The 57671-nt window shown below is 60.2% G+C and carries 48 protein-coding genes and 1 tRNA gene (1 of these 49 running past the window's edge); 23 read left to right on the plus strand and 26 right to left on the minus strand.

Translation table 11 applies throughout. The annotated features are described in order from the left end of the window. Positions 1-49: 49 nt before the first annotated feature. A tRNA-Asp gene (locus JHD64_RS12425) sits at positions 50-126 on the plus strand. A gap of 185 nt (positions 127-311) precedes the next feature. Here the strand turns inward: JHD64_RS12425 and JHD64_RS12430 are convergent. The 3 genes from JHD64_RS12430 to pmbA form a co-directional block, all read right to left on the minus strand. Continuing rightward, positions 312-806 (minus strand): disulfide bond formation protein B, encoded by a 495-nt coding sequence (locus tag JHD64_RS12430; protein ID WP_239688858.1) that lies wholly within the window; start codon positions 804-806, stop codon positions 312-314. 60 nt (positions 807-866) lie between these two features. Continuing rightward, positions 867-2006 (minus strand): patatin-like phospholipase family protein, encoded by a 1140-nt coding sequence (locus JHD64_RS12435; RefSeq protein ID WP_199053421.1) that lies wholly within the window; start codon positions 2004-2006, stop codon positions 867-869. Positions 2007-2093: 87 nt separating this feature from the next. Continuing rightward, positions 2094-3452, minus strand: a complete 1359-nt coding sequence (gene pmbA / locus JHD64_RS12440) for a metalloprotease PmbA (RefSeq protein WP_170124150.1) — start codon at positions 3450-3452, stop codon at positions 2094-2096. A gap of 126 nt (positions 3453-3578) precedes the next feature. Here pmbA and yjgA point away from each other — a divergent pair, with 126 nt between their 5' ends. The 4 genes from yjgA to trpC all read left to right on the plus strand — a co-directional run bounded on the left by yjgA (position 3579) and on the right by trpC (position 6627). Next, a complete protein-coding gene (yjgA, locus tag JHD64_RS12445) occupies positions 3579-4142 on the plus strand; it encodes a ribosome biogenesis factor YjgA (RefSeq protein WP_199053422.1) in 564 nt (187 codons plus the stop codon). Further along, positions 4142-4723, plus strand: coding sequence for a molybdopterin adenylyltransferase (gene mog / locus JHD64_RS12450; RefSeq protein WP_199053423.1), 582 nt, complete (start codon positions 4142-4144; stop codon positions 4721-4723). The genes yjgA and mog overlap by 1 nt, the downstream gene beginning before the upstream one ends. Then, complete coding sequence (locus tag JHD64_RS12455) at positions 4723-5706, plus strand: YheT family hydrolase (protein ID WP_199053424.1); 984 nt, start codon at positions 4723-4725, stop codon at positions 5704-5706. The genes mog and JHD64_RS12455 overlap by 1 nt, the downstream gene beginning before the upstream one ends. Before the next feature lie 120 nt (positions 5707-5826). Continuing rightward, complete coding sequence (gene trpC, locus JHD64_RS12460; RefSeq protein WP_059286090.1) at positions 5827-6627, plus strand: indole-3-glycerol phosphate synthase TrpC; 801 nt, start codon at positions 5827-5829, stop codon at positions 6625-6627. A 76-nt stretch (positions 6628-6703) separates the two neighbouring features. On the opposite strand, the gene JHD64_RS12465 is transcribed toward trpC, so the two are convergent. Continuing rightward, positions 6704-8905 carry a patatin-like phospholipase family protein gene (locus tag JHD64_RS12465; protein ID WP_199053425.1) on the minus strand — a complete coding sequence of 734 codons (2202 nt, stop codon included), beginning with the start codon at positions 8903-8905 and terminating at the stop codon, positions 6704-6706. A 209-nt stretch (positions 8906-9114) separates the two neighbouring features. On the opposite strand from JHD64_RS12465, the gene JHD64_RS12470 reads away from it, so the two are divergent. Next, positions 9115-10554, plus strand: coding sequence for a PilZ domain-containing protein (locus JHD64_RS12470; RefSeq protein WP_233170477.1), 1440 nt, complete (start codon positions 9115-9117; stop codon positions 10552-10554). A 107-nt stretch (positions 10555-10661) separates the two neighbouring features. Here the strand turns inward: JHD64_RS12470 and JHD64_RS12475 are convergent, their stop codons facing one another. From JHD64_RS12475 to JHD64_RS12535, 13 genes are all read right to left on the minus strand, one after another. Continuing rightward, positions 10662-11864 carry an acetyl-CoA C-acyltransferase gene (locus JHD64_RS12475; RefSeq protein ID WP_199053426.1) on the minus strand — a complete coding sequence of 401 codons (1203 nt, stop codon included), beginning with the start codon at positions 11862-11864 and terminating at the stop codon, positions 10662-10664. A 67-nt stretch (positions 11865-11931) separates the two neighbouring features. Next, positions 11932-14307, minus strand: coding sequence for a 3-hydroxyacyl-CoA dehydrogenase/enoyl-CoA hydratase family protein (locus tag JHD64_RS12480; protein WP_199053427.1), 2376 nt, complete (start codon positions 14305-14307; stop codon positions 11932-11934). Positions 14308-14430: 123 nt separating this feature from the next. Continuing rightward, on the minus strand, positions 14431-15858 hold the full coding sequence (locus tag JHD64_RS12485) for an OmpP1/FadL family transporter (RefSeq protein WP_199053428.1): 1428 nt from the start codon (positions 15856-15858) through the stop codon (positions 14431-14433). Between the two features lie 171 nt (positions 15859-16029). Further along, positions 16030-16437, minus strand: coding sequence for an acyl-CoA thioesterase (locus JHD64_RS12490; RefSeq protein ID WP_233170478.1), 408 nt, complete (start codon positions 16435-16437; stop codon positions 16030-16032). Between the two features lie 76 nt (positions 16438-16513). Then, entirely contained in the window at positions 16514-18967 is a 2454-nt protein-coding gene (locus tag JHD64_RS12495; protein ID WP_199053429.1) for an acyl-CoA dehydrogenase, read from the minus strand. A 27-nt stretch (positions 18968-18994) separates the two neighbouring features. Then, positions 18995-19636, minus strand: coding sequence for a TetR/AcrR family transcriptional regulator (locus JHD64_RS12500; protein WP_059286095.1), 642 nt, complete (start codon positions 19634-19636; stop codon positions 18995-18997). A gap of 205 nt (positions 19637-19841) precedes the next feature. Next, entirely contained in the window at positions 19842-21026 is a 1185-nt protein-coding gene (locus JHD64_RS12505; protein ID WP_059286096.1) for an O-succinylhomoserine sulfhydrylase, read from the minus strand. 188 nt (positions 21027-21214) lie between these two features. Next, on the minus strand, positions 21215-22750 hold the full coding sequence (gene purF, locus JHD64_RS12510; RefSeq protein WP_059286097.1) for an amidophosphoribosyltransferase: 1536 nt from the start codon (positions 22748-22750) through the stop codon (positions 21215-21217). Positions 22751-22862: 112 nt separating this feature from the next. After that, positions 22863-23357 (minus strand): CvpA family protein, encoded by a 495-nt coding sequence (locus JHD64_RS12515; RefSeq protein WP_059286098.1) that lies wholly within the window; start codon positions 23355-23357, stop codon positions 22863-22865. A gap of 6 nt (positions 23358-23363) precedes the next feature. After that, positions 23364-24302: an SPOR domain-containing protein gene (locus JHD64_RS12520; protein WP_199053430.1), complete on the minus strand. Its 939-nt coding sequence runs from the start codon at positions 24300-24302 to the stop codon at positions 23364-23366. Positions 24303-24309: 7 nt separating this feature from the next. Then, the gene (folC, locus tag JHD64_RS12525) at positions 24310-25578 is read right to left on the minus strand and encodes a bifunctional tetrahydrofolate synthase/dihydrofolate synthase (RefSeq protein ID WP_199053431.1); all 1269 of its coding nucleotides are present in this window, start codon (positions 25576-25578) and stop codon (positions 24310-24312) included. After that, entirely contained in the window at positions 25575-26036 is a 462-nt protein-coding gene (locus tag JHD64_RS12530) for a protein YgfX (RefSeq protein ID WP_370540955.1), read from the minus strand. The genes folC and JHD64_RS12530 overlap by 4 nt, the downstream gene beginning before the upstream one ends. A gap of 11 nt (positions 26037-26047) precedes the next feature. Beyond that, a complete protein-coding gene (locus tag JHD64_RS12535; RefSeq protein WP_059285194.1) occupies positions 26048-26404 on the minus strand; it encodes a hypothetical protein in 357 nt (118 codons plus the stop codon). Positions 26405-26513: 109 nt separating this feature from the next. Between JHD64_RS12535 and JHD64_RS12540 the strand changes: the two genes are divergently transcribed. The 4 genes from JHD64_RS12540 to JHD64_RS12555 all read left to right on the plus strand — a co-directional run bounded on the left by JHD64_RS12540 (position 26514) and on the right by JHD64_RS12555 (position 31389). After that, positions 26514-28430, plus strand: a complete 1917-nt coding sequence (locus tag JHD64_RS12540; RefSeq protein ID WP_199053433.1) for an ATP-binding cassette domain-containing protein — start codon at positions 26514-26516, stop codon at positions 28428-28430. Beyond that, entirely contained in the window at positions 28427-28978 is a 552-nt protein-coding gene (locus JHD64_RS12545; protein WP_199053434.1) for a C40 family peptidase, read from the plus strand. The genes JHD64_RS12540 and JHD64_RS12545 overlap by 4 nt, the downstream gene beginning before the upstream one ends. 2 nt (positions 28979-28980) lie before the next feature. Next, positions 28981-29556, plus strand: coding sequence for a hypothetical protein (locus JHD64_RS12550; RefSeq protein WP_199053435.1), 576 nt, complete (start codon positions 28981-28983; stop codon positions 29554-29556). Positions 29557-29631: 75 nt separating this feature from the next. Further along, entirely contained in the window at positions 29632-31389 is a 1758-nt protein-coding gene (locus JHD64_RS12555; protein WP_199053436.1) for an ATP-binding cassette domain-containing protein, read from the plus strand. Positions 31390-31493: 104 nt separating this feature from the next. On the opposite strand, the gene JHD64_RS12560 is transcribed toward JHD64_RS12555, so the two are convergent. Next, entirely contained in the window at positions 31494-32702 is a 1209-nt protein-coding gene (locus JHD64_RS12560) for an amino acid aminotransferase (RefSeq protein WP_199053437.1), read from the minus strand. A 285-nt stretch (positions 32703-32987) separates the two neighbouring features. On the opposite strand from JHD64_RS12560, the gene JHD64_RS12565 reads away from it, so the two are divergent. Next, a complete protein-coding gene (locus JHD64_RS12565) occupies positions 32988-33272 on the plus strand; it encodes a hypothetical protein (RefSeq protein WP_059285187.1) in 285 nt (94 codons plus the stop codon). Between the two features lie 60 nt (positions 33273-33332). Here the strand turns inward: JHD64_RS12565 and JHD64_RS12570 are convergent, their stop codons facing one another. The 6 genes from JHD64_RS12570 to selD all read right to left on the minus strand — a co-directional run bounded on the left by JHD64_RS12570 (position 33333) and on the right by selD (position 40880). Beyond that, entirely contained in the window at positions 33333-33707 is a 375-nt protein-coding gene (locus JHD64_RS12570) for a cupin domain-containing protein (RefSeq protein ID WP_199053438.1), read from the minus strand. A gap of 89 nt (positions 33708-33796) precedes the next feature. Further along, positions 33797-34483, minus strand: coding sequence for a CDGSH iron-sulfur domain-containing protein (locus JHD64_RS12575; protein ID WP_199053439.1), 687 nt, complete (start codon positions 34481-34483; stop codon positions 33797-33799). A 178-nt stretch (positions 34484-34661) separates the two neighbouring features. Continuing rightward, positions 34662-37241 carry an ATP-dependent chaperone ClpB gene (clpB, locus tag JHD64_RS12580; RefSeq protein ID WP_059285184.1) on the minus strand — a complete coding sequence of 860 codons (2580 nt, stop codon included), beginning with the start codon at positions 37239-37241 and terminating at the stop codon, positions 34662-34664. Positions 37242-37463: 222 nt separating this feature from the next. Beyond that, positions 37464-39482: a methyl-accepting chemotaxis protein gene (locus tag JHD64_RS12585; RefSeq protein ID WP_199053440.1), complete on the minus strand. Its 2019-nt coding sequence runs from the start codon at positions 39480-39482 to the stop codon at positions 37464-37466. 91 nt (positions 39483-39573) lie between these two features. After that, the gene (locus tag JHD64_RS12590) at positions 39574-39825 is read right to left on the minus strand and encodes a hypothetical protein (protein ID WP_199053441.1); all 252 of its coding nucleotides are present in this window, start codon (positions 39823-39825) and stop codon (positions 39574-39576) included. A gap of 14 nt (positions 39826-39839) precedes the next feature. Beyond that, positions 39840-40880 carry a selenide, water dikinase SelD gene (gene selD / locus JHD64_RS12595; protein ID WP_199053442.1) on the minus strand — a complete coding sequence of 347 codons (1041 nt, stop codon included), beginning with the start codon at positions 40878-40880 and terminating at the stop codon, positions 39840-39842. Between the two features lie 18 nt (positions 40881-40898). Here selD and mnmH point away from each other — a divergent pair, with 18 nt between their 5' ends. Both mnmH and mnmC read left to right on the plus strand, forming a co-directional pair. After that, positions 40899-41939: a tRNA 2-selenouridine(34) synthase MnmH gene (gene mnmH, locus JHD64_RS12600; protein WP_199053443.1), complete on the plus strand. Its 1041-nt coding sequence runs from the start codon at positions 40899-40901 to the stop codon at positions 41937-41939. Positions 41940-42060: 121 nt separating this feature from the next. Further along, on the plus strand, positions 42061-44037 hold the full coding sequence (gene mnmC, locus JHD64_RS12605; RefSeq protein WP_199053444.1) for a bifunctional tRNA (5-methylaminomethyl-2-thiouridine)(34)-methyltransferase MnmD/FAD-dependent 5-carboxymethylaminomethyl-2-thiouridine(34) oxidoreductase MnmC: 1977 nt from the start codon (positions 42061-42063) through the stop codon (positions 44035-44037). 22 nt (positions 44038-44059) lie between these two features. On the opposite strand, the gene JHD64_RS12610 is transcribed toward mnmC, so the two are convergent. Continuing rightward, positions 44060-44482, minus strand: coding sequence for a thioesterase family protein (locus JHD64_RS12610; protein ID WP_059285180.1), 423 nt, complete (start codon positions 44480-44482; stop codon positions 44060-44062). 360 nt (positions 44483-44842) lie between these two features. On the opposite strand from JHD64_RS12610, the gene JHD64_RS12615 reads away from it, so the two are divergent. Beyond that, complete coding sequence (locus JHD64_RS12615) at positions 44843-45565, plus strand: GntR family transcriptional regulator (RefSeq protein WP_199053445.1); 723 nt, start codon at positions 44843-44845, stop codon at positions 45563-45565. Between the two features lie 79 nt (positions 45566-45644). Here JHD64_RS12615 and JHD64_RS12620 read toward each other — a convergent pair whose 3' ends face one another. Beyond that, complete coding sequence (locus tag JHD64_RS12620; protein WP_059285178.1) at positions 45645-46415, minus strand: sulfite exporter TauE/SafE family protein; 771 nt, start codon at positions 46413-46415, stop codon at positions 45645-45647. A 297-nt stretch (positions 46416-46712) separates the two neighbouring features. On the opposite strand from JHD64_RS12620, the gene JHD64_RS12625 reads away from it, so the two are divergent. The 9 genes from JHD64_RS12625 to JHD64_RS12665 form a co-directional block, all read left to right on the plus strand. After that, positions 46713-46904 (plus strand): hypothetical protein, encoded by a 192-nt coding sequence (locus tag JHD64_RS12625; RefSeq protein ID WP_059285177.1) that lies wholly within the window; start codon positions 46713-46715, stop codon positions 46902-46904. Between the two features lie 321 nt (positions 46905-47225). After that, a complete protein-coding gene (kdpF, locus tag JHD64_RS12630; RefSeq protein WP_110312961.1) occupies positions 47226-47315 on the plus strand; it encodes a K(+)-transporting ATPase subunit F in 90 nt (29 codons plus the stop codon). Position 47316: 1 nt separating this feature from the next. Next, complete coding sequence (kdpA, locus tag JHD64_RS12635; RefSeq protein WP_059285176.1) at positions 47317-49125, plus strand: potassium-transporting ATPase subunit KdpA; 1809 nt, start codon at positions 47317-47319, stop codon at positions 49123-49125. A gap of 117 nt (positions 49126-49242) precedes the next feature. After that, positions 49243-51288, plus strand: coding sequence for a potassium-transporting ATPase subunit KdpB (gene kdpB, locus JHD64_RS12640; protein WP_059285193.1), 2046 nt, complete (start codon positions 49243-49245; stop codon positions 51286-51288). A gap of 28 nt (positions 51289-51316) precedes the next feature. Further along, positions 51317-51889 (plus strand): potassium-transporting ATPase subunit KdpC, encoded by a 573-nt coding sequence (gene kdpC / locus JHD64_RS12645; protein WP_199053446.1) that lies wholly within the window; start codon positions 51317-51319, stop codon positions 51887-51889. A gap of 115 nt (positions 51890-52004) precedes the next feature. Further along, positions 52005-54701, plus strand: a complete 2697-nt coding sequence (locus JHD64_RS12650; RefSeq protein ID WP_059285174.1) for a DUF4118 domain-containing protein — start codon at positions 52005-52007, stop codon at positions 54699-54701. Beyond that, a complete protein-coding gene (locus JHD64_RS12655; protein ID WP_199053447.1) occupies positions 54698-55393 on the plus strand; it encodes a response regulator in 696 nt (231 codons plus the stop codon). The genes JHD64_RS12650 and JHD64_RS12655 overlap by 4 nt, the downstream gene beginning before the upstream one ends. 286 nt (positions 55394-55679) lie before the next feature. Then, positions 55680-56621 (plus strand): carbon-nitrogen hydrolase family protein, encoded by a 942-nt coding sequence (locus tag JHD64_RS12660; RefSeq protein ID WP_199053448.1) that lies wholly within the window; start codon positions 55680-55682, stop codon positions 56619-56621. Positions 56622-56743: 122 nt separating this feature from the next. Beyond that, positions 56744-57671 carry the 5' portion of a biotin carboxylase gene (locus JHD64_RS12665; RefSeq protein ID WP_199053449.1) on the plus strand. 527 nt of this gene lie beyond the right edge of the window, so 928 of the gene's 1455 nt are visible here — the first part of the coding sequence; its start codon is at positions 56744-56746; the stop codon falls past the right edge of the window.

Consider the following 57671-nt stretch of genomic DNA (forward strand, 5'->3'; position numbering starts at 1 on the left):
TACAAGCAGAATGTCGGCGGTTCGACTCCGTCAACGCCCACCAAGGTTTGGAGTGGTAGTTCAGTTGGTTAGAATACCGGCCTGTCACGCCGGGGGTCGCGGGTTCGAGTCCCGTCCACTCCGCCAATATCAGAAAAAGCAGCCTATGGCTGCTTTTTTGCATTTCCACCCACCCTCAGCCACACCAGTCTTCCTGCCACACTCCGTACCAGCCATCAACGCAAAAAACCCGGCATTGCCGGGTTTCGCCAGGCGATTGTGCGCAACACCACCAGCCACCACACGCATCGGGCGGCTGGTAATGGCGCAGCTCAATCCTTACGCATGGCCAGCCAAAGCTGCATGGCAATCACGCCGACAAAAAATACCGCCACCCAGAATGGCATGGCCTGCCCGAGGAAAGTCCAATCCACCTTGGCACACTCGCCACTGCCTTTGAACACCTTGGACAGCACATCCCACAAGGGAGAGGTTTCCATCAGGTAGTCCAGCCCAGGGCCGCAGGCGGGCACCTGATCTTCCGGCAGACTCTGCAACCACAGCTGCCGCACGGAAACCGCCCCGCCCGCCAGCGCAGCCAGCACGCCCAGCCCGGCCCACAGGCGATAGCCGCCACGACCGGGGTTATGCAAGGCCGCCAAGAGGGCAATCAGGCCGACGGCAATAACGCCAACGCGCTGAAAAATGCACAGCGGGCAAGGCTCCAGCTGCAAAACATACTGCGAATACAGGGCAAAGCCCATGGCGGCGGCACAGCCAGCCGCCACCAGAAAGAACCCTTGGCGGCGCGATAAACGAATACTCACAACATCCCCTTGTTTATGTTTTGGGCTGAAATACGAAAGCTCTGAGATTTTGCTACAGACTCAAAGTTCCAGAAATTGTTTGATGGCCTCACGCTGATTCAGCGCATCCTTGTAACCAAGCGCAATCAGGGCACGGCAATATCCCGGCTCAAACAGCAAATAGGTCGCCAGCGTCATGCCGCGCTGGCGCGTGCCCCCCGTCCCCTTCATCAGAAAGCGCAATACCGGCGGAAACTCATGGGCATACTGGTAAGCAATGCTTTCCAGCGATTTGCTGGGATTCAACATGAAAATGTCCACCTGCTTGAGGCTGGTTTGCGTGCACAGTTCCTGATGCCCCTCCAGCAAAGACACCGTGTGATTCACCCGCAACAAGCGCTCCATATCCATCGACATGCTGTCGATGAACACACTATTTAGCAGATGGCCGAATATCTGTGCCGGGCTGGGCGCCACCCCGGTGGTGCGGCGCTCGGCCCCTGCTGGCCGCTGACTGCTCAAGCCGACGATAAACAGCTTTTCCGCCCCCAGATGCAGGGCCGGCGACAAGGGGGCCATCTGCCGAATGGCGCCATCGCAATAATGCAGCTTGCCGATCTGGGTCGAGGGAAAGATCAGCGGAATGGCCGAGGTGGCCATCAAATGATCCAGCGAGATTTTCTCGCGCACGCCAATTCGCTGATGACGGGACCATTCGTTGATACCGGGCTGCCCCTCAAAAAAGGTCACCGACATACCGGTACTGAAACAGGAGGCGGTCAGGGCCAATGCCTGCAGGGCATGCTGCTGCAATGAATCCTGAATGCCATCCAGCGGCATGGTACGTGCCAGAAAATCACGCAATGGCGCATTATCCAGAAAGCTGCGCGGATTACGCCAGCCGCGGCCGCCAGTGGCGATGGAAATGCCAAAATGGAAAAAGGTCTTGAGAAAATAGGCCAGGCTGGCATCGTAAACATTATTGATGTGCAATTGCTTCCACATCTGGGCCAGATAGCGCACCGCCTGGCGATAATTTCCGGCACCGGCAGCCACTGCCACGGCATTGATGGCGCCAGCCGAAGTACCGCAGATGATGGGAAAGGGATTGCGTTCCGGCTCCGGCAGCAGACGCGAAATGGCCAGCAATACGCCCGCCTGATAGGCGGCACGGGCGCCGCCTCCCGACAGCACCAGACCGATCTTGCTCTTCCCCGCCATCTTGCACCTCGCTGTGGATGCATTAGTTGTTGTTATAGGCATAGCCGGAAAACGGCTGCTCTGACAAGCAGCCGCATCACATCAGCCTCAGTCTTCACCCGCCACGGTCATCGATTCGATCAACACCGAACCCATGACTTTGCCACCTCGTGCCAAGGTATCGGTGCCAACTGCCACCATGCGCTGGAACATTTCACGCAGATTGCCCGCGATGGTGATTTCCTCCACCGGATAGGCGATCACACCCTTTTCCACCCAAAAGCCGGCCGCGCCGCGCGAATAATCGCCGGTCACGGTATTGATGCCATGGCCCAGCAGCTCGGTGACCAGCAGCCCCGTCCCCACCTGCTGCAACAACTCGTCAAAGCTCTCACCCGTGCTGTGCACCAGCAGATTATGCGGGCCGCCGGCATTGCCGGTTGTCTGCAAACCGAGCTTGCGTGCCGAGTAGCTGGCCAGCATATAACCCTGCAATACCCCCTGATCCACCAGCCGCCGCGCCGAGGTTTCCACCCCTTCACTATCAAAGGCACCGCTCGACATGCCACGCAATACAAAGGGATCTTCATCCACCGTGATATTGGGATGGAAAATCTGCTGCCCCTGGCAATCCAGCAAGAAAGAAGACTTGCGGTACAAATTGCCCCCGCTGATCGCCGACACCAGGTGACCCAGCAAGGATGCCGCCACCGGCGCCTCGAACAGCACCGGGTACTGGCCGGTCTTTACCCGGCGCGCCGACAGGCGACGCACCGCCCGTTCACCGGCGATACGGCCGATCTTGCGCGGATCCTCCAGATCATCCGGGTGCCGCGCGGCCGAATACCAGTAATCGCGCTGCATCGAGCCGCCCTCTTCCGCCACCACCGCGGCAGAAATGCTGTGACGGCTGCCGGGATAACCCGCCAGGAATCCATTACTGTTGGCATAGATGAAATGACTGGCCTGCGCCGATACCGAAGCGCCTTCGGAATTGCGGATGCGCGCATCCACCGCCCTGGCAGCATCTTCACACTGCCGCGCCAGCTCGATGGCCTGCTCCACCGGCAGATTCCACGGGTGGAACAGATCCAGATCGGGAAAATCGGTGGCCAGCAACTGCCGGTCGGCCAGGCCGGAACACTCGTCCTCGGCAGTAAAGCGCGCAATATCCAGCGCGGCCTTCACCGTATCGCGCAGGGCTGTTTCGGAAAAGTCAGAGGTACTGGCATGGCCCTTTTTCTGCCCCAGGTACACGGTGACCGACACCCCCTTGTCCTGGTTGTACTCGATGGTTTCCACCTCGCCCAGCCGTACGCTGACCGTCTGACCCAGACCTTCGGAAACATCGGTTTCGGCGGCAGAAGCCCCATGCTGTTGCGCCAGCTCCAGTACACGACTGGCGATGCCTGCTAATACGTCTTTGCTGAAACTGAATGTGTTGTCTGCCAATGTCTTATCTACCATGATGTATTTTGCCTTGCCGATGCGGCGGCGCAGCCCGCCACCGCCGCCGCCGACGTGTTTGCACGGGAAGCGACACGTCTTTTCCGGTATCATACCAGCCTTGAAAACCGTAGAGACTTTTGAACGATGACTGATTACCAGGACGACAGCCTGCCTGACGGCATGATCAGCAAGTCCCAGCGCAAGCGCGACATGGACGCGCTGCAGGATCTGGGCAAGGAGCTGGTCGAACTCTCCAAGGATACGCTGAAGAAAATGCAGCTGCCGGAGGATTTGCTGACTGCCATTCTGGACTACAAACGCTTTACCGCCCATGGCGCACTGCGCCGCCAGCTGCAATACATCGGCAAGCTGATGCGCGACATCGACGCAGAGCCGATCCGCCAGTATCTGCTGGTGATCAAGGGCGAATCGTCCGAGCACATTGCCTGGCAACATTTGCTGGAACGCTGGCGCGAACGCCTGATGAGCGACGATAAAATGTCCGCCACCTTCATTAACGAATTTCCCGGCGTGGACCCACAACAACTGCGCACGCTGATTCGCAATGCCCGCAAGGAACAGGCCGAGAACAAGCCGCCCAAATCCTTCCGCCTGCTGTTCCAGCTGATCAAGCAAGCCATCCCCGAGCCGGGCAAGCCCCGGGTACAGCAGGATGAACAAGCACACGAATACGGAGAAGACGAGTAATGCTGAAGATAGGCCTGGTTTCAGTTTCGGATCGCGCCAGTAGCGGCGTTTACCAGGACCAGGGCATTCCGGCCCTGCAAGACTGGCTGACCCAGGCGCTGGCCAGCCCGTTCACCACTGTCACCCGGCTGATTCCGGACGAGCAGGCCGAGATCGAATCCACGCTGCGACAGCTGGTGGACGAGGAAGGCTGTCACCTGGTGCTGACAACCGGCGGCACCGGTCCGGCACCGCGCGATGTCACACCGGATGCCACCCTGGCAGTGGCCGACCGCGAAATGCCGGGCTTCGGCGAGCAAATGCGCCAGATCAGCCTGCGTTTTGTGCCGACGGCCATTCTGTCGCGCCAGGTCGGCGTCATTCGCAAAAGTACGCTGATCCTCAATCTGCCCGGCCAGCCCAAGGCAATCAAGGAAACTCTGGAAGGGCTGAAAGACCAACAGGGAGAAACACTGGTACCCGGCATTTTTGCTGCCATCCCCTACTGCCTCGACCTGATCGGCGGCCCCTATGTCGAAACCGTGCCGCAGATCGTCAAGGCATTCCGCCCCAAGTCGGCACAAAAACCCGCTTCGGCCTGATGTCCTACCGTGCCCCGGCCTGGCTGCCAGACGGCCATAGCCAAACCATCTGGCCAGCCCTGTTGCTGCGCACGCCACGGCCACCCTATCGTCGTGAACGATGGCCCACCCCGGACGGGGCCAGCATTGCACTGGACTTTGTCGATGGCCAGCCCGGCAGCCCGCTGGTCGTGCTGTTTCACGGTCTGGAAGGCAGCAGCGACAGTCACTACGCCCGTGCCTTGATGCAGGCAGTCGCCGCACGCGGCTGGCATGGCGTGGTGCCGCACTTTCGTGGCTGCGGCGGCATGGACAATCCCTTGCCGCGCGCCTACCACGCAGGGGATGCGGCGGAAATCCGCTGGATACTGCAGCGCTTGGCGCGGCGCCATCCGCTGATGGCGGTCGCGGCGGTATCACTGGGCGGCAGCATGCTGCTGAACTATCTGGCCGAAGAAGGCCCATTTGCCCTGCCTCGCGCCGCAGCCGCCATCTCGGCCCCGCTGGATCTGGTCGCGGCCAGCACCCGGCTCGACCGGGGCCTGGGCAGGTTGCTGTATACCCGCATGTTCATGAACACCCTCAAGCCCAAGGCACTGGCCACCCTGCGCCAGCATCCGGGCCTGTTCGACGCCGGCCGGGTACGCCGCGCCCGCACCTTTGTCGAATTCGATGATGCCGTCACCGCCCCGCTGCATGGCTATGGTACGGCGCTCAATTACTGGCAACGTGCCAGCAGCAAGCCACGTCTGCGCCAGATCAGCTGCCCCACCTTGATCCTGAATGCCCGCAACGACCCTTTCCTGCCGGCATCGGCCCTGCCAGCGGCAAACGAAGTCAGCCCGGCGGTGGTACTGGACTTTCCGCAGCATGGCGGGCATGTCGGCTTTGTCAGCGGCCGCTTTCCCGGTCATATTCACTGGCTGCCGCAGCGCCTGCTCGACTTCTTCCTGCCCCATCTGCAAAACAGCCCCGTCCAAGCAGACGCGGCCCCCCGCCCTTAGCAGCCACCCGGCCCATCAGCCCTGCTCCGGCAGCCAGGGCCGCTGCGGCATGATTGCCAAAGCCGGCACAGTTCTGCATGATGTCCGTTTTGGCTGAACGCATTACCACAGGCTTACAGAATGTCCGACATCCTCAATACCATCGTCGCCACCAAGCATCAGGAAGTGTCCGCTGCCCGGCAAACCTGCCCGCTGGCTGAAGTCCGCCATGCCGCCGAACTGCGCGCCACCGACAAGCGCGACTTTGTCGCCGCCATCCGCGCCAAGCATGCCTTGGGTCAGCCGGCAGTGATTGCCGAAATCAAGAAAGCCAGCCCGAGCAAGGGCGTGATTCGTGCCGACTTCGACCCGGCAGCCATTGCCGCCAGCTATGCCGCTGCCGGCGCAGCCTGCCTGTCGGTACTGACCGACAAGCAATATTTCCAGGGCGATGCCGCCTATCTGCAAGCCGCCCGTGCCGCCTGCCATTTGCCGGTGCTGCGCAAGGATTTCATGGTTGACGAATATCAGCTGTATGAGGCCCGCGCCATGGGTGCCGACTGCATCCTGCTGATTGCCGCCGCCCTGCCGCTGGCCCAGATGCGCGACTTCGAAGCCCTGTCACGCGAACTGGGCATGGCCGTGCTGGTGGAAGTCCACAATGAACAAGAACTGGAACAGGCGCTACAGCTGGATACCGAACTGATCGGCGTCAACAATCGCAATCTGCGCACCTTTGAAGTCAGCCTGACCACCACGCTGAAACTGCTGCCCGGCATCAGCAATGGCCGCATTGCGGTGACGGAAAGTGGCATTCTCACTGCCGATGACGTGCGCCTGATGCGCAGCCATCAGGTACACAGCTTTCTGGTGGGCGAAGCCTTCATGCGTCAGGACGACCCCGGCGCCGCCCTTGCCGGACTATTCTTTCCGCAGGACTGAAGCTTGCCATCCGTGCCGATGGCAATAGCAAAACGGCCACCCAAGCGGTGGCCGTTTTGTATTCCAGGGCAGCGTTTCAATAATCAGCACCCAGGTAGATATAGCCGCTGAGCTTGCCATTCTTGGCATTGCCCACCCCCAGAAAGAAGGGGCCAAAAATGGTATCCGCCGCCAGAAACACCGAACCGGCAGGAATCCATTGCGTCGTGCTGCCATCGAAGGGGTTGCCCCACACCCGGCCCACCTCGCCCGACATCCCAGCGTACAGACCGCTGCCCAGGGCGGATGGCAGCGAGGCCGCACGCCAGTACACCATCAGCCGTGACAGGGCCACCTTCTCGCCCAGCAACTCACCCGCCTGGTAGCCGGTCAGGTTGAGGAAGCCGCCCAACGACTCCAGCCGGTAGTCATCCGGCTTGCGATTGACAATGCCACGCGCCTTGCCGGTCAGCCGGAAGGTCAGATCGCCAAAGGTTTTCACCCCTTCCACCACCGCGTCATAGTCGCGGCTGGCGGTATAGCTGCCCATGGCCGGCAGGGACGAGGTCAGCACGACATTCATGAAATAGCCTGAGCGCGGCCAGCGCGGATTGTCAAACTGATCGAATACCAGTTTGCCACGCACCCCGGCGTAGCTGTGATTGATCGTGCCGTTCAACAGGGCGGAGTCGCCCAGTGACAGATAGCTTTCCACCCGAGAATCAAACAGCCCCAGTCGCAATTCACCATAACGGCCCAGCACCGTACCGACATCCGCATTGAACATGGTGATATCGTTGCTCACTTCGGCATATTTTATGTGATTGTCATCATAGAACGACAGCGGCTGCTGGTGATAACTGAGCGATGCCGCCGCAAACAAGGGGCTGTCATACGACCATGGCTGGTACAACTCGGTCTTGAACAGCTTGTCCTTGCCGATGACCATCTCGTTCCGCCATGAGCCACCGGCCGGATTCAGCCAGTTACGCTGGTGGGAAGCCAGGAAGCTGAAGTTGGAATCGCCCGGCGTCGAGCTATTGAGGCTCAGGCCGAAATGAACCGTATTGGGGCCAATATTCTTTTCCAGTGGCATCACGGTCATGATGTTGCGACCATTGCGCGCATCGATGGCGTAGCTGAGCTGGTCGTAATCACCCGCAGCAAACAGCGCGCGCAGCTTTTCGCGTACAGCGTCAACGGTCTGCCCCCCCTTCATGTCCGCCACGCTGCTGGCCAGACCATCCGCATTGACAAAGCGACTATCTGATTTTATCTGGATATCATCCACCACAGGATAGGCCGGCAGCTTCAAGCGCTCGCGCCATGCAGCATAGCGCTCGGCGCTCACTGAAAAGCGGCGCAGTGCCTGCTCCTGAGCCATGGCCGCCGCATTGCCACGCTGGATGATGGCCTGATTTTCCACGAAATCGGCCGCACCATAGCCATTCAGGTCCGGCCGGATCAGCACATCCTCCGGTTGCAGCAAGGCCATCTGCTCCCTGACATTACGGCTGACCATCAGGTTGGTGGTCTGCGCCACCACATCAAACAGGCTGTTGATCTGGTCCTTGCTTAAAGGCGGGGTACCGACATCCACCACAATCAGGTGTTGTGCACATTGCCGGGCATCCTGAATCGGCAGATTACGCGCCAGACCACCATCCACCAGCAGCCGGCCATCGGTTTCCACCAGATCGAACAAACCGGGCACGGCCATGCTGGCCCGCAAGGCCTGGGCCAGCGGCCCCTTGTCGAACACCACCGCCTCACCATTGGCCAGATCGGTGGCCACGGCACGGAAAGGAATCGGCAGTTTTTCGAAGCTATCCAGCTGGCGGTCACGGGTCAGCTTGCGGATGAACATCTCGATTTCCTGCGAGTTGATGGCACTGCGCGGCACACGCAGCTGCCCGTTCTGCAGGCCGAAGGTCACGTCGAGATAGTTTTTGTAATCATCACGCTTCTTGTCATAGGGAATGTCAGTCCGCGGCAGGCGCCCGGACAGCATCTGATCCCAGTTGGCATCACGAAAATCCGCTGCCATCTGATCCAGATCCAGGCCATTGGCATACATGCCACCTACCAGGGCCCCTGCGCTGGTGCCGGCAATGCAGCGGATGGGAATGTGCAGGCGCTGCAACTCCCGCAGCACCCCCAGGTGGGCAAATCCACGCGCCCCGCCACCGCCCAGCACCACGCCCACGCCTTCATCCGCAGCCAGTTCGAATGCACCGGCCTGCGGCGCAGCAAGCAAGATGGGCAGCGCCAGAATCAGCAGTTTCAGCGAAATTTTCAAAATTCTTTTTGTAGCAGGATGCATATTCAGTAAAAAACGGAAATTTACTATTTCACCTAAGCTGCACGGTGACGTAAGATATAGTGTCATACATTCGACAAAACATAGAGCCCAATAAAGCTTAAGGCACAATGTTCGATTTTAAATCTCTGGTCAGTTCCCTGCTCACTAAAAACTCCCTGGCAACCGGTATCGCCCAATCGGCGACCATGCTGGTGAGGGATTTGCCGCAGGCGGAATACTTTACTGCCCTGGTTGAAATCATCAAGGCCGTCTCCAAGATAAACGCGGATACCGATATCCCGTTGAAGGAGCGCATCAAGACCCTGGTCTATGTCGATGACAAGGCCCACAACATTCATCACCAGCTGTGCCAGGACTTTCTGGCCGCCGTGCCCGGCAGTAAAAACTATCTCCCCACCATTCTGGCCTTCTGGCACGAACTGGCCAATGCTTACCAGATTTGCCTGCGCCTGTATCAGGCCGCACCCAACAATGCCATGGAAGCCGATATCCGGCTGATCACCGCTCGCGGCCTGCATCACCAGATGCGGCTGATCGCCTGGAATTCGCTGCGCTATCTCAAACCGGAAGGCTCGGTCTGGCAACAAGGCTTCCGCTTCTACATGCAGGCGGAAGATGCCGGCGTTGCCCGCACCCCGCTGATGCTGTACCCCGATTCCACGGTGGAAGTCAGCTGTGAACAGCTGTTGTTACAGGGCTGCATGCTGTACTTGGCGCAGACCGACAATATGTTGCACCGCGAAATCATTGCCGTCGACCAGATGATGATGCCGCTCAGCCAGGGCATTCGCCTGGAAAAACAGCCGCCTGCGCAAGAACCGGTCTTTGTCATCAACCTGAGCATGCCGGAGCACCCGCAGCCACTGCTGCGCGGCATGGCCGGCAAATGGATGCGCTATTGGTCCACCAGCGATCTCACCAGCCGCCTGGCCGACCTGATGTTCGACCTGGAGCGCGCCATTCCCGCCTCGCTCAGGGCACTGGAGGCCAAGCTGGAGCGCGAAGAATGGCTGGCCTTGTGTGAAAAGCTGGCCATCCGCTGGTCGGATGATGGCGGCAAGTCGCTGCGCAAATCCGAGCGCTCGCTGCACAGCTCCAACGCCCAGGTGACCATCGGCTTCGAACGGGTGGCCTTTACCGTCAAGATTCAGGACATCGAAAACAACCAGGACACGCCTTCCCAGGAATGGAAAGTCAACGACATCAGCAGCAGCGGCATGGGGCTGACTTTCGTTGGCAAGAGTCTGGAACAGCTGGCCATCGGCCGTCTGATACTGGTAAAAACCGAGAGCCATCCCTTGTTGCTGGGTGCCATTCGGCGCATCCTGCGCCAGCAGAATGGCACCAAGGTCGGCATCGAAATCCTGGGACAGAGTCCGGTCGGGGTATCCTTGAGCGACCCCGCCGGCAATCGTGACCAGCCGGTCACCGCCATTTACATTACCCAACCGAACTCGCGCAAGAGCCAGCGCTGGTTCCTGATGCCCAAGCATCTGGCCGAGCCTGGGCGTGAGCAGGTCCTCACTGCACAGGGCAAGTCCTATCTGATTCGCCTGAAAAATCCGCAGCAGGAATTCGAGGATTGCAGCAATAGCGATTTCGACACCCTGTCCAAGGTGGACTGACAGCCAAGCCATGCAGCCCGCCCCGGCTGCCAGCGCCGCGCTTCTCGGCACACCACAGACAAAAACGCCCGCAATCGCGGGCGTTTTGGCGTGCAGCAGGCAGAGCCTTACAGTACTTCGATAATACCCGCCGCACCCATGCCGGTACCGATACACATGGTGACCATGCCATAGCCTTGCTGACCGGCATTGCGCATGCCATGCACCAGTGTGGCAGTACGGATGGCACCCGTCGCCCCCAGCGGGTGACCCAGCGCAATGGCCCCGCCATGCGGGTTGATCTTGCTGGTATCCAGCTCCAGATCACGGGTCACTGCCAGCGCCTGTGCGGCAAAGGCTTCGTTGAGCTCAATCCACTTCAGCTCATCCTGGGTGATGCCGGCTTGCTGGCAAGCGGCCGGAATGGCTTCCTTGGGGCCAATACCCATGATTTCCGGCGGCACACCCTTCACGGCAAAGGTCACGTAGCGCGCCAGCGGCACCAGGTTGAACTCCTTGAGCACGCGCTCGGATACCAGAATCACTGCACCGGCACCGTCGGACATTTGCGAAGAGTTACCGGCAGTCACCGAACCCTTGGCATCGAACACGGTTTTCAGCTTGGCCAGGCCTTCCAGCGTGGTCTCGCGACGCGGACCTTCGTCGGTATCCAGCAGCTTGGTCTTGCTGATGACTTCACCGGTTTCCAGGTTCGGCGTGCGATAGGTGACCTCCAGCGGGGTGATTTCGCTCTTGAAGGCACCGGAATCGATGGCGGCAATGGCACGGCGATGCGACTCGACGGCAAAAGCGTCCTGGTCTTCACGCGATACGCCCCACTGCTGGGCCACTTTTTCCGCGGTCAGACCCATGCCATAGGCGATGGCAAAGTTTTCATCCTTGGCGAAGATTTCCGGGTTCAGCGACACCTTGTTACCCATCATCGGCACCAGCGACATCGACTCGGCACCGGCCGCGATCACCACGTCAGCCTCACCCAGACGGATGCGGTCAGCCGCCATCTGCACGGCGTTGATACCGGACGAGCAGTAACGGTTGATGGTGATACCACCCACGGTATTGGGCAGACCTGCCAGCAATACGCCGATACGCGCCATGTTCAGGCCCTGCTCCGCTTCCGGGAAAGCGCAACCCACCACGCAGTCGGAAATCAGCTTGGGGTCCAGTGTCGGCACCTGGGCCAGCGCGCCGGTAATCACATGCGCCAGCATGTCATCCGGGCGCACATGGCGCATCATGCCACGCGGTGCTTTGCCCACCGGGGTACGGGTGGCAGCGACGATATAGGCTTCCTGTACTTGCTTAACCATTTTTTCAATCTCCTGGCAGCCGACGGCTCCGCCCCTCGCGGCCGTCGGACTGATGCATTGTTTCGTATTAGTTGCGCAGCGGTTTGCCGGTGGTGAGCATATTGGCAATGCGGTCCTGGGTTTTGGAATTTTGCAGCAGGGTCATGAAGGCCTTGCGTTCCAGATCCAGAATCCACTGCTCGTTCACCAGCGTACCGGCCTCAACATCACCACCGGTCATGACGTCGGCGATTTGCGAAGCAATGAAGAAGTCATGCTGGGAGATGAAGTGCCCTTCCAGCATATTGATCAGCGAGCCCTTGATCGAGGCGGCACCAGAACGGCCAGCCACCGGGAAGCCCTTCACTTTCAGCGGCGGACGATAGCCGGATTCGGCCATGGCCAGCGCTTGTTGCTTGGCGACATACAGCAGCTCGTAGGCATTGAATACCACCGGGTCACCCTTGCGGAAGAAGCCGATTTCCTGCGCTTCCTGACCGCTGGTGGCGACCTTGGCGGTGGCAACGGCCATGAAGTAATCCTTCAGCGCGGCCAGCACATCGCCCTTGGCTTCCTGTGCGGCACGCAGGGCAAACTCCTTGCAACCACCACCGCCCGGCAGCAGGCCAACACCCACTTCCACCAGGCCGACATAGGATTCCAGTGCGGCCACGGTCTTGTCGCAGTGCATGGCAAACTCGCAGCCACCGCCGAAGACATAGCCCTGGGTTGCCGCCACGGTAGGCACCTGGCTGTAACGCAGGCGCATCGAGGTGTCCTGGAAGCGGCGCACGGTCGCGTCAATGGCCGCCCAGTCGCCGGTCATGAAGGCCGGCAGCATGGATTGCAGGTCGGCACCAACCGAGAACGGCTCTTCGGTCTGCCAGATCACCAGACCCTTGAAACGGTCTTCGGCGATATCCAGCGCAGTGTTCAAGCCAGTGATGACATCCGGCCCGATCGCATGTGCCTTGGACTTGAAGGACACCACCAGAATGTCGTCGCCGGTAGTGAAGGCACGCACGCCATCGTTTTCGAAGACGGTTTCGCCCAGCGGGGCAACAGCCTCGCCCAATACGCGGGCCGGAGCCAATTGACGCTGATACACGTCCAGCGTGGAGCGACCGATCAGAGTCTGCCCGGCAGCATTGTAGGAGCCATTGGCAAAATGCACGCCGGCACGGTCAGCCTGCAAGGCCCAGTCCGGCAAAGCAGCCGCGGACAAGCTCTTGCCCGCCTTGATGTCTTCATCAATCCACTGTGCCAACTGTTGCCAGCCGGCAGCCTGCCAGGTTTCAAACGGGCCGACCGACCAGCCAAAACCCCAGCGAATGGCAAAGTCCACATCACGGGCGCAATTGGCAATATCAGCCAGGTGGTAGGAAATGTAATGGAACACATCGCGGAAGCAGGCCCACAGGAACTGCGCCTGCGGATGTTCGCTGGCACGCAGCTGACGGAATTTTTCCGCCGGATCGGCAATCTTCAGGATGTCCTTGACCGCGTCATCACCCTTCTGCCCGGCACCAACGTATTCTCCGCTAGCCGCGTCGAAGACGAACATTTTCTTGCCGTCTTTCTTGTAGATGCCCACCTTGCTCTTGGCACCCAATGCACCGGCGGCAATCAGCTTCTGCAGCCATTCCGGCGACTTGAACAGGCCATGCCACGGATCGCCCGGCAGGGTGTCATCCATGGTTTTCACCACATGCGAGAAGGTATCCAGACCCACGACGTCCGCCGTGCGGAAGGTGGCGGATTTGGGACGACCGAGGCGCGGGCCGGTCAGGTCGTCGACAATATCAAAGCGGATGCCGAATTTTTCGGCATTGGCAATGGTCGCCAGCATGGAGAACACACCGATGCGGTTGGCGACAAAGTTGGGGGTATCCTTGGCACGGACCACACCCTTGCCCAGGGTGGTGACCAGGAAACGCTCCAGATTATCCAGAATGCCCGCATCCGACGTTACGCACGGGATGATCTCGACCAGATGCATGTAACGCGGCGGGTTGAAGAAGTGCACGCCGCAGAAGCGCGGACGCACCGAATCAGGACAGCTCTCGGCCAGCTTGTTGATCGACAGACCGGAGGTGTTGGTAGCGAAAATGGTGTGCTCGCCCAGGTGCGGCGCCACTTTGTGATACAGATCTGCCTTCCAGTCCATGCGCTCGGCAATGGCTTCGATGACGATATCGCAGTCTTTCAGCAGATGCAGATGGTCTTCGTAATTGGCCGGCTCGATATAGCCCACGGCATCCTTGTTGGACAACGGCGACGGCTTGAGCTTTTTCAGGCCATCCAGCGCCTTGAGCACGATGCCATTTTTATTACCTTCTTTGGCCGGCAGGTCGAACAGAATGGTCGGCACCTTGGCATTGACCAGATGCGCGGCAATCTGCGCACCCATCACGCCAGCACCCAGTACCGCCACCTTGCGTACGTTGAACTTGGTTTGAGACATGGTTTCCTCGTTATGTTGAAACTCATCAATCATGGGGCAGGCCCCTCATGCCTGCCTTGCTGTCGGGTCATGGCAAAACAAGCCGCCATGACCCTGCCACGCCTCTAAACCTTGATTATCCGTTTAGAAGCTGTAGTTGTACTGCAGACCAAGGAATTGCAGATTGGTCTTGTAGCTGCCGACCGTAGTTTCACCGTTACCAGTGCAAGTCGTGCTATTCGGGTTGCAGCCATCTTTGTAATTGATATCCGCATTTTTGAAGAATACATAGGAATACGCAACGTCAATCGATGACTGCTTGCTGAGTTTGTAATTGGCGCCAAAGGAAAGCCAGTAACGATCACTATCTGGCAGGGCCGGATGACGTAAATCGTCATTTTTAACTGGTGATTGGTCATAGGCGACACCCGTGCGCAAGGTCAGCGCATCACTGTAGTGATAATTGCCACCGAAGGACAATTTGAAGGTATCGCGCCAACCTTGTTTGATCACCAGATCGCCCTCACCTGGCTGGCTGAACTTGATATCGATGCTGTCCATGCGCGAATGCCGCGTCCAGGTCAGGTCTGCCATCAAGTCAACCTTGTCATTCAGCTTATGGAAAGTATTGGCTGAAATCGATTCCGGGGTATCTACCGTAACAGAACCGCCAGAAGAAACATGGCCAAGTTGTTTAGCCAAACTCTGAATGGTGGCATTAATTACCGGATCGGTACTTACATTATTGAAATTCCAGTTCGCACTTCCATCAAGTTTATGATGGATATTTGAACGATACGCAAGGCCAAACCGGGTATTTTCGTTCATTTGGAACATATAGCCCAAGTTCACACCATAACCCCAGCCATCTGCATCCAAAGACGCCTGACCCGGCTGCACGCTGCCGAGTTTGGCAGGGTTGCCACCTGCACTAACAATCTGACTGATGATCTCCGATTGTTGTGCAGCTGGCAGCGAGCTAAAACCACCGGCCACATCCACAGCCTTGCTCAAGGTAGCTTTCATATATTGAGCAGAAATACCCGCGCCAAATGAATGGTGCTCATCCAGCTTGAAAGATACCGAAGGGTTAAAGTTCAGTGTTTCCAGCTTGATGCTTTCCAGCGCATAACGGCCCGCCCAGGTATTGCCATAATCCAGCTGAGCACCGAATGGTACAAAAATACCAAGACCAACAGTCCACTTATCGTTCAATTGGTGCGTGGCATAGAACGACGGTGCAACAACATAGTCAGGAGCGAAATTACCGCCATTATCCCCTTTAATAGCAGTGCCATTAACATTCTTGGAACCCTTGTCGGTATATTCCGAGTCCGGCACCACCAGGGTCAGACCACCGGAGAAATTGGTGCCAGTCAAACGCGACATGCCAGCCGGGTTGTAAAAAATGGTTGATGCATCAGCAGCTTCTGCGCCGTTGGCAAATGCCGTGCCTTGCGCGGAAACGCTTTGCGAGCCGAAGTGGTAACCGGAAGCCAGTGCTGTGGAAGAGAACGCCCCGACGGCAACTCCCATGAGCATCACGGATTGGCTGAGGTGCTTGAGTTTCATGTTATCCCTCTCTGCGAATATATCTGTATGTAGTCCTAGTCGCTTTTTATGTCCGTATTGCTACGGATCATTTTGGATACTACCAGAGAATTAGAGCATGTCCACTAAAATAAGAGCGTTTGTTCCAAACGATCGTTTCACACAACAAACAAGCAACAAAAAGCATTAAACTCAAGCAACTTCTGCCAAATTACGCGATTTACCATCCATATCCACAGCAACAAATGTTGCAATCACCTCTGTCACGAACACCAGTTCGCCATCCAGCCTTTCCGCCTCCACGGCAATCTTCAGCGTGACCGACTTTTGCCCCACACGCAGCCTTTCCACATAAAGATTGACCACATCCCCCAATAAAATGGGGTGGGTAAACTGGAATGCATTTACCGCCACTGTCGCCACCGGACCACGCGCCAGGCGCTCGGCATCCAGGCTGCCGGCCAGATCGATCTGTCCCATCAACCAGCCGGCCTGCACCTTGCCATAGGCATTGGTGGCCGTCGGCAGGGCACGCACCCGCAAAGTGGGAAAACGCTGTGTATTGCTATCCATGTGGCGCTCCTGGTGATCGCTCAGCAAAGAAGCCGCCCGGCAGCTTCTTGACTGAACGGCCGGACGCAAGCATCCGGCACTTCATTCAGTGTAGAGAATGGATTCAGAAAATGTGCCGCTGCAACAGCGCATCGTCATGACGTTCCAGGGCCATGTCGAAATCATCCACCATGATGACATCACGCTTGAGCTTGCGGGCCCTGGCCACGGCATCGAATTCGGCCTGGGTGACCAGACCGGCCTGCAAGGCTTCTTGCAGACGCTCCCTGGCGGTAATCGTGCGGAACTTGCCTTCACGCGCCAGCTTGCGCAGCTTCTGTTCCACCGGCTCAGTAGCCAGAATCGCCGTCAGCGCATGCTGCAGCACACCTACCGCATCTTCCTCGGAAGGCGGCACATACATGCCACGCGTCAGCCGCTCGCGCATGCCGCCCGGCTCCATCATGGCGCGGGCCACCTTGGTGCCAATACGGTCGGAAGCAGGCTTGAGCGTGAGACCCCACGGGAAGATGATCTTGCGCAGCACCCAGGCCAGACCACGGCTCGGCAGGTTGGCCAGAAAACCATCCATGGCCGTCTGCAAATCGAACAGCGCGTTTTCCACTGCCCAGCGCAGCACGGCCAGATCTTGCTTCTGCGCACCTTCGCGCTCGAAACGCTTGAGGCAGGCAGTGGCGATATACAGATTGGACAACATGTCACCCAGACGGGCCGACAGCTTTTCGCGGAATTTCAGCGAACCACCCAGGCTGAACATGGCCATGTCAGACAGCAAGGCAAAGGCACTGGAGAAACGGGTGATCTGCTTGTAATAGCGCGCCGTCTCGCCGCCACGCGGCGCGCCGGCAAAGCGTGCGCCGGTCAGGCCCAGCCACAGCGAACGGAACACATTGCTGATCACGAAGTTGATGTGACCGGTAATGGCACGATCAAACTCGGCGCCATCATTGGCCATGGCCGCCTTCATTTCACGCAGTACAAAGGGATGGCAGCGAATGGCACCCTGGCCATAAATAATCATGGAGCGCGTCAGGATATTGGCGCCTTCCACGGTAATACCGATGGGAATGGACTGATAGGCACGCGCCAGGTAATTGCGCGGACCCAGTACCACCGCCTTGCCGCCATGGATGTCCATGGCGTCATTGATGGTTTTGCGCATGCGCTCGGTGTTGTGATACTTCAGCACAGCGGACAGCACGGACGGCTTTTCACCCATGTCCAGACCGGTCAGCGCCAGGTCCTGCGAGGCTTCCATCTGGTAGGTGTAGCCACCGATGCGTGCCATGGCTTCGTCCACCCCTTCGAACTTGCCGATGGGCAGGCCAAACTGGTCGCGGATGCGGGCATAAGCACCGGTAGTGAAGGTGGTCACCTTGCCGCAGGCCACCGACATTGCCGGCAGGGAAATGCAGCGCCCCACCGACAGGCACTCCACCAGCATGCGCCAGCCCTGACCGGCGAATTCACGACCACCGATGATCCATTCCAGCGGGATGAACACATCCTTGCCCCAGGTCGGGCCATTCATGAACGCGGCGCCACCCGGGAAGTGACGACGGCCAATGCACACCCCTTCATGCTCGGTGGGCACCAGCGCGCAGGTGATGCCGATTTCTTCCTTGTCACCCAGCAGGTGATCAGGGTCGTACATCTTGAATGCCAGACCCAGAATGGTGGCCACCGGCGCCAGGGTGATCCAGCGCTTTTCCCAGCTGACGCGCAGGCCCAGCACGTTTTCATGGCGCTCGCCACTACGCGGGTCGGTATAGCCACCCCGGCAGACAATGCCATAGTCAGGAATGCTGCCCGCATCGGAACCGGCATACGGGCTGGTCAGGGCAAAGCACGGCACCTCGACACCCTTGGCCAGGCGCGGCAGGTAGTAGTCTTTTTGTGCTTCGGTGCCGTAGTGCTGCAGCAATTCGCCCGGCCCGAGCGAGTTGGGCACCATCACCGACACGGCAGCAGAACCACCGCGGGTGGCGATTTTGGTGACCACCTTGGCGTGGGCATAGTTGGAGAATTCCAGACCGCCATATTTCTTTTTGACAATCATGCCAAGGAAGCCATTGTCCTTGATGAACTGCCATACTTCAGGCGGCAAGTCCTTCAATTCGTGGGTGATCTTCCAGTCATCGATCATCGAGCACAGTTGCTCGGTGGGGCCATCCAGAAAGGCTTGTTCTTCCGCACTCAGCTTGGCATCCGGAAAGGACAGCAGGCGCTGGTAATCCGGCTTGCCGGAAAACAGGTCACGGTCCCACCATACGGTGCCGGCATTGATCGCCTCTTGCTCGGTTTGCGACATCGCCGGGGTGATTTTCTTGAACACCCCGAATACCGGTCCGGTAAACAGTGCGCGACGCAGCGGCACGATATTCAGCACGGCCGCCAGCACGGCGAAAACGCCCCAGGCGGCAGCCGACACCGGGCAGCCAAAAGCGAATTGCAGAGCAGCCAGCCAGGCCACCAGCACCACGGTCCACGCCAGAACCGGCGCGCGATAATACGCCAACGCACCAATCAGTGCGATGAGAAGAACAGCAGCTAACATTGTGATTTACCCTCGTGTTGACCCTGCTTAACCTTCGACAGGCGAGACCAACCCGGCAACCACAAACGGCACAAGATACTTCACAATCATGTCGGGATCCCGCGCGGTAACGATCTGGCTGCGAGTGAAAATCTTCAGCACATCATTACCGGCAAAGGCATTGAACATGACACTGAATGCGAAGTGCATCCGCCAGGCCAACTCCTCAACCCCAAGCTGCGGCAGCGCATGATGAAAGGCGCGCGAGTAGCGTTGCACGAACACACTGTATTGCTGCGAGATGGTTTCGCGCAGCAGGCGGTGGTTTTCCACCAGCGTGCGCGACAGAAGTCTGACAAACAGGGCCCCGCCCCTCGCAGGGTCCTTGGACAGCGCCAGACACGGACGGATGAATGTCGTGACCAGGCTTTCCACTGACAGCTTCTCTTCTCTTGTCTCCAGCTCATCCAGCTCTGCCAGGCAGGACGCAATCAAGGGCGCCAGCCTGCGCATGAACACGGCTTCAAACAGTGCATCCTTTGAGCCGAAGTGATAATTCACTGCGGCCAGGTTGACTTCGGCCTGCTGAGTAATCATGCGAAGCGAGGTAGCCTCGAAACCGTGCTCCACGAACAGCCGCTCGGAAACGTCCAGAATTCGCGTTGCCGTATCCGGGCGGCTGGCTTCCATGTTCTCTTGTGCCTTTTTTGTACTTGCAGGGTATTTGGTCTTGTCCATCTCAGCTTTCGAACAAGCGTTTCAAACTTACGTTTTAATTTGATCAGTGTCAAGAAAATCATCCGCTCCGTCACTGCGGATTTTCTCGCCACCATCGCGAAAACGGCAGTCTAAGTCTAGACTGCCGTTCGTTTGAATGAAACGCAGGGTTTATTGTTTAGTCAAGCCCACGTGCCAGATCGGCCTGCAGGTCGGCAATATTTTCCAGACCCACCGCGACACGAATCAAACCCTCTTCGATGCCGGCTTTCAGCCTGACCTCAGGGGCGACACGCGCATGGGTGGTCGATGCCGGGTGGGTAATTGTACTCTTTACATCGCCCAGATTGGCAGTACGCGAGATCAGTTGCACGCCATCCACCAACTTCCAGGCAGCGGCACGCCCTCCCTTAACCACGAAGGACACCACGGCCCCGCCGCCACGCTGCTGACGGGTAGCCAGCGCATGCTGGGGATGGCTGGCCAGACCGGGGTAATACACACGCTCGACCGCCGGGTGCGCTTCCAGCCACTGCGCCAGCTGCAGGGCGTTGGCGCTGTGTTTTTCCATGCGCAGCGACAGCGTCTCCAGGCCGGACAGCAGCACCCAGGCATTGAACGGCGCCAGGGTCGGACCGGCCGTGCGCACATGCAGATAAACCTGCTCCACCAGGGCATGGCTGCCCACTACCGCTCCCCCCATCACACGGCCATGACCATCCAGATACTTGGTGGCCGAGTGCATCACCAGATCAGCACCCAGTTTGAGCGGCTGCTGCAGCGCCGGCGAACAGAAACTGTTATCCACCACCAGCAAGGCATCATGCTGGTGAGCAATGGCCGCCACTGCGGCGATATCGGCGATTTCGGTCAGCGGATTGGAGGGGGTTTCCAAAAAGAACAGCTTGCTGTTCGGCTTGACCGCAGCCTCCCAGGCCGCCAGATCGGTCGCATTGACAAAGGTGGTTTCCACGCCGAACTTTGCCAGCAAGCCGGCAAACAGATTGGTAGTGGAGCCAAACAGGCTTTGCGAGGAAACGATATGATCGCCCGCCTTGAGCAGGCTCATCATGATGGCCTGGATGGCCGCCATGCCGGTGGCCGTGGCAATGGCGCGTTCGCCGCCTTCCATCAGCGCCAGCCGCTGCTGGAAGGCAGTGACCGTGGGATTGGTGAAACGGGAATAGGTATAGCCTTCGATTTCGCCCATGAACATGGCGGCAGCCTGCGCGGCCGATTCATAGCAAAAGCTGGAAGTAAGGTGCAGCGCCTGGCTGTGCTCGCGATAGTCGCTGCTTTCACGACCGCCACGGATCGCCAGCGTCTCGGCGTGGTATTGCTCCGGGGTATTTTCAACTGACATGATGATTCTCGGGTCTTGTTATCGGCTGCGGGTCACCATGACCGGCCACCGCCTTGTGCTGACTATATTGCCTGATCGCCCGCCATTATTTAAATGAAATTGCGGCATATGGATGTCTGCTGCCGACGCTATGCGCGGCAGCCACAAAGCAAAAAACCGGCCGCAGCCGGTTTTTTGCCTGGCCTGACTTACATCAGGTTCTGTTCTGCCACATTCAGGTTCAAATCGATCATCTGCGTGCTGACCGGATTTTCATCCTTCTTGCCGCCATCGCCACGCGCACATTCAATCGCATCCAGGTAGGCTGCGGTAATGTCGCCGGTGATGTACCGGCCATCGAAGCAGGAAGTTTCAAACTCGTGCAGCTTGGGATTGACCGAGTGCACTGCCTCTTGCAGGGCAGCCAGATCCTGGTAGATCACGGCGTCGGCACCAATCTCTTCGGCGATTTCCTGCTCGGTACGGCCGGTGGCCAGCAATTCGGCACGGGTCGGCATGTCGATGCCGTAGACATTGGGAAAGCGTACCGCCGGCGCAGCCGAAGCAAAGTAGACCTTGCGCGCACCGGCATCCCGCGCCATTTGCACGATTTCCTTGGAAGTAGTGCCTCGCACGATGGAGTCATCCACCAGCAAGACATTACGGTCCTTGAATTCGCAGGCCACCGGGTTGAGCTTCTGCCGTACCGATTTCTTGCGCACGGCCTGGCCCGGCATGATGAAGGTGCGGCCGATGTAGCGGTTCTTGATAAAGCCTTCGCGATACGGCAGACCCAGACTATTGGCCAGGGCGAGTGCACTGGGGCGGCTGGTATCCGGGATCGGCATCACCACATCGATATCCAGCGCAGGCAGCACGCGACGGATTTTCTCACCCAGCTTCTCACCCATCACAATGCGCGACTGGTAAACCGAGGCGCCGTCGATCACCGAATCCGGGCGGGCAAAGTAAACATATTCGAACAGGCAGGGCGCATGACGCACTTCCTTGGCGCAGGGACGGGCGTGGAAATCGCCATCAAAGCTGACGAACACTCCTTCACCCGGCTCGACATCGCGCAGGATGCTGAAACCGGAGCAATCCAGTGCCACCGATTCGGACGCAAACATGTATTCGGTCTTGCCACTTCCCTGGGTACTGCCGATCACCAGCGGGCGGATGCCATTGGGATCGCGGAAGGCCACCAGGCCGTAACCGGCGATCAGCGCCACCACGGCGTAGGCGCCGCGCACGCGGCGATGCACAGCCTCGATGGCACCAAAAATGGCTTCCACGCTCAACTCGAAACCTTCCACCCGCGCCGCCAGCTCATGGGCAAACACATTGAGCAGCACTTCCGAGTCGGAGTTGGTATTGATATGACGCAGGTCGTGACGGAACATGTCCGCCTTCAGCTCTTCGGTATTGGTCAGGTTGCCGTTATGCGCCAGCACGATGCCAAACGGCGAGTTGACATAGAAAGGCTGGGCTTCCGCCAGACTGGAAGCAGAGCCTGCCGTGGGATAACGCACATGGGCGATTCCGGCATTGCCCATCAGCGAACGCATATTGCGGGTGCGGAACACATCGCGCACCATGCCGCTGCCCTTGTGCATGTGAAAGGTCTTGCCACTGGAAGTGACAATACCCGCCGCATCCTGTCCACGGTGCTGCAGCACTTGCAGTCCGTCATACAACAACTGGTTGACGGGAGACTGCCCTACCACGCCTAGGATTCCACACATTGCTCTACTCTCTCTTCCCAACTACCTGGATTTTCAGACAAAACATACAGCCAAAGAAAAAGGCGGAAATCTTGAAGTGAAGATATCAAGATATTCCGCCTGTTTCATCACACTATCCCGTGTAATGCAGGTTGTCTGCCAGCATCGCCGGCAGCCAGGGCCTTAATGACAAGGCCAATGATTCAAATGGAGCGGCCAATACCGCATTCCTCCACATAGGCTGGCGCGGCAGATCACTCAGACCGCCCACCAGCACCAGCACCGTGACCAGTACCAGCCCGCGAGCCAGACCAAACACGGCACCCATCAATCGGTTCAGACCACCCAGCCCGGTCGAGTCCAGCAAACTGGTCAGGGTGATGCGCAATAAAGCCGTGGCCAGCCACGACAGGAAAAACAGCAACACAAACGAGGCCACCAGGCGCAAACCCTGGCTGGGCAACTCGTTTGGCATGAAGGTGGCCAGCAGTGGCGACAATTCCTTGGCACACCAGAAGGCCAGCAACCAGGACCCCAGCGACAACACCTCGGCCACCAGGCCGCGCACCAGGGCCACCAGCACCGAACCCAGCACGATGGCTATCACAATGTAGTCAAAGACTGTCATCGGCGCTTACTTGTTGACAATGATGCCGGATACGCCGGCCTGCGACAGCTTGTGCAAGGCTGCTTCGGCTTCGGCACGCGAGGCAAACGGCCCCACCCGCACCCGGGTCACTTCACCCTTGCTGGTCTGTACCTTGCTGAAATGAGCGGACACGCCCAAGCCGGACAATTTGCTCTTGAGCGCGTCGGCCTTGGCCGGGTCAGACAAGGCCGCCAGCTGGATCACCGCCTTGCCACCGGCGCCATTATCCACTTTTTCCGGCTTGGACTCACTTTTCTTTGTGGCCGCACTGCCGGGAGCCGGCTCTTCGTCGAAGTGTCCCGCCAGAATGGCGGCAGGATCAGCCTGCTTGCGCTTGGGCTGCTCCGGCTTGCCAAGCGGTTTGCTGTCGGCCTTGGGCGGTTTTTCCACATGCGCCACCAGCGGCTTGGCTTCCGCCGGCTTGCTGGCGGTCTTTTTCTTTACCGGCTCATGCGCGGCAGGCTGACTGGCCGCTTCTGCCGGCTTGGGTTTGCTTGCTTGTACTGCGGCCACGGCGCCGACGGCAGCAACCGCGGCAACGGCCGGCGCGGCATGGCTGGCAGTGGCGGCCGGCCGGTCGGGCTCGACCGAAGCCAGATCTGCCGGCAACTGAGTCCCGGCCGGCTTGGCAGCCGGGGCAGAGGCGGCGGCCAGATGTGCTGCCGAGGCCTGCACCTTGCTGGCCAGCGGCGCGGAGCTGGCACCCGCTACGGTTTCTGCCGGCGGCAGGGCTGCATCAGCTGGCGTGCCGGAAGCCTCGCTGGCGATCTCCACCGATTCGGGGCGCATTTGCTGCTCGGGCAGGTGGCCAACGACATTCCACAGTACGCCGGTGGACACCGTGACCAGCACAATCGCCCCCACCAGGCGACGCCTGGCGCGCTTGCGCAACAGAATCAGTTCATCGTGAGCAGACAGAGCCATGCAATCCTCAAATTCGTTGCTGACGGGCTTCCATCACCTCGGCCACGGTGTGGAAAGAGCCGAAAACGGTAATTCTATCATTCTCACCCGCTGCCGATAAGGCAGCTTGCCAGGCCGAGGCCACATCCACAAAAGCCTGCACCTTGCCAATGCCCAATGCCTGCAGCCGTGCGGCAATGTCCGCCCCGCTCTGCCCGCGCGGCATGTCCAGCCCGGCGACGAACCAGCCGTCAAATTCGCCACGCGCCAGCTCGGCCACCGCCGGCAGATCCTTGTCCGCCAGCATGGAAAACACCGCGTAACGGTTTTCGGCAAACGGCAGCTGGCGCAGACTGGCCACCATGGCCTTGACCGCGTGCGGATTGTGACCGACATCCAGCACCACCAGCGGACGGCCCGGCAATACCTGGAAACGGCCAGGCCAGTCCACCTCGACCAAACCTTGCTTCAGCGCACCAATGCCGACCGGCAGGCGCTCATGCAGGCAGTCGAGCACCGCCAATGCCGCAGCGGCATTGCCCAGCTGATAGCCGCCGCGCAGGGCCGGCATCGGCAAGGCATGACGCCGTGAAGTTCCCATCTGGAAAGACCACTGGTTTTCCATGCGCTGGTAACTGTAATCGCGCCCGACCAGCTTGAGCTCGGCACCGATGGCAGCGGCATGATCCAGCAGGCGCTGCGGTGGCTGCGGGTCTGCGCAGATGGCGGGCTTGCCGGGGCGATAGATGCCCGCCTTTTCAAAGCCGATGTCTTCGCGGTTGTCTCCCAGAATGGCCGCGTGATCGATATCCACACTGACCACCACCGAGACGTCCGGTTCAAAGATATTGACTGCATCCAGCCGCCCGCCCAGACCGACCTCCATGATCGCCACATCGACCTGCTCTTCGACGAAGCTGTGCATGGCGCCCAGCGTGCCGAATTCGAAATAGGTCAGCGAGGTGTCGCCACGCGCCGCATCGATGGCAGCAAAGCTCTGCATGATGCGCGCATCACTGACCGGCTGCAGATCGATGGCCACGCGCTCGTTGTAACGGAGGATGTGCGGCGAGGTGTAACAGCCCACCTTGAAACCGGCACGCTGATACATGGTGGAGAGCATGGCACAGACCGAACCCTTACCATTGGTACCTGCCACCATGATGACGGGGAAAGCCGGCTTCAGCCGCATGGCGTCCCAGACCTGGCGTACCCGGTCCAGCCCCATGTCGATGGCGCTGGCATGCAGGCCCTCGAGCCAGCCCAGCCATTCGTTCAGAGTTGTTTTTTGCGTCATGGATGCTCTACGACAGCAGACGGCTCAGTCGCCACGTCTGCATGAAACCACAGCAGATAAACCCGCAACTGCCGCAATGCTTGGGCTTCAGCACTATCCGGCAGCAACAGGCAGCTGTGACGACGGCCTGCAGCCGTCACATTGACAATAAGGAGAAACGGCGAGATGAAACAGTCGTCTCCGGGCACTACTTCAAGCGCGCGGCCGGCATAGTGCCAGTACATCCGGCCCAGCCCGTCCACCGCTATCGCTTGCAAGGGGCTGCGCCGCCACCAGCCATTGGCGCGCAACGCCTGCCAGCCAAGCAGGCACTGCAAGGGCAGCAGCCACCATAAGTCCGCGACATAAACCAACACCAGCACGGCGGACAGCAACAACAGGCCGGACAACAAGCCCAGCCAGTAACGCGACGGGCGGATGCGCAGGGCAAATGGCGGTAGCAACTGGCGCGCGCGCATGGCCGACGCGCTTACAGCTCGCTGGCCGGTGTATTGCTGATGTCGGCGTCGACGGTATCCAGCACGGTGGAGTGGATCTCCACGTCAAACCACTCCCAGAAGGCCTTCAGCGACATATCCTTGGGCCACAGGTCTTCATCGTCATACCAGGAAGCCACTTCAATCTTGAACAATTGTTCGTACTGCTCGTCGATATGGGCAACCGCCTCTTCCGGCTCGTTGAATTCCGGCAGCAGGATCACCGTACAGTCGCTACGCAGGCTATCCAGGGTCAAATCCACCATATCGTTGCCGGGCACGGCATTCAGCCAGTCCAGAAACGCTTGCTTGGGCTTGATCACAGCCACCGAGCGGTCAACAAAATACATGGCAATCCTTTCCATTCCGAGTTGGCGCGCATTGTAACCCAAGTCGGCAAGGGCCAGCACGCCGCATGCTACAATTGCGGCCATTGTCACCCGATTACAAGATGCCTCAATGTCATTGATTTCTGTTGAAAAGGCCTGCCTGGCGTTTGGCCACCACGCCCTGCTGGATAATGTGGATTTCTCACTGGAGCCGGGCGAAGTGGTCGGCCTGATCGGTCGCAACGGCGCAGGCAAGTCATCCCTGCTCAAGGGCATTGCCGGTGCCATCACCCTGGACGACGGACGCATCAACATCAAGGGCGATGTGCGCGTGGCCTACGTGGCGCAGGAACCGGAATTCAACCCGGAACAAACGGTATTTGAAGCGGTGGCCGAAGGATTGGGCGATCTGCAGGCACTGCTGAGCGAATACCATCACATCACCCAGCAGCTGACCCAGGCCGATGCCGACCACACCGCCGCACTGGCGCGCATGGAAACCCTGCAACATGAGCTGGAAGCCCGCGATGGCTGGCAGTTTGACGCGCTGATTGCCACCACGCTGTCCCATCTGGAACTCAAGCCCGACACGCTGATTCGCGAGCTGTCCGGCGGCTGGAAAAAACGGGTGGCGCTGGCCCGCGCACTGACCGCCAAACCGGAAGTGCTGCTGCTGGATGAACCGACCAACCATCTGGACGTTGCCGCCATCGAATGGCTGGAAGGGCTGCTCAAGAACTTTGCCGGCAGCGTATTGCTGATCACCCACGACCGGCGTTTTCTGGATAATGTGGCCACCCGCATCATCGAGCTGGACCGCGGCATCCTGCGCAGCTATCCGGGCAGTTTCTCTGCTTACCAGGTACGCAAGGCTGAAGAAATCGCCATCGAGGAAGAACAGAACCGCATTTTCGACAAGTTTCATGCCCAGGAAGAGGTATGGATACGCAAGGGCATCGAGGCGCGCCGTACCCGTAACGAAGGCCGCGTGCGCCGGCTGGAAGCCATCCGCCGCGAGCGCAGTGCCCGGCGCGAACGCGTGGGCCAGGTGAATTTCCAGCTGGACCCGGGCGAACGCTCCGGCAAGCTGGTGGCCGAACTGGAAGGCGTGAGCAAGGGCTTCGAAGGCCGCACGCTGATCAGGAATTTCACCACCCGCATCCTGCGGGGCGACAAGATCGGCCTGATCGGCCCCAACGGTGCCGGCAAGACCACCCTGCTCAAGCTGATTCTGGGCCAGCTGGAGGCCGACAGCGGCAGCATCAAGCAAGGCAGCAAGCTGGATATCGCCTACTTCGACCAGTTCCGCGAGCAGCTGGATGAGGACACCAGCGTGGCCGACATCATCAGCCAGGGCAATGACTTCGTCGAAATCGGCGGCGTCAAGAAGCATGTGATGAGCTATCTGGAAGACTTCCTGTTCTCACCGCAGCGCGCGCGCAGCCCGGTGCGTTCGCTGTCGGGTGGCGAGCGCAACCGTCTGCTGCTGGCGCGGCTGTTCACCCGCCCGGCCAATGTGCTGGTGCTGGATGAACCCACCAACGATCTGGATATCGACACGCTGGAACTGCTGGAAGATGTCATCGCCCAATACTCCGGCACCGTATTTCTGGTCAGCCACGACCGCGCCTTCCTCGATAATGTGGTCACCCAGGTGATTGCCTTTGAAGGCGAGGGCCAGCTGGAAGAATATCCGGGCGGCTATCAGGACTGGATCGACACCCGTGCCCGCATGGCGGCGCTGAAACCGGCAGAAAGCAGCAAGCCGGCCGCAGCCCCCAGCACCGCACCCGCGCGCCAGGACAAGCCCAAGGCCGGCCGCAGCAAGCTTTCCTACAATGAAGGTCGTGAGCTGGCGGCCTTGCCCGACGAGATCGCCGCGCTGGAAACCGAGCAAGCCACGCTCAACCAGCAATTGCTCGACCCGAATTGCTATCGTGACCACCCCAAGGACGCCATTGCCTGGCAGCAACGTATCGAAGCCATCGATGAACTGCTGCTGGAAAAACTGGCGCGCTGGGAAGAACTGGAGGCAAAACAGAAATGAGTATCCACCGGCCCACCCCGCCTTCGCCCGAACGTCGACATTTCCTCGGCGGTGCCCTGCTCGGTTCGCTGGCACTGTGGCTGAGTGCCTGCGGCACACCACCCCGCAAAACCAGCCAGCTGCGTCCCCATCCTTCACAGGACAAGACGCTGTCCGCGCTGAAGGCAGACGGAGCGGGCCGGGAAATTCTCATGTACACCCTGGGCCTGCTTGATCTGGACTACAAATTCGGCGGCGCCAACCCGGAAGCCGGGCTGGATTGCAGCGGCATGGTCAGCTACATCTACCAGAATGCTGTCGGGGTAAAACTGCCGCACAATGCCGCCCAGATCGCCAGCCTGGCCCGCCCCGTCAGCAATAGCCAGATGCAGGTGGGCGACCTGGTGTTCTTCAACACCATGAACCGCTCCTTCTCGCACATGGGCATTTACATCGGCGACAACAAGTTCGTGCATGCTCCGCGTACCAATAGCGCCATCCGCGTCGACCGGCTGGACAACAGCTACTTCGCGGCGCGCTACGAGGGCGCGCGTACGCTGTTTGCCTGAACATGCAAGCATCCTGGAGCAGCCGGCTGCAACGCAGCTGGCAGCAGCGCCCCATTCTGCATCGCGATGGCGTATCCCTGCAGGAAGCCTGGCTGCTGCGCAAGCTGCAGCAAGCACTGAATGGTGACAGCCTGCAAATTGACGGCCTGTCACTGCTCAGCCGCGACAGCACCCTGCACCTGACCGCCCATCACCCCCTGGCCGCCCGACTGACCCTGCATTTCGATTTTTTGCCGGTGGACTGGAACAGCCGCCAGATCTGCTTGCGCTACCAGGTGCAGGGCGAGGCCATCTCCCCCTCCACCACCCGTCGCGTACTGGGCGGACTGTTGCTGGGTGTACTGGAAGGCGCTTTCGGCCACAAGGCATTGCAGCAACTGACCAAGCCGCTGGACTGGCTGACGCTGGAGCAGGATGTTGCCATGATCGACCTCACCCGGCTGCCAGCGCTGCAACCATGGCTGGACTACCCATTGCTGGGCAAGCCAGTGAGTGAACGCATTGTCATTCGCGCACTGGAAACCTCTCCCGGGCAACTACGCATCTATCTGGGCCGCCCCCAAGCCCTTTCCGACTAAGCAGTCATTTGTTCCGATTTATCATGCCTGAATGACATGGCATGGTGGCCCTTCCCTATCTCCCGGGCCAAAGCCATGTCATTTCTCCACAATCTGCGGATCGCACTGGCACTGGTATGGCAGGCAGCCCCTGCGGCGCTGTGCCTGGCCATTATTTCCAATTTGCTGGTCAGCAGCATCCCCACCCTATTGCTGTATTTGAATGCGCAATTGCTTGAGCAGCTCACCACCAATATGGCCAGCGCTGTCTTGATATCCTTGCTGCTGCCTTATCTGCTGCTTAGCGGATTTCAGGACAGCTTTAGCCTGGTGGCCAACTTCAGCGTGGACACCCTGCGCGATGCGCTGAGCATGCATCTCAAACAGCGTGTCAATACCATGATTGCCACCTTTCCCGACCTGAGCATTCATGAAAACCCTGCATTACGGGAAACCGCCATTCTGGCAAGCCGCGCCAGCGAAGAGATAAGCGACCTGCTGCTGTGCCTGTATGCCGTCGCCTCAAGAATCTTCATGACCCTGCCGCTCTTGCTCCTGCTGGGACAAACCGCATGGTGGATCCCCTTGCTGTTACTGGCAGGCATGCTGCCGGTATTGCTGGTTCGCGCACAAGCCGAATCAAAAAGCTGGGATGTGCAGGCACATCACGCAGCCACATTCAACGAACTGCGCATTCTGGACCGGATACTCACCCAACCCGATTTTGCCAAGGATTTGCGCACGTTTCGCATGCAGGTACATTTAATGGCGCGCTGGCGCGGTTTGTATCAGGGCTATCTGGACAAGGTCAAACAGGTCCGCATGCTCAATGTCCTCAAGCTGGCAGCCAGCTCAATGTTTGCCTGCATCTGCCTCGGGCTCCCGCTGCATGGCGTCATCACCGGTTACCAGCAAGGCCGCTTCAGCATTGCCCAGCTAGCCTTCCTGCTCGGAGCGCTGGTCCAGATGAAAGATAGCCTGGCCATCATCATTTATAATTTTGGCGATATGTTGCGTGCCTCCCACTGCGTCATTCCCTTTGGCAAGCTGCTTGCCTTGCATCAGGAAAAAATGCGGCCCGCCCCACCAGCACAAAGCGTTATTGCGCAGTCCGGCAACAATCATCATCTGGTTCTGGAAAAAATACGGTTTTCATATCAGGACAGCACAGCGCCGGTTCTGGACGACATCAATCTGACCATTCACCCACGCGAAGTCATTGCCCTTGTTGGCGATAATGGTGCCGGCAAATCCACCTTGCTCAAGATACTGAGCGGCTTATACCAGCCCACTGGCGGCCAACTGCACTGGAACAGCCGGCACACACCACCCCGTGTCATCACAGTGTTTCAGGATTTTTCCCGCTTTCCTCTCACCGTCAGCGAGAATCTGGTAGTGGATGACCCCTTACGCCGCGCGGAATGCCTGACTGCTGTCGGACTATCATGCCTTGTCGACAAAACCGACATCCCGCTTAGCGCCGAAATTCCAGCGGGCATTGATCTTTCCGGCGGCCAATGGCAGCGCCTGGCCATTGCCCGCGCCATGGCCCATGCCGATGAGGCCGACCTTTTGCTGTTCGACGAGCCTACCTCGGCACTCGACCCGGAATCTGAGGCTGGCATCATGCAAGGCATTCTCCAGCTTTCCCGCCAGAAAACCGCCATTATTGCCAGCCATCGGCTGGCCCTGACACGCTTTGTCGACCGTATTGTGGTGCTGCATCAGGGCAGCGTTGTTGAACAAGGGCCACATGATCAGTTAATGGCGCTAAATGGCAAATACGCACGGATGTTTCAACAGCAGGCCATGTATTACCAGGATCAAAGGGGAGAGAGTTCCACTACGGACTGATAGCAGCGGATACCGCCCTGCCCGGCAAGCAGCGCAGCCTTCCGCAGCCGATCACAACAAAAAACCCCGCCGCAGCGGGGTTTTCTCATATCAAGGCTAAAAAATCAGCCCTTGACGACCTTGGCAATGGCTTCGGCCACATACGGCAGGTTCTTGCTGTTCAGCGCGGCCAGGCAGATGCGGCCGGTGGATACCGCGTAGATGCCGAATTCGCTCTTCAGCACTTCCACTTGAGCTGCAGTCAGACCGGTGTAGGAGAACATGCCGCGTTGCTGGGCCACGAAGGAGAAGTCCTGCTCCACGCCCTGCGCCTTGATGGCTTCGACCAGACCGGTACGCATGGCGCGGATGCGGTCGCGCATGCCGGCCAGTTCGTCTTCCCACTGCTGGCGCAGCTCAGGGCTGGACAGCACGGCAGCCACCATGGCGGCACCGTGGATCGGCGGGTTGGAGTAGTTGGTGCGGATCACGCGCTTCAGCTGCGACAGTACGCGGCCGGTTTCTTCCTTGCTGGCAGTCACGATGGACAGGGCGCCAACACGCTCGCCATACAGCGAGAAGCTCTTGGAGAAGGAGCTGGACACGAAGAATTGCAGACCGGAAGCGGAGAACAGACGCACGGCCACGGCGTCGGCATCGATGCCATCGGCAAAGCCCTGATACGCCATGTCGAGGAAGGGAACCAGACCCTGGGCGCGGCACACTTCCACCACTTCGGCCCACTGGGCGTCGGACAGATCGGCACCGGTCGGGTTGTGGCAGCAGGCATGCAGCACGATGACCGAACCGGCAGCCAGGCTTTGCAGGAAGGACTTCATGCCGGCAAAGTCGACACCACGGGTGGCGGCGTCGTAGTACGGATAGTTTTCCACTTCGAAACCGGCAGACTCGAACAGCGCGCGGTGGTTTTCCCACGACGGGTTGCTGATGTAAACCTTGGATTCCGGGTTCAGACGCTTGAGGAAGTCGGCACCGATTTTCAGTGCGCCGGTACCACCCAGTGCCTGGGCGGTCACTACCTGGCCATTGCTGATCAGCGCGCTATCCGCACCGAACAGCAGGTTTTGCACGGCGCTGTCGTAAGCGGCCGGGCCTTCGATCGGCTGATAACCACGCGGCAGCATGGCATCAACACGGGCCTTTTCCGCGGCCTTGACGGCTGCCAGCAGCGGAATCTTGCCATTATCGTCGCTGTACACACCCACACCCAGGTTCACCTTGAAGGGACGGGTATCGGCGTTGAAAGCTTCGTTCAGGCCAAGAATCGGGTCGCGCGGGGCCAGTTCTACCGCGGCGAAGATCGAAGAGGTCATGCAGGGGCTCCATTTGCTTTGCAGAACAGCCGCAACCGGGGCGCTGACACAGGCAGCGGGCCGCGGCTGATTGATGAAAATCTTTGTCCGGGACAAAGTTTACCATCATCTGGCCGCTTGCTGCCGCCCCAGGCCGACAAAACAACAAGCTGCCACCTGCTTACACACTGGCGGGACAAATGGCATATTCTGCAAGAGCAGGCAGACATCCGTGCCAAGGGCTGAACCATGCGGCAGCCTGCCCGGTCCTAGCCCAGGCACAAACGCATATACCGGAGAGCGCTCATGAAAAAAGGCATTTTGCTGTTCTGGCCGTCCTTTATCATCGCCGTACTGGCCACCAGCGTGTTTTTCTCGATTTTCGATCCTGCCGAACTCACACTGCATGGCAATGCCCTGTTTGCCGACAAGCTGTCGGCCTATTCGGTATTTTTCCTGATCAGTTGGGCTTTCGGCGCACTGAACACAGCCATCGTGCTGGTACTGGAAAAATCCTCGCGCGACATCAATGGTTTCACCCCGCCGCCGGTTCAACCGATGGATGAGGCAGAAGACCCGCTGCGCAACTGATAGTCACGCAGGCAAAAGGGCGACCCTGGTCGCCCTTGTTCATTGCCACACCGCGAAACATCATGCTGTCTGCGAGGCAGATGTCTGACACACCACAAAGTATTTGCGCACCGCCTGCACCACCTCGAACACGCCGACAAAGCCGGCAGGAATCACGGCCGCCTCGCCGGGCTTCACGTCCACCACCTTCCCGGCTTCATCATGCAGGCGCACCAGCCCCTCGATCACGCAGAAAAATTCATGCTTGTCAGCGGCAAAGTGAATGCGCCAGGCCCCTGGCTCACAAGCCCAGACGCCACAACTCAGCACCTCATCGGCGGTTTCGTAATGGGTCCAGGTATGGCGTTGCGGGTTCCCGGACAGCAAACGCTCCGGACGGGGCCGGTCTGTGACGGGGTGGACTGATTTGCCAGAAAAATGGGTAATGTGGCTCATGCGCTTATGGGCGATAAAATCAACAAGACCGCTATTATGCGGGCCTGGTTTAGCGCATTCCAAGCCCGTCGACAAAACGGGATAGACATTCAAAGCCCGTCTTGCCACTTGATGGACGCATGCGAGCCATCACAGAAAGGCTTGTTGCTGGAGGCACCGCAGCGGCACAAGGTCATGCGTTCACGTACCGGGTAAGGCTTTCCCTGCTCCACCTCCAGCACGTCTGCCGCCTTGACCCATATGGCTGCAGAACAGCCCCACTGGGGATCTTCCAGCAAGTACAAGGATGGGGTATCCGGCTCCTTGCTGATTGGCTGCTGCGATTGCATATCCCACACTTTCAAGCGCCCTGCCGGACAATGTTCGGCCTCGCGTACCGTCAAGGCAATCGATTCTGCATCGGCTTGCTCCACCAAGTGCCAAATCTGGCCGCCGGCATCGCAAAAGCGGGCAAATGCACACAGCTTTTCGGCATCCGACAAGGCGACCACCGGCCCTTCTTGCAGCTCCGCCTGCTGCGCATATTCAGCCCGTGTTGCTGCCACGCGACCATCGAAAGCAATACGCTGGTGGCTGCCATCACAGTAGGGTTTGTTGGCTGAGTGACCACAACGACACAGCGCGCTTCCCTCTTCCTTCAGCGGAAAGCTTTTCCCTTTGCGGTAGCTCCAGGATATACCTTGGGCGTCAGGCTGGATAAACAGTTGCGTGATTTGGCTTGCGCCGCTCACACGATAGGGTCCATCGACCATAACAGTAATTTTCAATGCTTTCATTGCCTGCTCCTGTGCGCTGATGAGCTAACCTTGCCGCATTATGTGACTGTCTGTTCGTTCAGTAATTGGGCCTTGTCGCAGGCAGAACAACGACTCTTCTGATGCATCCGCAGAAAAGCAGCCGGCGTAAAAAAAGCCGACCACCAGGGTCGGCTTTGTTGAAGTTGGTGTTGCAGCCTCAGGCAAATACCAGCTGCCCGTTGCGCGCCTCCACCATAATGGTGGCCTTGGGCGGATACTTGCCGGCCAGAATGCTCTTGGCCAGCGGGTTTTCCAGCTCGTTCTGGATGGCGCGCTTGAGCGGACGTGCGCCATACACCGGATCGAAGCCGGCCTCGGACAGCAGGGACAGGGCCTCTTCGCTGATTTGCAGGTTCAGCTCCAGCTTGGCCAGGCGGCTTTCCAGACCCTTGAGCTGGATACGGGCAATCGCCTTGATATTCTTCTCGTCCAGACCGTGGAACACCACCACCTCATCAATACGGTTGATGAACTCGGGGCGGAAATGCGTTTTCACCTCGGCCATCACCGCCAGTTTGATCACCTGGTAGTCATCCGTCGCCATGGCCTGAATCTGCTGGCTACCCATATTGGAAGTCATCACCACCACCGTGTTCTTGAAGTCCACGGTGCGGCCCTGGCCATCGGTCAGGCGGCCATCATCCAGTACTTGCAGCAGGATGTTGAACACATCCGGATGCGCCTTTTCCACCTCGTCCAACAGAATCACGCTATATGGTTTGCGGCGCACCTGCTCGGTCAGATAACCACCCTCCTCATAGCCGACATAGCCCGGAGGCGCACCGATCAGCCGCGCCACCGAGTGCTTCTCCATGTACTCGGACATGTCGATGCGGATCAGATGCTCCTCGCTGTCGAACATGAAACCAGCCAGGGTCTTGCACAGCTCGGTCTTGCCCACGCCAGTCGGCCCCAGGAACAGGAAGGAACCATAAGGCTTGTTGGGGTCGGCCAGACCGGAACGCGAACGACGGATGGCATCGGCCACTGCACGTACCGCTTCGTCCTGCCCCACCACACGCTGGTGCAATACTTCTTCCATGCGCAGCAGTTTTTCCCGCTCACCGGTCAGCATTTTCGACACCGGAATACCGGTGGCGCGGCTGATGACTTCGGCAATTTCCTCGGCCCCTACCTGGGTGCGCAACAGGCGGTTGGGCTTGTTGTCGGCACCGGCATCGGCGGCTTCGGCCTCACGCAACTGGGCTTCCAGCTGTGGCAGCTTGCCGTATTGCAGCTCGGCCAGTTTCTGCCAGTCGCCCTTGCGCTTGAGGTCTTCCATCTCCACCTTGAGGCGGTCGATTTCCTCCTTGATGGTCTGGCTGCCTTGCGCTGCAGCTTTTTCGGCCTTCCAGATTTCTTCCATGTCGGCATATTCACGCTGCAGACGCTGGATTTCTTCCTCGATCAGTTGCAGACGCTTCTGGCTGGCTTCGTCGGTTTCCTTGTTGACCGCTTCGCGCTCGATCTTCAGCTGGATCAGGCGGCGATCCAGCTTGTCCATGGCTTCCGGCTTGGAATCCAGCTCCATCTTGATGCGGCTGGCTGCTTCATCGATCAGGTCGATGGCCTTGTCAGGCAGGAAACGGTCGGTGATATAGCGATGGGACAGCTCGGCCGCGGCCACGATGGCCGGGTCGGTGATGTCCACGCCATGGTGGATTTCGTACTTTTCCTGCAGACCGCGCAAGATGGCAATGGTGTCTTCCACCGTCGGCTCATTCACCAGCACCTTCTGGAAGCGGCGTTCCAGTGCGGCGTCCTTTTCGATGTACTTGCGGTATTCATCCAGCGTGGTGGCGCCAATGCAATGCAGCTCGCCACGCGCCAGTGCCGGCTTGAGCATATTGCCGGCATCCATGGCGCCTTCGGCCTTGCCCGCCCCGACCAGGGTATGGATTTCATCGATAAAGATCAGCGTCTGGCCGTCGTCCTTGGACAGGTCATTCAGCACGGCTTTCAGCCGTTCTTCGAATTCACCGCGGAACTTGGCACCAGCGATCAGCGCCGCCAGGTCCAGCACCAGCAGGCGCTTGTTCTTCAGGCTTTCCGGCACTTCGCCATTGACGATGCGCTGGGCCAGACCTTCCACGATGGCGGTCTTGCCCACGCCCGGCTCGCCGATCAGCACCGGGTTGTTCTTGGTACGGCGCAACAATACCTGGATGGCGCGGCGGATTTCATCATCACGGCCGATCACCGGATCCAGCTTGCCACTGCGCGCACGCTCGGTCAGGTCGGTGGTGTACTTTTTCAGCGCCTCACGCTGGCTTTCCGCGTCCTGGCTGCCCACGGTCTGGCCGCCACGCACCGCCTGAATGGCGGCCTGGATGGCATTGTGGTTGCCGCCATGTTCCTTGAGCAGACGGCCGGTTTCCCCCTTGTCCTGCGACAGGGCGGACAGGAAGGACTCGCTGGAAATGTATTCATCGCCCTGCTTGGTGGCGATCTTGTCGGTGACATTGAGCAGATTGCCCAGGTCGCGCGACACGGTGATTTCGCCATTGCCGCCCTGCACTTTCGGCAGGCGCTGGATGGCACTTTTCAATGCCAGCTTGAGGCCCGGCACATTGACGCCAGCACGGGCCAGCAGGCCGCCGATGCCGCTGTCGTTGTCGTCCATCATGGCCAGCAGCAGGTGCTGGGCTTCGATATAAGCGTTGTCTTCGGCCAGTGCCATGCTTTGTGCATCGCCCAGTGCCTGCTGGAATTTTGTGGTCAGTTTTTCGAATCTCATCAAAAAGCTCCTTCAAAACAAGATTGTGATCTGTTTGCAATTGCTGCCATTGCTACACATCCTGCCCGACCAGAAAATGCAGCGATTCGCTCAAGATATGTGGGCGCTTTTGGGCAGCACAAGGCTGGCCATGCGGTTTTGTAATGACAATCCGCGCCCAATGCGCAAATAGAAAAAGCCGGATCATCAATCCGGCTTTTTCTATTTGCGCATGGACAGAAATCAGGTACGGAAGGCGCGCACTTCTTCTTTCAGGGAGTCGGCCAGACCTGCCATGTGGCGGGCTGTTTCGGCCGAGCGCTCGGCAGCCTCATTGCTGCGTTCGGCCTGGCTGGCCACCGAATTCACCCGCTCGGCCATTTGCTGCACGATATCGCGCTGCTGCGACAGTTCGCGGTTGATACGCTGTACCACTTCCATGGCACGGCGCGAGTCCTCCACGATGGAGGCAATGGCCTCGCGGGCGCCAGAGGTGATGGCAGCACCTTCCGACGCCTGGACGACTGACTGGCGCATCGACTTGACCGCATCATCGGTGGCGGACTGGATCTTGCCTATCATGCCGCTGATTTCCTGGGTGGAGACGCTGGTGCGCTCGGCCAGCTTGCGCACTTCATCGGCCACCACGGCAAAGCCGCGGCCCATTTCGCCGGCACGGGCAGCCTCGATGGCAGCATTGAGCGCCAGCAGATTGGTCTGATCGGCAATATCGTGAATCACGTTGACGATGGCGGTAATCTGCTGTGCGCTGCTTTCCAGCGCCTTCAGGCTGTCGGCAGCCTGGCTGAGGGTCGCCGAGATATGACTGACCCCATCCACCGCCGCCACCAGGCTTTCACTGCCGGCCTGGGCCGCTTCGCTGGAGGCGCGGGCGGCATCGCTGGCTTCACTGGCGACTTTTTCAATCTGCTGCACCCCGGCAATCAGCATGCCGGTGTGTTCCGACATGGCCTGGGCACTGGTACGCTGCTCGCCGGAACTGGCGGCGGCAGAGCTGGCCTTGTCCGACAGTTCCTGCGCTGCATGGTCCAGGTCGATGGCATGCGAGCTGGTGCGATTGAGCGCCTGCTGAAAGCTGTCCAGCAGGCTGTTCATGGCATCGGCCACCTGCCCTACTTCATCCTTGCGGTTGATGGCGAGGCGCCGTGTCAGATCGCGACTGTCACGAATCCCACCCACCTCCTCAACCAGCTGGCGCACCGGCCGTGCCACCAGGCGATTGGTAAACAAGAGCAAGGCCAGCGCCAGGATCAGCAATAACAAACCGGCACCGCCAGCCAGCCACAGCAGCAGCTGGTGATTTTCCTTTTCCAGCTCGCTGCGGTTCTCGTTGCTGATGATCATCCAGCCCCAGGGTTTGTAGGTGGCATAGGACAACATGTGTTCGGCCGCGCCGTTTTCACCCGGCAGCTTGACGGTCAGCGCGCCCTGCCCGCTGGCCATCAAGTCGTTGACATAGGCTTGGCCGGCTGCGTCCACATCCTTGCTGACCGGTCTGCCGGATAGTTTGGGGTGCTGCACGTATTGGCCAAAGGATTTGGAATTCTTGTTGATATCGACAATGTCGATATGTCCGCTCTCGCCCAGTTTCACCTTGGACAGGCGCACCAGCAGGCCGGCGATGCCTTCGGTGGCACCGACGCCGACAAAGGTGGCGCCGATCACATTCTGGCTGGCGTCCTTGATCGGGCTGTAACTGGTAATGTAATCACGGCCGTACAGGTCGACCCGGCCCGAGTAGTTTTCGCCATTCATCAGCTGGGCATAGGCCGGGCTGGCATGGTCGAGCTTGGTGCCCAGGGCCCGCCCGCCGTCTTCCTTCAGCACCGAAGTGGCGATGCGGACGAAATCGTCACCATCCTTGACGAACAGCGTGGCGACATTACCGGTTTTCGAGGAGAAGCGGTCGACAATATCGTTATTGCCATTGATGGCGGTGCTGCCCAGCAGCAGTGCCGGCGTCGGCGTGCCGGACACCTCGATCTTGCTGGCCGGGTTGATGGCAAATGCACCGCCGATTTCACCCAGCAGTACCTTTTCAAACTGGCGGGTGGTGATTTTCAGTGACTCGTTGAAGGCGTCGATCATGTTGATGGACTGGGTCAGCAACTGCGACTGCACCTTCTCGGTACGCTCCTGCATCACGCGACCGGTAAACACATACAGCGGCAGCGCCAGGGCCATGGCCACCACCATCATCAACACTACCTGGGTCGATACCAGCCGCGACCCGATGCTCATGCCTCGCTTCATTCGCCTCACCCTCTCCACTGCCGCACCCGTTGTACAGGATTGTTTATTTATAATTCAGCGTCTTTTTGAAATGCTGGCTTTATATTTGCAAACCAGCAAAATGCGCGAGAAACATGCACTTGTCAATGCAATCGCTCAAGCGCAGCTTGAGCCTAATCAAAGCAAGAACAAGGCCAGACCAGCCCTGCTTTATACCCGGCAATTGACTGGCCGCATTCACAGCATAGACCGCTTTTGCAGCAAGAGCCTGCGCTCTGCCGCAGGCTGCCACCAGCCAGCCCTGGCCATGAAAAAACCCGGCCGAAGCCGGGTTGCAGAGTGTTGCTTTCATGGCATGGCAGGACGTCAGCTGACGACAATCTGCGGCGCACCTTCCTGTAACTGGCCAATGATCGCGGCATGGTCGAAACCGGCAGCCCGGAAAGCCGCCAGTACGGCAGGAGCCTGCTCGGCCGCCACTGCGACCAGCAGGCCGCCACTGGTTTGCGGGTCGGCCAGTACGCGCTGCTGCCAGTCGGGCAGGCCCGCGGCAAAGCGGACATGCTGGCCAAAACTGGCCTGATTGCGTTCGATGGCACCGGGGCCGTAACCTTGCTCGGCAAACGGGCGCGCAGCCGGGAGCAGCGGCACTGCCGCCATCTCCACCTGTGCTTGCAGCCCGGAGCCCTTGCAGATTTCCAGCAGATGACCCAGCAAGCCAAAGCCGGTGACATCGGTCAGTGCATGGACGCCCGCCATGCCGGCCAGCGTGGCGCCCACCTTGTTCAGCTGGGTGGTGGTGGCGATCAGCGCCTGATAGCCCGCCTCATCCAGCACGCCCTTTTTCATGGCCTGCGCCAGAATGCCCACCCCCAGCGCCTTGCCCATGATCAGCACATCGCCGGCGCGGGCATCGCAATTGCGCTTGAGCTGGTCGGGATGGACCACCCCCAGCGCCACCAGGCCGTAAATCGGCTCGGGGGAATCAATGGAATGACCACCGGCAATGGGAATGCCGGCATCGGCGCAGACGGCCTGCCCGCCATCGAGAATGGCGCGGATGGTGGCGACCGGCAGTACATTGACCGGCATGCCGACAATGGCCAGCGCCATGATGGGCGTGGCACCCATGGCATAGATGTCGGACAGCGCATTGGTGGCGGCGATGCGGCCAAAATCAAAGGCGTCATCGACAATGGGCATGAAGAAATCGGTGGTGGCAACAATCGCCTGCTGATCGTTGAGACGGTACACTGCGGCATCGTCGCTGGTTTCCGTACCGACCAGCAGTTGCGGGAACACCATTTTCTCCCGTGCCGTGGAGAGGATGGATTCCAGTACCGCAGGAGCAATTTTGCAGCCACAGCCACCGCCGTGGGATAATTGCGTCAGTTTGATTTCAGCCATTTCAGGGCAACTCCCACCATGCTTTTCAAGGTCGCGAAACTATCACAGCTGGCCGAGTTTGACGAGATCATCGACGTGCGCTCGCCAGCCGAATTCGCCGAAGATCACCTGCCGGGCGCCATCAATTGCCCGGTGCTGGATGACGAAGAACGTATCCGCGTGGGCACCCTCTACAAGCAGGTCAGCCCTTTCGAAGCGCGCAAGCTGGGCGCCGCGCTGGTGGCGCAGAATATCGCCCGGCACTTGCAGCAGCATTTCTATGCCAGGCCAAAATCCTGGAAGCCGCTGATCTACTGCTGGCGCGGCGGCCAGCGTTCGGCCTCGATGGCCATCATCTTCAACCAGATCGGCTGGAACACCCACCAGCTGGAAGGCGGCTACAAAAGCTATCGCCATCAGGTGCTGGCCGATCTGGCCAGCCTGCCGGCCACGCTGCGGCTCAAGGTTATCTGCGGCCCCACCGGCTCGGGCAAGAGCCGCTTGCTGCATGCCCTGCAGCGTAACGGCAAGCAGGTGCTGGACCTGGAAGCCCTGGCCGTGCATCGCGGCTCGGTACTGGGACGGCTGCCCGACCAGGCACAGCCCTCGCAGAAATGGTTCGACAGCATGTTGCGGCTGGCCATGTTGCAGCTGGACCCGGCCCGCCCGGTATTCATCGAATCCGAAAGCCGCAAGATCGGCACGCTGTGCCTGCCGGACAGCCTGTTTTCCCGCATGCATGCCAGCGAATGCCTGAGCATGGAAGTGGCACTGGCCGAACGCGTGCGCTTCTTGCTGGAAGACTATGATTTCTATCTGCAGCAACCAGACAGACTCGTTACTCAGCTAGGCTTTCTCAAGGCGGTCCATTCACGCGAGCAGCTGCAGCAATGGCAGGACATGATTGCACAGGGCCAGTTTGCCAGCCTGGTGGAGCAATTGCTGGTGCAGCATTACGACCCCTTGTATGTCCGCTCGATGAACCGCCACTACACCCATTTGCAGCAATCGCAGTTGCTGACGGTGCCCGGCCTCAGTCCGGCCCTGCTGGATGCGGTCGCCAGTGCGATCCGCGAATAAGAACATTCCTTACAAGTTTTATCAGCAACAGCTGCAATCTTTTCCATATAATCTGGCGCAAGCCCTGCCACAGACAGAGTAGAATGGCCGCTTTCGCTATCGCATTCATCACGCAGCCGGCATGAGCTCATACGCACAACTCGATTGGCTGGATGGCCAGCCCGTCTCGGTCGCCTTTGGCGATGTCTATTTCTCCCGTAGCAGCGGGCTGGAAGAAACCCGCCATGTTTTCCTGCGGCACAATCAGCTGGCCGAGCGTTTTGCCGCCCTGCCGCCCGATGGCCAGTTCAGCATCGGCGAAACCGGCTTTGGCACCGGACTCAACTTTCTCTGTGCCTGGCAACACTTCCTGCAACATGCCCCTGCCACGGCCCGGCTGCACTTCATCAGCGCGGAAAAATACCCGCTCACCGCGCAAGACCTCGGCCAGGCGCTGGCCTTGTGGCCGGAGCTGGCCAGCCAGGCGCAACAGCTGCTGCGCCAATACGATGTGCTGAGCCATGGCTGGCACCGCTTTGTGCTGGAGGGCGGCCGCATCCTTCTCACCCTGCTGGTGGGCGATGTGCTCGAGGTGCTGCCTCAGCTGGATGCCCGCATCGATGCCTGGTTTCTGGATGGTTTCTCCCCGTCGAAAAACCCGGACATGTGGCAGGTCGAGCTGTTTCAGACCATGGCCCGGCTGTCCGCCCCAGGCGCCACCTTCGCCACCTTCACCTGTGCCGGCTTTGTCCGCCGCGGTCTGAAAGAAGCGGGTTTCAGCGTCAAAAAAGTACCAGGCCATGGCCAGAAGCGCGAGATGAGCTGCGGCCAGCTGGTCACGCCCCCCGCGCCGGCATGGACGCCCCCCTGGTATGCCCGCCCGGCAGCGCAGGCCGGGCAGGAGCGCTCGGCCATCGTGGTGGGGGGCGGCATTGCCGGTGCCTCCACCGCCTACAGCCTGGCCCAGCGCGGCTGGCAGGTGACACTGGTGGAACGGCTGCCCCAACTGGCGCAGGCTGCATCGGGCAATCCGCAGGGCGTGCTGTATGCCAAGCTGTCGCCACACTTCACCCCGCTGACCCGACTGGTATTGTCTGGCTATGCCTACTCCTTGCGCCTGCTCCATCAATTGCTGGAACAAGGCGAGGAGTGCTGGCGCGCCTGTGGCGTGCTGCAACTGGCGCAAGACGACAAGGAAGCCGCACGACAGGCACAGCTGGCCGCCACCGGCCTGCCCGATGGCCTGCTGCGCCTGGTCAGCCAGCAGGAAGCCAGCGCCATCGCCGGCTTGCCGCTACCCACTGGTGGACTGTTTTTCCCGCAGGGCGGCTGGCTGAATCCGCCCAGCCTGGTGCATGCGCTGTGCAGCCATCCCAATATCCAGCTGCGTACTTCCAGCACGGTGCTGGAGCTGGACTGGAACCCGCTGGAACAATGCTGGCTGGCCAGCAATGAAGATGGCCCGCTGGCCATGGGCAGTGCCGTCATTCTGGCGGCGGCGGCAGACACGGCACGCTTTGACAGCACCAGCCACCTGCCGCTGAAAGCGATTCGCGGCCAGGTCAGCACGGTAGCGGCCACGGCGGCCAGCAGCCAGTTACAAACCGTCCTGTGTGGCGAAGGCTATATTTCGCCGGCACGGCAGCAGCAGCACTGTCTGGGGGCCACCTTCAAGTTCGAGGCAGACAATCTGCTGCCCAACGAAGCGGAACACCAGGAAAACCTGGACATGCTGGCAGGGCTGGCTCCGGCCATGCATCAGGCCGTGGGTGCGGCAGAGCTCAAGCTGCAAGCCATCGGCGGGCGCGCCGCCTACCGCTGTACCAGCCCGGATTACCTGCCGCTGATCGGCCCGGTGGCCAATCGTCGCCAGTTTGCCGAGTGCTATCGCGAACTGGCCAACGACGCCACACTCAAGCTGGATAGCACCTCGCCCTGGATCAGCGGCCTGTACGTCAACACCGCCCATGGTTCACGCGGCATGATTACCGCACCGCTGTCTGGCGAAATCCTGGCCGCCTATCTGGACAATGAAGCGGCACCGCTGCCGCAGGCGCTGATGCAGGCGGTACACCCCAGCCGTTTCCTGCTACGCAAGCTGATACGCAAGCAGGACTGATCAGCCCCGCAACAAGCCATGCTCAAGCCGCAATGGCCTGCTCGATGGCCTGACGGATATCATCCGGAATGGCCACCGGCACACCCGCCTGATAATCCACCCACACCAGCGTCACGTCGGCATAGGCATACACGGTGTCCGGATCACCCTGACGATAGAAATGATGGCGTAGCTGCAGGCTGCTGCGGCCCAGCTTTTCCAGCTCGATGGTGATTTCCACCACTGCGGGATAAGTCAGCTGCTTGCGAAAGGTGCAGGAAGTACTGGCCAGCACCGGGCCGGTACTCTGCGGATTGATGCCATGCCCCAGCGCCTCCAGCCAGTTCAGGCGGATCTGCTCCAGATAGCGGAAGTAGTAGGTATTGTTGAGATGACCGACCGCATCCATATCGCCCCAGCGCATGGTGATGGTCTGGCGGTCGATGATGGGATAGGATTTTTCCAAGACAGCGCTCCTTACCTTAACGTCATGTTGTGTTGCATCATAACGCTGCCGTCAAAGTCCGTCACACAAAAACCATGCAATCACACCAGAACACCCAGCCAGAACCCGACATACTGCCGCTGCTGCCGACGCATTGTCCTGATACGACGGCAGCATGACTGTCAGTCAACGGTGGAGGAACTGATCCCCGCGCCTGCTGGCTGCCAGTCACCTGAGCGAAGGTGCAAGCTGGAGCCCCGCCCCCCAAGGCCGGGGCTCGTTTTTTTAGATGGCAACCCTCCGCGGCCACCGGGCCAGCCGCTGCGATTTTGTTGGGCACTTGCCGCTTGTGCTACTGTAGCGCCAGACGGGAGCCACAACATGCCAGCCAGAAAAACCGAATCCCCCCAGCAAACCCTCACCGCCACCGCCACCGACACCCTGCGCCAGCGCATACTGTCCGGCGAATGGCCGGATGGCACCCAGTTGCGGCAGGAAGCCCTGTCACGCGAACTGGGTGTCAGCCGGGTACCGGTACGCGAGGCCTTGCGCCAGCTGGAAGCCGAAGGACTGGTACGCATCATTGAACGGCGTGGTGCCGTGGTCAGCCAGCTGTCGCTGCCGGAAATCGTCGAACTGCTGCGGGTACGGGTGCTGCTGGAATGCGACATGCTGCTGGAGGCCATACCGCGCCAGACCGCAGCGGACATCGCGGCCGCCGAAGCGCTGCTGGCGCGCTTTGAGGTCGCGCTGAACAATCAGGATGTCGCCACCTGGGGCCTGCTCAATGCCAGCTTCCACCTGGCGCTGTATCAGGCGGCAGGCCGGCCGCAAACCCTGGCCCTGATCGAGCAATTGCATAACCGCACCGACCGCTACACCCGCATGCAGATTCTGCTGACCGGCTTTAACGACCGCGCGCATCTGGAACACAACCACCTGCTGGAATTATGCCGCCAGAAAGACGCCATCAGCGCTGCCGCCTTTCTCAAGCAACACATCATGCATGCCGAAGAAGCGCTGGAAGCCTGGTATCTCGCCCACCACAGCGCCCCCGGCAAGCAAGGCAGGCGCAAGCCACGCCCGGCGGCAAACGCGGACTGAAACAGTCGGACAGACAATGGAAAAGAGCCGCGGGCAGCGGCTCTTTTCCATTGCAGCAGGCAGTACGTGAATCCGTACACTACATGACCAGCTTGGCACCCACCACGGCCAGCATCACGGCCAGCGCCGGTCGCAGCCAGGCATCGGTCAGGCGGCGGGTCAGCTTGCTGCCCAGCCAGATGCCCGGCAAGGAGCCCATCAGCAGATTCAGCAGCAGCATGTAGTTGAGATTGCCCATGCTGGCATGGCCCAGGCCGGCAACCAGGGTCAGCGGGACGGCATGGGCGATTTCCGTGCCCACCAGGCGGGTGGTGGGCAGGGCCGGATAAAGCAGGAACAAGGCCAGCGTGCCCAGCGCACCGGCGCCGATGGAACTGAGGGTGACCAGCACACCCAGACCCATGCCTATCAGTACGGTTGGCAACGGTTTCAGCACGAACTCGGCCGGCGGGTGGCCCTGCGGATTGATCAGCTTGATCAGGCGGGGCTTGAGCAGGATGGAGGCGGCAGTCAGCAGCAAGGCCACGCCCAGCACCAGCTTGAATACCGAATCCAGCGCATGGCTGGACAGGTGCAGCCAGGACAGCAGGCCCAGCGTCAGCAGCGATGCCGGCACACTGCCGGCAGCCAGCCAGGCCGTCAGCTTCCAGTCGACATGCTTCTGCTTGTGATGGACGAACACGCCACCGGCCTTGGTCAGCGCGGCATACAGCAGGTCGGTGCCGACCGCGGTGGCTGGCGAAATGCCAAACCACAGCAAGATTGGGGTCATCAGGGAACCACCCCCTACCCCGGTCAGTCCGACGATAAAGCCCACCACCAGACCAGCCACTGCGTATCCCAACTCCATGACAGCTCCAAACTAAGTTCTGGCGCTATCCTACTGCACACAACATATAACAAACTAGATTGTTTGATTTAATCAATATTCGATATAAGTCTATACGGCACCATAGCCAGCACTGGCCGGCAATTCAGCAGCAAATCTGCTAAAAATAACCATAGCTAGTGAAGACTGTCGCGGCAAACACACAACATTTTGCGTATTGCGCGACGTTTCAGACTTTACAAATGTTTGAAATACAGTCAAGTTTTAATGGTTGGCACAACCGACCGCATGTGATGTACCCAATCTGGAGGTGCAAGGATGATTTCCCGTATTCCTCTCAGTGTCCGCCGCAAGCAGGCACGCGACCAGCATGAAAGTTTTCTGTACGCGGTGGCAAAACCGCAATTGAGCGATACCGAACGCTGCCGGCAGCAAAAAGTACGCCAGCGCGCCCATGACCGTGATGACGCCCGCTTCATGGCGGAGCGCAGCGAAGACGATCTGTTCTAGCGCTGCCGCGCAGCCTCATCACCCGCCCCTGCCAAAGCGCCACTCTCTTGGCGCTTGCTGCCTTTTTTGTCGTCAAATCCCCCGTTTTCTGCCGGCTGCTGCCCTGGTGCAGCAGCATTTGCAGCGTCTTTATAGTTTCTTTACCCCCCCTCCTGGCTTTTTATCAGGTTTTTGACATCCGATTGCGTACCTTTCACTGGCACATATCGCCTCGTAAAGGAAATGCAAAATGGATTTGGTCTATCTTGGCCTGACTCTGGGATTCACTGCGCTGACGCTCGCTTTCGTGCGGCTCTGCCAGCACGCGGAGGGCAAATAGCCATGAACCTGTTCTATTTCATCAGCGCCCTGCTGGCCCTGGGCTTGCTGGCCTATCTGCTATACGCACTGTTCAAACCGGAGAATTTCTGACATGAGCACACCTGCCATTCTCCAACTGGGTTTGTTCCTGCTGGTTTTGCTGGTGCTGGCCTGGCCCTTGTCCAGCTGGATCACCCGCATCATGCAGGGTGAAAATCCTGGTCCGCTGCGCCTGCTCGCACCGCTGGAAAAACTGCTCTATCGCCTGGCAGGCATTCGCCAGGACGAGGAAATGGGCTGGAAGTCCTACGCGGTTTCCCTGCTGGTATTCAATCTGCTGGGGGTTCTGGCCGTGTACGGGCTGCAGCGCCTGCAAGGCGTGCTGCCCTTCAACCCGCAAGCCATGGCGGCAGTGACGCCTGATTCGTCCTTCAACACCGCCATTTCCTTTGTCACCAATACCAACTGGCAAGGCTATGGCGGCGAAACCACCATGAGCTACCTGACCCAGATGCTGGGGCTGACGGTACAGAACTTCCTGTCCGCCGCAACCGGTGCCGCCGTGGTGATTGCGCTGATTCGCGGCTTTGCCCGTCACAGCTCGGCCCGGATAGGCAATTTCTGGGTCGATGTGACCCGCTTTACCGCATATATCCTGCTGCCGCTGTCGCTGGTATTCGCGCTGGCACTAACCCAGCAGGGCGTCATCCAGAACCTGCTGCCCTACCAGACAGCGCATACCGTGGAAGTCACCCATTTCCAGCAGCCCAAGCTGGATGCCAAGGGCAACCCGGTCAACGGCAAGGATGGCAAGCCGGTCATGCTGGATAGCCAGACCCAGCAGCAGACCCTGCCGATGGGCCCGGTCGCCTCGCAGGAAGCCATCAAGATGCTGGGCACCAATGGCGGCGGTTTCTTCAATGCCAACTCGGCCCATCCTTATGAAAACCCGACACCGCTGTCCAACTTCCTGCAAGACCTGGCCATCTTCCTGATCCCGGCAGCCTTGTGCTTTGTCTTTGGCCGCATGGTGGGTGATCGCCGTCAGGGCTGGGCCATTCTGGCCGCGATGCTGGTGATGTTTGCCACCGCGGTGGTGGTGGAAACCAGCGCCGAGCAGGCCGGGGTGCCGCAACTGAGTGCGATGGGCGTGGACCAGCAGGCCAGCAGCCTGCAGGCCGGTGGCAATATGGAAGGCAAGGAAAGCCGCTTCGGCATCATCGATACCGCGCTGTTCACCGTGATCACCACCTCGGCCTCCTGCGGTGCGGTGACTGCCATGCATGACTCGCTCACCCCTATCGGCGGCCTGGTGCCGACCTTCCTGATGCAGCTGGGTGAAGTGGTCTTCGGTGGTGTGGGTTCCGGCCTGTACGGCATGCTGGTCTTTGCCATCCTGGCGGTGTTCATTGCCGGCCTGATGGTGGGACGCACGCCGGAGTATCTGGGCAAGAAGATTGAAACCTATGAGATGAAGATGACGGCCATCACCATTCTGGTGACGCCTATCCTGGTGCTGGTGCTGACCGCCATTGCCGTCAGCGTGGATGCCGGCAAGGCAGGCATTGCCAACCCCGGCGCCCATGGTTTCAGCGAAATCCTCTATGCCTTTACCTCGGCTGCCAACAATAACGGCAGCGCCTTTGCCGGCCTGTCTGCCAATACGCCGTTCTACAACATCATGACCGGCATCGCCATGTTCTTTGGCCGCTTCCTGATGATTGTGCCCATCCTGGCCATTGCCGGCTCGCTGTCTGCCAAGAAACGCCTGGCGGTCAACAGCGGCACCCTGCCCACCCACGGCCCGCTGTTCGTGGTGCTGCTGATCGGCACGGTGTTGCTGGTGGGGGCGCTCAACTACGTCCCGGCGCTGGCGCTGGGACCGGTGGTGGAGCAGCTGCAAATGGTGAGCGGACATTAATCCTGGGCGTGGATACGCAACAGGATCAAGGAAAACAATATGAACGATCGCAATCATTCCAATGTGTCGGCTGCTGCCAACAACGCAGCCAGCCAGCACGGCAAACCGGGCAAGGGCATGTTTGACCCGGCCCTGCTGCAACCGGCCATCATCGATTCTTTCAGGAAACTGTCGCCACGTACCCAGTGGCGCAATCCGGTGATGTTTGTCGTCTATGTAGGCAGCATCCTCACCACCGCCCTGTGGCTGCAGGCGCTGGCGGGCAAGGGCGAGGCCGCACCCGGCTTCATCCTGGCCATTGCCCTGTGGCTGTGGTTTACCGTGCTGTTTGCCAACTTTGCCGAAGCACTGGCCGAGGGCCGCAGCAAGGCCCAGGCCGCCAGCCTGCGCTCGGCCAAGAAAAACGTGGTGGCGAAAAAGCTGTCCGGCCCGCGCCGCGACGCTGGCGTCACCATTGTCGATGGCCACAGCCTGAAAAAGGGCGACATCGTGCTGGTGGAAGCCGGCGATGTCATCCCGGTGGATGGTGAAGTCATCGATGGCGTGGCCTCGGTGGACGAATCCGCCATTACCGGCGAATCGGCACCGGTGATCCGCGAATCCGGCGGTGACTTTTCCTCGGTCACCGGCGGCACCCGCGTGCTGTCGGACTGGATCGTGGTGAAAATCACGGCCAATCCGGGGGAAACCTTCCTCGACCGCATGATCGCCATGGTGGAAGGCGCCAAGCGCCAGAAAACGCCCAATGAAATCGCCCTGACCATCCTGCTGGTGGCGCTGACCATCGTGTTCCTGATCGTCACCGTCACCCTGCTGCCTTACTCGCTGTTCAGTGTGGAGGCGGCCAAGGCCGGCTCGCCCATCAGCATCACCACCCTGGTGGCGCTGCTGGTCTGCCTGATTCCCACCACCATCGGCGGCCTGCTGTCGGCCATTGGCGTGGCGGGCATGAGCCGCATGATGGGGGCCAATGTGATTGCCACCTCCGGCCGTGCCGTGGAAGCGGCAGGCGACGTGGACGTGCTGCTGCTGGACAAGACCGGCACCATCACCCTGGGCAACCGTCAGGCTTCGCAATTCGTGCCGGCACCGGGCGTGAGCGAACAACAGCTGGCCGATGCGGCACAGCTGGCCTCGCTGGCGGACGAAACCCCGGAAGGGCGCAGCATCGTGGTACTGGCCAAACAGAAATTCGCCCTGCGTGAACGTGAACTGGCCAGTCACGAAGCCACCTTCATCCCGTTTACCGCGCAAACCCGCATGAGCGGCATCGACTACGATGGCCGGCAGATCCGCAAGGGGGCCATCGATGCCATTCGCCGTCATATCGCCGAGCAAGGCGGGGTCTTCCCCGATGCGCTGAGCAAGAGCGCCGATGAAGTGGCGCGGCGTGGTTCCACCCCGCTCTTGGTGGCCGAAGGCAACCGCGCGCTGGGGGTGATCGAGCTCAAGGACATCGTCAAGGGCGGCATCAAGGAGCGCTTTGCCGAGCTGCGCCAGATGGGCATCAAGACCATCATGATCACCGGCGACAATCCGCTGACCGCCGCCGCCATTGCCGCCGAGGCCGGCGTGGATGATTTCCTGGCCGAAGCCACCCCGGAGGCCAAGCTCAAGCTGATCCGCAGCCATCAGGCCGAAGGCAAGCTGGTGGCCATGACCGGCGATGGCACCAACGACGCGCCGGCACTGGCCCAGGCCGATGTGGCAGTGGCCATGAATACCGGCACCCAGGCAGCGAAAGAGGCCGGCAATATGGTGGATCTGGATTCCAACCCCACCAAGCTGATCGAAATCGTGGAAATCGGCAAACAGATGCTGATGACCCGCGGCTCGCTCACCACCTTCTCCATCGCCAACGACGTGGCCAAGTACTTCGCCATCATCCCGGCGGCCTTTGCCAGCACCTATCCGCAGCTGAATGCGCTGAACGTGATGGGCCTGAACAGCCCGGCCTCGGCCATCATGTCGGCGGTGGTGTTCAATGCGCTGATCATCGTGGTGCTGATTCCGCTGGCCCTCAAAGGGGTGAAATACCACGCCAGAAGCGCGGCCGAACTGCTGCGCGGCAATTTGCTGATCTACGGCCTGGGCGGCCTGCTGCTGCCTTTTGCCGGCATCAAGCTGATCGACATGCTGCTGGGCAGCCTGGGCCTGGTGTAAACCGGCCCGCCCACACAAGGAACTCATCATGCTCAAGACTCTGCGACCCGCACTGCTGCTGTTTGCCATCCTGTCCCTGCTGACCGGCCTGGCCTACCCGCTGCTGACCACGGCCCTGGCCCAGGCGCTGTTTCCACAGCAGGCCAATGGCAGCCTGATCGAAAAAGATGGCCGGATCATCGGCTCCCGCCTGATCGGTCAGAACTTTAGTGCCGACAAGTATTTCTGGGGCCGGCCATCCGCCACCAGCCCCATGGCCTACAATGCCGGCAATTCTGGCGGCTCCAACCTCGGCCCCACCAACAAGGCCCAGCTGGATGCGGTCAAGGCCAATCTCGACCACCTGCGCCAGGCTCATCCCACGCAGACCGCCACCGTGCCGGTTGATCTGGTCACCGCATCGGCCAGCGGCCTGGACCCGGAAATATCGCTGGCTGCCGCCTATTACCAGTTGGAGCGTGTCGCCCACGCCCGTGGCATGCCGCTGGCACGGCTGCACCAACTGGTGGATGATCACATCATTAGCGAAACCTTCGGCCTGCTGGGAGAACCCAGGGTCAACGTGCTGGAACTGAACCTGGCACTGGATGCGGTGAAGTAAAGCCGCGGCCGCTTTGATCCGCGCATCCGCTCCCGGCCGGATGCGCGGCGCCATCGCCCTGCCCCTTCCGGGCAGGGCATTATGCTGTACCGCCCTAAGCGACGACGGACTGAACATGACGGATACCCGCCCCGACCCCGATGCCCTGCTGGATGAGCTGAAGCAGGAGGAGCTGGCTGCCCAGCGCGGCCGCCTGAAAATTTTCTTTGGTGCCTGCGCCGGCGTGGGCAAGACCTATGCCATGCTCAGTGCCGCCCGCGTGCGCCAGCAGGAAGGCTGCAAGGTGCTGGTGGGCGTGGTGGAAACCCATGGCCGCAAGGAAACCGAAGCCCAGCTGCAAGACCTGGAAGTGCTGCCGCCCACCCGCATCGAATACAAGGGCCACAGCCTGGCCGAGTTTGACCTGGACAGCGCGCTGGCCCGCCAGCCGGAACTGATCCTGATGGACGAATTCGCCCACTCCAATGTCCCCGGCTCGCGCCACAGCAAACGCTGGCAAGACGTGGAAGAGCTGCTGGCGGCCGGCATCGATGTCTATACCACGCTCAATGTGCAGCACCTGGAAAGCCTGAATGATGTGGTGGGACAGATCACCGGCATCGTGGTGCGCGAAACCCTGCCCGATCACGTGTTTGATCAGGCGGCCGAGGTGTCGCTGGTCGACCTGCCGCCGGACGAACTGCTGGCCCGCCTGGCCGCCGGCAAGGTGTATATCGCCCATCAGGCCGAGCGCGCGGTGAAAAACTTCTTCCGCAAGGGCAATCTGCTGGCCCTGCGCGAACTGGCCTTGCGCCGCACCGCCGACCGGGTGGACGCGCAAATGCGCGCCTACCGTGCCGACCAGTCGATCAAGCCGGTATGGCATGCCCGCGAACGCTTGCTGATCTGCGTCGGCCATGGCCCCGGCACCGAAAAGCTGGTGCGCAGCGGCAAACGGCTGGCCGCCAGCCTGGATGCCGACTGGATTGCCGTGTTTGTCGAAACGCCAGAACTGCAAGGCCTGTCGGAAACCAAGCGCAGCCGCATCATGAAGGGCCTGAAACTGGCCCAGGAGCTGGGCGCGGAAACCACGGTGCTGGGCGGCAGCGATCTGGCCTCCACCCTGCTGGCCTATGCCCGCACCCGCAATGTTTCCAAGCTGGTGGTGGGCAAATCCGCCGGCAACAAGCTGCAGCGGCTGTGGCGACGGCCATTGCTGGAACAACTGTCGCTGCAGGCCAATGATGTCGATGTCTACGTGGTGGCCCACGAACTGGAAGATGAGCAGCCGCAAACGCGCGACGGCTTCAACAGCCTGCTGTTTGGCGAGGCCAGCCGCCAGCAGCAGCGCCATGGTTATCTGGCAGCGCTGCTGGCCTGCTTGCTGACCACCGGCCTGGCCAGCCTGCTGACGCCCTTTTTCGAACTTTCCAATGTGGTGATGGTTTACCTGCTGGGCGTGGTACTGGTGGCGGTGCGCTTTGGTCGTGGCCCCGGCGTGCTGGCGTCCCTGCTGGCGGTGGCCACCTTCGATTTCTTTTTCGTGCCACCGCGCATGTCGTTTTCGGTATCGGATACCCAATACCTGCTCACCTTTGCCGTGATGTTTGCCGTGGCCCTCATCATCAGCCAGCTGGCCGCACGGCTGCGCTTCGAAGCCACCATTGCCACCTATCGCGAGCGCCGCACCCGCGCCCTGTATGATCTGGGCCGCGAGCTGGCCGGCGCCCTCACCGCCAACCAGATCATCGATACCGCAGTCAGCCGCCTGCAGCCGCTCTTCAATGCCAGCATCGTGCTGTTCACCCCCAACAGCAATGAAGAACTGCGCGCGGAAAACGACAGCCATGCCCAGGCCGATCTGGGCGTGGCGCAGTGGGTGTATGACAAGCAGCAGCCTGCGGGCCTGGGCACCCAGACCTTGCCGGCCAATGCCATGCTCTATCTGCCGCTGAAAGCGCCCATGCGCAATCGCGGCGTGCTGGCCGTGCTGCCCGAACAACTCGACCAGGTCTTCCTGCCGGAACAGCAACGCCTGCTGGAAACCTGCGCCGCCCAGATCGCGCTGGCGCTGGAGCGGGTGCACTATGTCGAGGTGGCGCAGGATGCCATTGTCGCCATGGAATCGGAACGCCTGCGCAACAGCGTGCTGGCGGTGATCTCGCACGACCTGCGCACCCCGCTCACCACCCTGGTCGGGCTGTCCAGCATCCTGGCCGCCGGCCAGGTCGATGCCGCCAAGCAGGCGGATATCGCCCAGTCTATCCAGGAAGAATCACTGCGCATGAACCATCTGGTCACCAATCTGCTGGACATGGCCAAGCTGCAGTCCGGCGTGCAGCTGAACCGTGAATGGCAGCTGCTGGATGATGTGGTGGGCAGCGCGGTGCGTGCCTGCCAGCGCAGCCTGCAGCAGCACCAGCTGCAAATCGACCTGCCTGCCGGACTGCCCGTGCTGGAGTACGACGCGGTGCTGATCGAACGGGTATTGGTGAACTTGCTGGAAAATGCCGCCAAATACACCCCGCCCGGCAGTCATATCACGCTCAGTGCCAGCTGCGAGGGCGCTACAATGCGTGTTTGCGTGCAGGACGACGGGCCCGGCCTGCCGGCAGGCCAGGAACAAAAGCTGTTCGACAAGTTCAGCCGTGGCAACAGCGAATCCACCACACCGGGCGTGGGACTGGGGCTGGCCATCTGCCGCAGCATCGTCGAAGCCCACGGCGGCGTCATCCAGGCGGCCAATATCCGCCCCCATGGCGCCGCCTTCAGCTTCACCCTGCCGGTACGCGCCATGCCGGCCCTGCCCGGCGAAGAGGAGATCAAAGCATGAGTGACAACCCGATCAAGCTGGTGGTCATCGAAGACGAAAAACCGATACGCCGCTTTCTCGCCTCGGCACTGGACGGCGACAACTGGGTGGTGCACCAGGCGGAAAACGGCAAGCAGGGCCTGATCGAAGTGGCCACCCGCAAACCGGACATGGTGATACTGGACCTGGGCCTGCCCGACATGAACGGCATCGATGTCATCCGCCAGCTGCGCGAATGGACCGACCTGCCCATCCTGGTGCTGTCCGCCCGCACCCAGGAAGCGGAAAAAGTGCAGGCGCTGGATGCCGGCGCCGACGACTACCTGACCAAGCCCTTCGGCGTGGCCGAATGCATGGCGCGCATCCGCGTGCTGCTGCGTCGGCGTGGCAATGGCAGCGCCGCCCCGGCCCAGACCTTTGCCTTTGGCGAGATCAAGGTCGACCTGGTGGCACGCACCGTGTACAAGGGCGAGGCCATGGTGCACCTCACACCCATCGAATACCGCCTGCTGACCACGCTGATCCGCAATGCCGGCAAGGTCATCACCCACCGCGAGCTGCTGCTGGCGGTATGGGGGCCATCCTTCTCCGAACACAACCAGTACCTGCGCGTCTACATGGGCCACCTGCGGCAAAAACTGGAAGACAACCCGGCCATGCCGCAGCACATCCTGACCGAAACCGGCGTCGGCTACCGCCTGCTGGAAAGCTGAGCCCGCAGGCCCGGCCTCCACCCTGCGCACAGCGTACCTGGCAGGCGCGCCACGTCGCAAAACGCATTTTGCGACAGCCCTGCCCTCCCATCCGGCATGACTCGGAAAATTCCAAGCAAATGGATAGTCCGTTTCCTGCGCACTGAATCAGAAATCGGCTATTTCTGGCCGCCTTCCCACATTTGTAGACTGCTCTCCCACCAACCTCGTCTCGCGCTGCATCGCACGCCTGGCCTGTGCCTCACGCCGGCCACACTGCAGCGCGTGCATCCACACGGGAGAGACCTTGAAACGCTTCGCCATTGCCGGCATCCAGATGTCGGTTTCCGCCTTCGAAGAAAACATCACGCGCATGGGGCATTACGTCGCCCATGTCAAACACCGCTTTCCCTGGGTCGACATGGTGCTGTTTTCCGAGCTGGCCGCTTACGGCCCCAGCCCGCTGAAAGCGGAAACCATGCCGGGCGAGGCCGAGCAGCGGCTGTGCCAGATTGCCGCCCAGCACGGCATCTGGCTGATTCCCGGCTCCCTGTTCGAGCTGCGTGATGGCCATGTTTTCAACACCAGCCCGGTCATCAATCCGCAAGGCGAGGTCATCGCCCGCTTCAGCAAGCTGTTTCCCTTCCTGCCCTACGAAAAAGGCATCACTGCCGGCGACCAGTTCGTGGTGTTCGACGTGCCCGATGCCGGGCGCATCGGCATCTCCATCTGCTACGACATGTGGTTCCCGGAAACCACCCGCACGCTGGCGGCCATGGGGGCTGAGGTCATCCTGCATCCCACCATGACCGACACCATAGACCGCGAAGTGGAACTGGCCATTGCCCGCGCCTCCGCCGTCACCAACCAGGTGTACTTCCTCGACATCAACGGCGTGGGTGATGGCGGCACCGGTCGCTCCATCGTGGTGGATCCTGCCGGCTACGTGCTGCATCAGGCAGGCAATGGCCCGGAAATCATCCCGGTGGAAATCGACTTCGACAAGGTCAGGCGCGAGCGCGAACGCGGCCTGCGCGGGCTGGGCCAGCCGCTCAAGAGCTTCCGCGACCGTCGCTGCGATTTCCCGGTGTACCAGCGCGACAGCGGCCTGGATGCCTATCTGTACCGGCTGGGCCCGCTGACCAAACCGGAGGACCACCATCAGGGCGAGCTGTCCGGCCCCGGCGGCCCGATGGCGGAGATCAAGGCCGACAGCGATGCCCTGGCCGCCAGCCAGGTCCAGGAATGAAAGGCAACACCCTGCTATCAGGCTGGCTGCATTACTGCCGCCAATGCTGGCAAGCCTGGCGGGCAGCCATCCAGCCGCCGACACCGACAACCCCACCGCGAGCCGCTCAGGGAGAACCAACCATGCAAAAAGTCAGCAATATTTCCGATCTGCGCCTGCTGTTTCACCGCAATGAACGGCCGATCTACTTCATCAGCGCCACCAACTTCAACCTGCTGGGCATAGACCAGTGGGTCAACCGCTTCAAATACATCAACTACATCGACTGCTTCGATGGCCGCCACCCCAATGTCTTTGTGCCGCCGCAACTGCCGCATGAAGAATTCCAGTCCATCGAGGACATCAACAACTATCTGCTGCAACACAAGGATGTGGTGGATTATGTCGAACGCGCCGGCGGCCGCCCGGTGGCGGTGTTCCTGATGTTCGATGCCGAAACCGAACGGCTGTGCCAGGAGCTGGGCATCGAAGTATGGTTCCCCAGTGCCGCCTTGCGCGAACGCTGCGACAACAAGATGGAAACCGTGCGCATCGGCAACAAGGCCGGCGTCCCTTCCGTCCCCAATGCCCTGAGCAAGGTGGACAGCTACGCCCATCTGCGCGAAATTGCCGACGCGCATGGCCTGGGCGAACAGCTGGTGGTGCAGACCGCTTTTGGCGACTCCGGCCACACCACCTTTTTCATTTCCAGCGAGGCAGATTTCGACCGCCACGCCCAGGAAATCATCCAGGACCCGGAAGTCAAGATCATGAAGCGCATCAACTGCCGCGGTGCCACGCTGGAGGCCTGTGCCACCCGCAGCGGCACCCTGGTCGGACCACTGCTGACCGAGGTGGTGGGCGAACCGGAACTGACCCCCTATCGCGGCGGCTGGTGCGGCAATGAAATCTTCCCCGGCGCCTTCAGCGAGGAAGTGCGCGCCAAGGCGCGCGACATGGCTTACCGCTTTGGCAACCAGCTGATGGCCGAAGGATATCGCGGCTATTTCGATCTGGATTTCCTCATCGACAAGGACACGGACGAGGTCTATCTGGGAGAACTGAACCCGC

The sequence above is a fragment of the Aquitalea sp. ASV15 genome, from assembly GCF_016429115.1.
Classification (GTDB): domain Bacteria; phylum Pseudomonadota; class Gammaproteobacteria; order Burkholderiales; family Chromobacteriaceae; genus Aquitalea; species Aquitalea magnusonii.

Coding starts and splice junctions, on each gene's coding strand:
- JHD64_RS12485 (WP_199053428.1), bottom strand. CDS start 15,858: ATGAAACTCAAGCACCTCAGCCAATCCGTGATGCTCATGGGAGTTGCC.
- JHD64_RS12480 (WP_199053427.1), bottom strand. CDS start 14,307: ATGTCTCAAACCAAGTTCAACGTACGCAAGGTGGCGGTACTGGGTGCT.
- yjgA (WP_199053422.1), top strand. CDS start 3,579: ATGACTGATTACCAGGACGACAGCCTGCCTGACGGCATGATCAGCAAG.
- JHD64_RS12470 (WP_233170477.1), top strand. CDS start 9,115: ATGCTGGTGAGGGATTTGCCGCAGGCGGAATACTTTACTGCCCTGGTT.
- JHD64_RS12435 (WP_199053421.1), bottom strand. CDS start 2,006: ATGGCGGGGAAGAGCAAGATCGGTCTGGTGCTGTCGGGAGGCGGCGCC.
- JHD64_RS12625 (WP_059285177.1), top strand. CDS start 46,713: ATGATTTCCCGTATTCCTCTCAGTGTCCGCCGCAAGCAGGCACGCGAC.
- clpB (WP_059285184.1), bottom strand. CDS start 37,241: ATGAGATTCGAAAAACTGACCACAAAATTCCAGCAGGCACTGGGCGAT.
- JHD64_RS12500 (WP_059286095.1), bottom strand. CDS start 19,636: ATGGAAGCCAGCCGCCCGGATACGGCAACGCGAATTCTGGACGTTTCC.
- pmbA (WP_170124150.1), bottom strand. CDS start 3,452: ATGGTAGATAAGACATTGGCAGACAACACATTCAGTTTCAGCAAAGAC.
- JHD64_RS12550 (WP_199053435.1), top strand. CDS start 28,981: ATGCAAGCATCCTGGAGCAGCCGGCTGCAACGCAGCTGGCAGCAGCGC.
- trpC (WP_059286090.1), top strand. CDS start 5,827: ATGTCCGACATCCTCAATACCATCGTCGCCACCAAGCATCAGGAAGTG.
- JHD64_RS12655 (WP_199053447.1), top strand. CDS start 54,698: ATGAGTGACAACCCGATCAAGCTGGTGGTCATCGAAGACGAAAAACCG.
- JHD64_RS12455 (WP_199053424.1), top strand. CDS start 4,723: ATGTCCTACCGTGCCCCGGCCTGGCTGCCAGACGGCCATAGCCAAACC.
- mog (WP_199053423.1), top strand. CDS start 4,142: ATGCTGAAGATAGGCCTGGTTTCAGTTTCGGATCGCGCCAGTAGCGGC.
- JHD64_RS12560 (WP_199053437.1), bottom strand. CDS start 32,702: ATGACCTCTTCGATCTTCGCCGCGGTAGAACTGGCCCCGCGCGACCCG.
- JHD64_RS12515 (WP_059286098.1), bottom strand. CDS start 23,357: ATGACAGTCTTTGACTACATTGTGATAGCCATCGTGCTGGGTTCGGTG.
- JHD64_RS12620 (WP_059285178.1), bottom strand. CDS start 46,415: ATGGAGTTGGGATACGCAGTGGCTGGTCTGGTGGTGGGCTTTATCGTC.
- JHD64_RS12590 (WP_199053441.1), bottom strand. CDS start 39,825: ATGAAAGCAACACTCTGCAACCCGGCTTCGGCCGGGTTTTTTCATGGC.
- JHD64_RS12520 (WP_199053430.1), bottom strand. CDS start 24,302: ATGGCTCTGTCTGCTCACGATGAACTGATTCTGTTGCGCAAGCGCGCC.
- JHD64_RS12570 (WP_199053438.1), bottom strand. CDS start 33,707: ATGAGCCACATTACCCATTTTTCTGGCAAATCAGTCCACCCCGTCACA.
- selD (WP_199053442.1), bottom strand. CDS start 40,880: ATGGCTGAAATCAAACTGACGCAATTATCCCACGGCGGTGGCTGTGGC.
- JHD64_RS12505 (WP_059286096.1), bottom strand. CDS start 21,026: ATGTCAGTTGAAAATACCCCGGAGCAATACCACGCCGAGACGCTGGCG.
- JHD64_RS12475 (WP_199053426.1), bottom strand. CDS start 11,864: ATGGTTAAGCAAGTACAGGAAGCCTATATCGTCGCTGCCACCCGTACC.
- JHD64_RS12650 (WP_059285174.1), top strand. CDS start 52,005: ATGACGGATACCCGCCCCGACCCCGATGCCCTGCTGGATGAGCTGAAG.
- JHD64_RS12495 (WP_199053429.1), bottom strand. CDS start 18,967: ATGTTAGCTGCTGTTCTTCTCATCGCACTGATTGGTGCGTTGGCGTAT.
- kdpB (WP_059285193.1), top strand. CDS start 49,243: ATGTTTGACCCGGCCCTGCTGCAACCGGCCATCATCGATTCTTTCAGG.
- JHD64_RS12555 (WP_199053436.1), top strand. CDS start 29,632: ATGTCATTTCTCCACAATCTGCGGATCGCACTGGCACTGGTATGGCAG.
- purF (WP_059286097.1), bottom strand. CDS start 22,750: ATGTGTGGAATCCTAGGCGTGGTAGGGCAGTCTCCCGTCAACCAGTTG.
- JHD64_RS12585 (WP_199053440.1), bottom strand. CDS start 39,482: ATGAGCATCGGGTCGCGGCTGGTATCGACCCAGGTAGTGTTGATGATG.
- kdpC (WP_199053446.1), top strand. CDS start 51,317: ATGCTCAAGACTCTGCGACCCGCACTGCTGCTGTTTGCCATCCTGTCC.
- mnmH (WP_199053443.1), top strand. CDS start 40,899: ATGCTTTTCAAGGTCGCGAAACTATCACAGCTGGCCGAGTTTGACGAG.
- JHD64_RS12575 (WP_199053439.1), bottom strand. CDS start 34,483: ATGAAAGCATTGAAAATTACTGTTATGGTCGATGGACCCTATCGTGTG.
- JHD64_RS12530 (WP_370540955.1), bottom strand. CDS start 26,036: ATGCGCGCGCGCCAGTTGCTACCGCCATTTGCCCTGCGCATCCGCCCG.
- JHD64_RS12540 (WP_199053433.1), top strand. CDS start 26,514: ATGTCATTGATTTCTGTTGAAAAGGCCTGCCTGGCGTTTGGCCACCAC.
- JHD64_RS12615 (WP_199053445.1), top strand. CDS start 44,843: ATGCCAGCCAGAAAAACCGAATCCCCCCAGCAAACCCTCACCGCCACC.
- folC (WP_199053431.1), bottom strand. CDS start 25,578: ATGACGCAAAAAACAACTCTGAACGAATGGCTGGGCTGGCTCGAGGGC.
- JHD64_RS12535 (WP_059285194.1), bottom strand. CDS start 26,404: ATGTATTTTGTTGACCGCTCGGTGGCTGTGATCAAGCCCAAGCAAGCG.
- kdpF (WP_110312961.1), top strand. CDS start 47,226: ATGAACCTGTTCTATTTCATCAGCGCCCTGCTGGCCCTGGGCTTGCTG.
- mnmC (WP_199053444.1), top strand. CDS start 42,061: ATGAGCTCATACGCACAACTCGATTGGCTGGATGGCCAGCCCGTCTCG.
- JHD64_RS12545 (WP_199053434.1), top strand. CDS start 28,427: ATGAGTATCCACCGGCCCACCCCGCCTTCGCCCGAACGTCGACATTTC.
- JHD64_RS12565 (WP_059285187.1), top strand. CDS start 32,988: ATGAAAAAAGGCATTTTGCTGTTCTGGCCGTCCTTTATCATCGCCGTA.
- kdpA (WP_059285176.1), top strand. CDS start 47,317: ATGAGCACACCTGCCATTCTCCAACTGGGTTTGTTCCTGCTGGTTTTG.